The following is a 57,671-nucleotide window of genomic DNA, read 5'->3' on the forward strand; positions in this document are numbered from 1 at the left end:
CACCTTGCTCATCAAAGCGCTGCTTAACGAACTCGTTGACCCAGGGCTGAGAAAAAAGACTAGTGCCAGGCGCCATATACTCCACATCGAAAGCGTCGCGCCGACCAGAAGCCTCTAATCGACTTAGCGTAGTGAACGTCATTTTTAACGGTGCCCCAGCGCACTTTACTGGCGTTGGGGCTGCCGTGAAAATCCCTTTTCCCTGGCCGCTGTCTAGCCACGTTTGAATGGCCTGGTTTGTTCGTGTTGCGCCATCGAGGCTGGCATACACGCTGCCAATCCCGTGCTGGCCTACCAGCTCTGGCGTCATACCATCGATTAAGTGGTAATTGAGTTGAATGCCAGTGGCTATGACCAAGTAGTCGTAGTCAAGCATCGTGCCGCTAGCAAGTGAGATCCGCTTGTTATCAGCGTCGATGCCGGCAGCATGTTCACGTACCCAATGGATGCCTCGGGGAATAAACTGTGCGTTTGGGCGCATGGTTTTACCGGGATGCCAAACCCCTGAAGCCACCAATGTCCAACCCGGTTGGTAATGATGTATTTCTCGGGGTTCTACTAATGTGATGGTTCCGCCCTGAAGGCGCCTAGCCAATCGATTGGCCATTGCCATACCCGCTGCACCACCGCCAAGAATTACAATGTGAGCCTGGGTTCTAAAGGTGTCAGCAGAGATTGTGCTTAGTGGCAAAAGGCTACTAACACCAAGGCCAGTGCCTACTTTTAACAGTTCTCGACGGCTGAACAACAAAGGCTTGTGCATGGCGAACTCCAAGAGCAAAGGCAGGTGTTGTTTAGTTATATTGTTATTACTAACAATAGCCCTATGCTCGGAAAACGCTATTGACACTTTGTCGCAAGGCATAACAATTCAGCTATATCTCGCCACGATTTTTAAGGTCAGCACGGTTGTGTGCTATCTAGATGCTGCCAACGTATACAAAAATTCCAGCCCAAGCGTCGCGGCGGCAAATTAGTTTTTCAATCGAACTGATTACCCCGGATGTACTGAGTGAGGGACTGGAACAACGCCAAATCGATACGGTGATAGGGTTGGATAGCCAAAGCGCGCTGCCCAGCGGCGTGATTCAGACTCCGTGGATGGATGAGGCGTTGGACTGCTTGGCGGCTACTCAAAATCACTACGTGGGTAAGGCGCTTGAGCTAGAACAGTTTGCCAGTGAACTGCATGTGGAACTTGCCGATATTAGCGGCCTGCGTCCTAGCAACATTGAAAACTGCCTGACTCAATCACTGGTTGAATTCGCCGATACATTCCAGCAGAAAGCCTCTTAGGAGGAACCGAGGGCCGCTTGATGGTGGGAAGTTGCTTCAACAAAGGGGGATGACTGAGTAGAGTGTTAGAGAAGACACCGTAAGCAGGATTTAGCTAAACCACAGGCAACCATAATAATGATAGCAACGTATAAACTCCTGATTGCCGACGATCACCCTCTCGTACGTGATGCTATGGCGCGGGTGATCCGCGAAGCTTACGCAGATGCTGAGGTTATAGAGGTGGAAGACTTTGATGCGGCTCTCGCTCATGCCCAGCAAGATCCTGATCTTGACTTGATATTGCTAGATTTAAATATGCCTGGCATGAACGGGTTAACGGGTCTTTTGCAGCTGCGTAACGAGCACCCTACGATTCCGGTGGTGATTGTTTCTGCGGAAGAGAATAAGCAGATTATTCTTCAGGCGGTCTCTTGTGGTGCAGCGGGGTTTATTCCCAAATCATTGCCCCGTGATCAGATGCGCCACGCCATTGCCCAGGTACTGAAAGGCAATATCTATCTACCCGCCGATGCTATGCGCGCGCCGGACAGTATTCGTAAGCGTCGCCACCAGGAGCAGGGTTTTACGGCGGAACAGCTGCGCCAACTGACCCGCAAACAGCTACAGGTGTTGGAACACATGACCCGCGGTGAATCTAACAAGATGATTGCTTATCATCTTAATATTGCGGAAACCACGGTGAAAGCTCATGTGTCGGCGATCTTGCGCAAGTTGGGTGTGACCAGTCGCGTACAAGCAATTTTATCGGCCAACGATATCGATTTTTCTCAGTTCCTCAAGCGCTGACTCGCCTCAATCGTTGACTAGATAGTGGCCAGCGCTATCTAACCAGTGGGTTTGCCAGTGACCGTGGGTGTTTATCTGAGTGAGTAAATCGGTAAGCGTCTGTGAATCGATGCTTTGCTGCCCAAGCCGATGCAGTGGCTGATCGGTGCCTGACAAGAGGCTTTGCCACTGGATAATCAGCGCGGCAAGGGGTGTTTCAGGCGGTGTTAGCGAGAGTTCAAGAGAGTTTGGTGTCTGTAGGGCATCATCCGCCGTTTGCCACAGGGCATCGGTGATGGAGAGTAGCTTTTCACCTACCGGTTCAGCGTCTTCGCTGGTTTGCACCACATAGCCAAGTGAGCAGGGTGTGCCGTCGCCTCTGCGTACCGCTGCCACATACCCCAAGTGATGGTCATACCGCGCCTGCTGAAAAAATGCCGCGCTGTGGTGCTGCTCAACAAGCGCTAATAGCCAGCGCTGGGTGGGCGTGCCCGGTAAGCTCAGTGTGCGCATGATGGCTGTGCTGGCTGACTCATTGATAGAAGGCGTCTGCACAGAACGTGTTGCTATGCGGCTAGCCAAATCTGCAAGTGCGTGGCAAACAGCGTCTGCATCTGTTGCATGGGAAACCCATACCGCAGGCGTGGCAGGCAGCTGGGTTAAGCGCTGTAACAACCGCTGAGCCAGAAGCCCTTGGGGGGCAATTGCCGTATTAACATTCGCTTCTTTCAGCAAGGTTTGCATGGCAACGGCCGCTCCCTCACCCACGGTTATCACCCAACTGCCCTGCGCTAGTTGCATGTGCTGGCATATCACGCCTCTACGGGCGCACCGCTTGGCGGCCAGTGGGGCGGGGAGAAACATCGCATTGGGAATAAAGCAGGCTGCCCAGGTGGTGTCGGCAAGTGAGGCGAAATCATCGCTGACACCATACTGGCCGCACCAACGCTGCACCTTGGGGGTGGCCGCCAATTGTGCCGCATCGCCAGCATGCGTGAGTGTTGTTGGTGCGCTATAAACTAGCCAGTGGGGAGCCTGCCTGCGGGCCCTGTTGGGGAAATCTTGTTGAGTCGCTGTATGTGCAGCAAGCCGCCGTGCCAGTGCTTGCTGACGCGCATAGACAAACCACGCCGACACCAGTTGCACGGTACCGGCAGGAGGCTGCCAAACGGGGCGGTGATCAATAGGGGCCGTCGCGAGCAGGGCTGCCAGGCGTTCACTGAGGGAATCGGCAAGCACTTCCAGTCGTTCCTGCGCCGCGGTACCGGTTAGCGTCAAGCTGAAAGCGTCTGTAGCCCCGGTTGGGGCGGCAGTCGCGTGGTAGTCGATAATCGAGTCAGCTAACTGATCCACCAGGTAGCCTTGGTTTAACGAATCAGCAACGTCACTAAGGGCGCTAAACTGATGACGTGAAATGGATGTGGGTAGCGGCCACAACAGCTCAACGGCGTTGGCCGTCCCGACCATCTTCGCGCGGGGCAGGTCGCCCCAGCGGGGCGTCATGGCAAGCGCCGGGGCGTTGGACGGTAGCGAGTTAAACAGCGTAGCCATGCGTTGAATAAGGCGGGTCATCGCTTCTGCAGCCCTGGGGCTGATAATCGCAATGCTAATGCGGCCGCCGTGGTAGTGGTCGCGGTGAAACGTGGTCAGCGCCTCATAAAGCAACCCAGTGTTATGGCCCAGGGTTTGTGCGTTGCCGTGGCGGCAGCCTGCACCAATATGCTGCGGGTCACTGAGCGTGGCAATGGCCGATAGTCGTTGCATTGCCGAACTGTGCTGGCGAGCTTGCCATTCGGCGTCAATGGCGGCGACTTCGGTGCGAATGGTCGGTGATGAAATAGTGGGCGTGGCCAACTGGCTGGCAACAGTGAGAGCCGCCGTTTCTAGGCTATCTGCCGGTATCGAGAAATGCACATCGGTGACGTAGTCATCGGTGTGGGCGTTCAGGCGGCCCTGATGCTGGGCAAACCAAGTGAGCAGGCTGGTGTTATAGGAGGTTGTCAGTGGTGCGGTGGTGAGCACGTGTTCCAGTAAGTGGGCTAGGCCTGGCAGGGCGGGCGGTTCATCCAAATAGCCCGCTGCTATAGTGATGCTGACGTGAGCGTGGGTTAAGTGGGCCGCGTGGGCCAGCACGCCTTGCACTCCGTTAGGCAGGGAGATACAGGTCTTTGGGAAACTCAGGTTAGCCACTGAGCAAACTACTTAGTAGTGCGCGCAGTTTGCCGGGTCGTACCGGCTTGTTTAACTGCGGAACGCCGGCATGGCGTAACCGCCTTTGCCAGTGGTCAGAGCGGTCAGCACTGATAATGGCTGCGGGCAAGTGCGGGTCATGCCAGTGGTGGCGAAGTTGTCGAATGGCCTCCAACCCCGTCACGTTATCGTCTAAGTGCAGGTCGACCAGCAGCATATCCGGCGCTTCCAGGCAGGCTTTGGCGGTCTCCACATCCAGCGCGGTATCGCAACTGATCTGCCATTCACCTAGCAACAGCGCCATGCCTTCAAGAATGGCGGGTTCGTTATCCAGGATCAGTACGCGCACTCCTTCGAACTCGGCGTCAGCAGAAAACGGCGCGCTGGGGGTGGGTGTTTGGATAAAGGAAATGCCGCTGGCTCGGGGCACCCTAACCGCAAAACAGGAGCCTTGGCCGGGTGCAGAGCGCACAGAAAGCGGGTGCTCAAGGCGCTGGCTAATCCGCTCCACAATCGCAAGCCCCAGGCCAACGCCCTGGCGATCGCGAGCGCGGGTGGCGTTGAGTTGATGAAACTCGCGGAAAATAAGCTGGTAGTCGCTTTCGGGAATACCAATACCGCTATCGACGACGTGTATGGCTAGGCTGTCGTCACTGTGGCGTCGCACACCTAGGCAAATGCCGCCACGCTGGGTATAGCGGCAAGCGTTAGCCAGAAAGTTGCGCACAATCCGGCTGAGTAGATGAGGGTCGCTGGTCACCGCTTGATGGCAGGGCACATAGCGCAGCGTTAACCCTTTACGTTGCGCCACGGGGGCAAACTCCTCAGTGAGATTGCCAAGAATATCGTCGAGTTTAAAGTGGCGCAGTTGCGGCTGTACCTGGCCGTGATCCAGTTTTGAAATATCCAATAGATCGGAAAGAATCGCTTCGGCGCCTTCCAGCGAGTTTTGCACCCTCTCAATCAGGGCTAGATTATCGCTGTCGTTCAGCCGCTCCTGTAGTGAGGCCACCAATAAGCGTGCAGCATTCATGGGTTGCAGCAGGTCATGGCTAGCGGCGGCCAGGTAGCGGTCTTTGCTGTGGTTGGCAAACTCGGCAGCATCGCGCGCGCTTCTAAGCTCCTCGTTGAGTCGTTCAAGTGCCTGGGTGCGATCAGCTACCCGGGCTTCCAAGTGGGCGTTGAGTGTTTCCAAGTGCTGGCGGGCACGCTCACGCTCGGTAATATCCGCCACAAAGCCTTCGATCAGGTCTTCGTCTCCGGCAAGTTCGGCGGGCTTTTTGATCAGCGTAATGGCGACGGGAACCTGGCGACCAGAGGCTCCCTGCAGCAAGGTGGTTTGGCCTGTTACGTGCCCTTGAATGAGCAGCAGGTCGCGCAGCTGTAGCCCAGTAGTAGCGTTAACAAACAGCGCGTCAAAGCGCGCACAGCGCTCCAGCGTATGCGCCACGCTAGGGTCGTCCAGCATGGCGGCAAGTGCCGGGTTGGCGGCGCGCAGCTTACCGGAGAGCGATGCCTGAAAAATACCGTGTAGTGCGTTTTCAAACAGCCATTTATAGCGGTTGCGCTCAACCTCAAGCTCTTCTAAGCGCACTGAAAGCTCGCGATAGTAGCTTTTGCGCGCCGACTGCTGACCCAGCCCGAGCAGATCGCTGACCGAAAAGCCCGAGGGGTCGTTGGCTTTTTTCATAGCGCCTCTTCGTACACCACCGCTACATCCCGTGAGTTGGAACGGCGCGGGTTGGTCAAAATGCAGGGGTCGCCCAGCGCGTGGTTGGTGAGAAACGGCACGTCGCTGCGTGAGACGCCCATCTTGCCAAGCGTGCCTCCCAGGCCAACCGCATGTTTTAAATCGACTAAATACCGAAACAGCGCTTGTTTGGTCTGCTGCTGTGACAGCCCCCGGCAGTCGATACCGACGGCTTCGGCGACCCGCTTAAAACGCTCGGGGGCAGCTGCGTAGTTATAGGCCACCACGTGCTCTAATAGCATAGCGTTGCACAAACCGTGGGGAAGATCTAAGAAGCCGCCCAAACTATGCGACATCGCATGTACTGCGCCCAAAATCGCGTTTGAGAACGCCAAGCCCGCTTGCATGCTGCCCAGCATTACCTGAGCGCGCAGCTCGCCATCGGTGGGGTTCGCCACCAGCGCCTCGAGATGACTGCTGATCAAACGCATGGCTTCCAGGGCGTGGGCATCGGTGAGCGGCCCGCTGCCGGTTGAAACGAAGGCTTCAATGGCATGCACTAACGCGTCCACCCCGGTACACGCGGTCAGGTAGGGCGACATGGTCATGGTGACTTCAGGATCGATCAGCGACACATCCGGCACTACGGCCTTGCTGATAATCGAGAATTTCATGCGCCGCTGCTGGTCGGAAATAATCGCAAACTGGGAGATATCCGCCGAGGTGCCCGCCGTTGAAGGAATAAAAATCAGCGGAGGAATCGGCACGCGAATAGTATCAACGCCTTCAAAATCGAGAATGTGCCCACCGTGGGCAGTGACGATACCAATCCCCTTGGCGCAGTCCATCGGGCTGCCACCGCCTATCGCCACAATCGCTTTGCAGCCGGTTTCACGATAGATTTCGGCACCGGCCATAATCTCATCTACCCGTGGGTTGGGGGATACGGCGGTAAAGCGCTCAACGGCAATATTGGCTTCCAGCAGTTTGGCTTCAATATCGGTCACCCAGCCTGCCAGCAGTACGCCTGGGTCAGAGACCAGAAGTACCTTTTCTGCCCCGAAAGTAGTGACGTAGTTGCCTGCAGCGTGGCGCGCCCCGTCGCCAAAAATAATTTCAGGAGCGACAAACTTACGAAGTTGCGTGAGCGGCGAAGTCATGGGGCGGTCTCGTTTATAATTGTTAACCATTATCTTAAGCACCTTAGGAGATTGTTGCGTTACGACCTTGGTGCCGTCGTTAGGGGGCAAGTCATCTTATTGATAAAAGGCCAGCTCGCGAGCCAGCATGGTTTGGCGAGCTTTAGGATGGCGAATGCCGTGGCGTTCGTTATCAAACAGCAGCGTTTGTGCCTGTCCACCGTGGCGCTGAATATGTCGCGCCATAGCGTGGGTCTGTTCTGGTACTACCACGACGTCTTTGCCACCTTGAATAAACAGTGCCCGCAGAGGGCGCTGGCAACGGCTGACTTGATAGGCAGGGCTGCGCTGGGCGAGCAGAGGCTCGTCACCGATTAGCCAGCCCAGGTAGCCAGACTCAAAGCGGTGCGTCTTGGCCGCTAGCGTTAGCGCATCGGTTACCCCATATAGGCTAGTGGCCGCAGTAAACAGTGGCGTGGCGGCCAGGGCATTGAGGGCGGTAAACCCGCCAGCGCTTTGGCCACGGATAAAGCAGCGCGTTTTATCTATCGCAAAGCGTAGGCAGGCGGCGTTAACCAGGGCGATCACATCGTCAGTATCGCTGATGCCCCACTGGCCCGCTAAACACTCGCGGTAGCTGCGGCCAAAGTTGCCGCTACCGCGTGGGTTGATATCCAACACATGAAAGCCCTGCTGCTGCCAGTAGACCACTAGCGGGTCGTAAACAGGGTAAGTGGCGGCGGTAGGCCCGCCGTGAATGCGTACAATCAGCGGCGCGTAGTGGCTTTCAAGTGCCGAGTAGAAGAAGCCGTGAACCGTATCGCCTTCGCTGCCAACGGGGGCTTCCAGCCACTGGGCGGCGGCAGGTGCTTTGGTCACTAAGCTATCCACTAAGTTTAAGCTGCCCGCTAAGTTACCCATGATGTTACCCACTAAGCAGCGGCGTGGGCGGTTCTCCGCAAAGTGTATAAGTTGGGCGCCGCTGGTGGCGCTTTGCACTATGGCATAATCGCCGTGTTCTGCCAGCGTGATGCTTGCCACGCGGCCCGGGGCTGGTAGCAGTGCTTCCACCTGCTCGCCGATACGGCGATATAGCTGAGCTGCCCCCTGGTGCAGTTGGCAGTAGAGTTGCCTGCTGCTGCGCCAGGCATGCTGGCGCTCGCCCAGTTGCCACGGTGTGGTGATGTGGTCAACCGGGTCGCTGCTCAGGCAAAGGGGAGAGGCCAGGTTAACCTGCCAGGGTTGCCACCAACCCGCGTGATCGCTCATGCAAATCAGCGCGTTGTGGGGGCCAAACTGTGGTTGGCTAATTGCCGCGCCGAAGTCCCAGCGCTCAAAGGCTTCAAGCCTACCGTTAGCCGCCACCTGTGCGAGATGCAACTGACTACGCTGCCAGGGCATATTAGGCAGTGACCAGCTCACCCACGCTAGATAGTTACCGTCGTCGCTTAATATCGGCGCGCCGTAGAAGTCGGCGCCTTCTGTCAATACGTGTCGATTGCTGGCAGTGAGGGCGATCAGACGCTGACCATGGGTATCTTCCTCTACCGCTAATACACGCTGGCGCTTAGGGTCTGCGCACAGCCCTCCGTAAGCTGTTTGTGGCCGCTTCTGCCAGCAGTGGCTGGCGTCGTGGTGGTCGAGGTGCATAATGGCCTGATCTTGCTGGCGCACCCATACGACGCCGCCTAGCAGTGGCGTATAGCTGCCGCCGCCGTACTGGTTCACCCGGCTGCCCACCGCGTCCTCTATCAAACATTGCGGCGCCTCGTTGCTGCCAGCCGTCCATCCCCAAAGCTGCATGTCACCCGTTTGCGGGCAGCGAGCTAGCCAGTAAACGGCCTGGGCGTCGCTGTGCAGTTCGCCCAATGTGTCAGTGGGTTCAGCAGCATCTGCCAGGGTAAGTAGCATAGGCGTGCTCCTTATTGTGGGGTGCCCCACAGCAACCGTGCTTCGTAGCGTGGGTAAAGCTGCACCACGCTGCGGGTAAACTCGTATTTAGTGAGCGCTATGGTGTTAAAGGCGTCAGGAATTTCGACGGCCAAGGCATGGTTGGCACCCAGCCCTTCGTTAGCCACATCACTTAGGTGCTGGTCTAACCATGCGAGGTAATGAGCCGTTTGGTCAAAAACCGTTTCGGGCGGTGCGCTGGGGCCATGGCCGGGCACGGCGATTCTGGCGTTGAGGCCGCGTAGCTCGTTAAGCTCTTCCTGCCACTGTTGCAAACCAGGGCTGTGAGCAGTAGCGGCAGCACGTTGGTAGAAGCCCATATCGCCCAAAAACAGCACGTCGGTGGAGTGATCCATAATGACTAAGTCACCACCACTGTGTCCGCTCATTGCGTATAGCATGAGTGGGTAGCTTCCCAGCGTTACCTCACCTGCCTCAATTGTGTCGGGTAGGGCAATATGCGAGCGCGCCAAGTTGCGCCCGGTCAGCCGCTCTATGTTATCGATCAGTGCTTCTCGGTCGCGGGCCATCAGCGCACGAGTGCTGGCTAAGGTGAGGTGCTCTGCCTCGTCGAAGGCGGCATTACCGAAAAAGTGATCGGGATGGTGGTGGGTATTCAAAACCCAGCGCACGGGGTGGGAGCTGTGCTGAGCAATCAGTGTTTTTAGTGCTTCGCCAAAGTGTGGGCTGCTGCCGCTGTCGATGAGGATGGTGCCGTTGGGTGTGGCAATAAATGCTTGGTTGCCGATATGGCCGCAGTTGCTGGTGGAAAGCTCTTCTCTTAAGCCTTCCACCATCCAGGTGTTCTCTGCAATCGGCTGGGCCGTTAGCGGACGTTCGCAGAACATGACCGGCTCGCTGGCCGCTAGCGGTGTGGTAAGCAGCGCTAGGCCCGCTAAAAAGCGCGTTTTCATGGTTGCAGACCAATAGAAAAGCGGTTGCCGTTGTTGTCCCGGGCGCCAATGACATAGCCTTCCAGAGAGGGGCGCATATGAAGCCCTAGGGTGGGATTGGCGCTCACTGACGCTTCGATATCCAGCGCGGCCACTTGCTGGCCCTGCTGATCCAGCAGCTCAAACGACTGTACGTAAAAGGCGGGTTGGCTGGGGATTAAGCCGCTGTCCATGGGGTGAGAAAGGCGCACCCGCAGGCGCTGTTCGCTTTCATTGGCAAACAGCCGACCCTGCAGCTCGCCGAAGGTGTTTTCCCAATCGTTGTCGGCGCCGGCAATACCCGGCGTGGTACAGCCGCCGCCTTCTGCTTCAATGTAGGTGCCGCCCACATGCCAGGTATCCCCCTGTTTCACTGCTACGCGTACCGCAGAGGCTTGTTCCAAGCGAATATTTAACGAAAGCTTGGCTAGGCCATGACTCATCGGTGAGTAGTGAAACAGGCGTGGAATAGGATTGAGATCCACCCAGGCGATGATGTCGGTTATCGGCTCGCCGCTGTCTTCTAATTCGCTGGCGTCTAGCTCAATGGGCACTTGCCCCGAGTCTTCTGCGAACTCGGGCGCGTTAACGATGACTCGCTCATCAAACACCACGGTGGCATCGCCGAGGAAGCGCTCGCGGTACACAGGCCACATAAAGGAATTAAGCGGATCCTGTTCAGCTGTGTTCACGGTGGCCAACGCGGTGGAGGGCAACATAAATATTAGCCAGATAAACGCTGCGAGGAATGCAGTGAGAGCCGCGGCGAGCCGTTGTAACGTGATGATGGGCGTTGGGGTTGCCATAGTGCCTCCCAGCTTAGGGATTACTGTCCGGTAGTTTCTATGCTGACCGTTTCTAGCCAAGTTCGGATAGCCCACAGCCCTTCTTGGCTGACGTAGTCGGACATGCGTGGCATTAGTACACGGCCGTTGCGCTCGGATCCGTTCGTGACCAGCTCTTTGAACCACTCATCGCCCCACGGGCCGTTCTCCAGCTCGCGCAGGTCGGGGGCGATGCCGCCGGATTTCGCTTCCAGGCCGTGGCAAGCGGCGCAATTGCTGTTGTAAGCGCGGGCACCAATATCGATGGCCAGTTCTTGCTGGGAGTGATCGCGGTAAGGGTTCTCGTCCCGCCACTCGTCACCTAAACGTTCAAGATCTTTAATATCAACGGCTTGCGGGGTCACGCTGCCGTGAGACCATGCTAGTGGTGAAGCCAGCAGGGCCACGAGGGCGATAGCACCCGCTTGGCCTATGGGTGTTTTTGTAGAGACTGTTTTTGAAATTGTTTTTGAAATTGTTTTTGAGATTGTCGTTGTAAGCGTTGTCATGGAATAGCTCCTCAGGGGATCAATGTATCGTCACTTGAGTGAGCATAGGCAGGCACACTTGCCGAACCTATAGCACCTTAGGCATCGCTAGCCTCCTCCTTTGGAAGTAGTGCTAATTCAGGATGAGAACGCGACTGGAGGGGTAGATGGGTTTTTGATCCGGGCTTCTAAGCTGAGCTTAGTCTTGCTGGCACCACGCAAGCAGCAGCTTGGCCGCTTTGCAGCCATTGCATTGTGATCATTACTCGGATGGAAAACCCATGACATACGCTATCAATAACAACACGTCAGCCCGCAAAATTTCGTGGCCCTTTCACCTGCGTACCCTCACCGCCGCCGTTGCTTATGCCTCTGCCCTGGGTGTTGGAGGCGTTGCACTGACAGCCCACGCCAGCGAGGTGACCTGGGACGATATTCTCAATGACCATAACAACACTGAAACGGTGTTGATGTACGGTATGGGCGTGAAAGCCCAGCGTTACAGCCCGCTTGATCAAATTAACGCAGACAATGTAGAGATGCTGACCCCTGCATGGTCTCACTCCTTTGGTGATGAAATGCAGCGTGGCCAGGAGTCACAGGCGCTGATCCATGAAGGCGTTATCTATGTTACCGGCTCCTATTCACGTATTTTTGCCATTGATGCACGTACTGGGAAGAGGTTGTGGTCTTATAATCATCGACTGCCCAGCGATATTCGCCCTTGCTGTGACGTAGTGAACCGCGGCGCGGCCATTTATGGCGACAAGGTGTTCTTCGGTACGCTGGATGCGGGGATTGTGGCGCTAAATAAAGATACCGGTGAGGTGGCGTGGCGCGAACGCTTTGGTGACCACCGTGCGGGTTATACCATGACTGGCGCACCAACGATTGTAGAAGATAGCGAAACGGGCCGCGTATTGCTGATTCATGGCTCTTCAGGGGATGAGTTCGGCATTGTGGGTAAGCTCTATGCCCGTGACCCGGATACCGGTGAAGAGATTTGGATGCGCCCCTTTGTTGAAGGCCATATGGGGCGTTTGAACGGTGAGGAGAGCACCCCGACGGGTGATGCCAGCGCGCCCTCCTGGCCCGATGACCCAGACAGCGAAACCGGCAAAGTACAAGCCTGGAGTCAAGGCGGCGGTGCGCCATGGCAGAGCGCCAGCTTCGACCCTGACACCAATACCATTATCATTGGTGCGGGTAACCCTGCCCCCTGGAACGGGTGGGCGCGCACCTCTGAAGACGGCGATCCGTCTGACTACGACAGCCTCTATACCTCTGGTCAACTGGGTATTGACCCTTCGACCGGCGAAGTGAAGTGGTTCTATCAGCACACGCCCAACGACACCTGGGACTTCTCGGGCAATAACGAAATCGTATTGTTTGAGTACGAAGATGAAAACGGCCAAATGGTGAATGCAGGTGCCCACGCTGACCGTAATGGCTTCTTCTATGTCACTGACCGCACTAACGGCGAGCTCATCAACGCCTTCCCGTTTGTCGATAATATCTCCTGGGCTACCCATATCGATCTGGAAACCGGTCGCCCGGTTGAGGCTGAAGGCCAGCGCCCGCCGCGCTTGGAAGAAGGACAAACCCGTTCCGAATCGGTTGAAGTATCACCACCGTTCTTAGGGGGAAAAAACTGGAACCCCATGGCGTATAGCGAAGATACAGGACTCTTCTACGTGCCGGGTAACCACTGGAAAGAAGATTACTGGACTGAGGAAGTCGAGTACGTGGAAGGCGCGGCATACCTAGGCATGGGCTTCCGCATTAAGCGTATGTACGACGACCATGTGGGTATTCTGCGCGCCGTTGATCCGGTTACCGGCGAGTACGCTTGGGAACATAAAGAGCCTATGCCGCTATGGGCTGGCGTGCTAGCTACCCACGGTGATTTGGTGTTTACCGGTACGGGCGATGGTTACTTCAAAGCATTTCATGCTGAAACCGGAGAAGAACTTTGGAAGTTCCAGGTCGGCACCGGCATTATTTCACCACCGGTTACCTGGGAAATGGACGGTGAGCAGTACATCGGTGTCACCGCAGGTTATGGCGGCGCAGTTCCGCTTTGGGGCGGTGACATGGCTGAACTTACGCGACCAATTGCCCAGGGCGGGTCGTTCTGGGTCTTCAAGTTGCCGTCCTTCGTTAAAGATCTGGCTAAACGTTAAGTTATTGATACTTCTTGGGCGGCCTTTGCCGCCCTTTTTTGAATGAAGATAACGGTAATGGAGAGAACAATAATGATAACTCGTAATACTGTGCCTTTATGGCGTCGCCAAACAACGGCGATTTTTCTCTGCCTTAGCGCGATAGGCAGTGTCGTTGCTGGCGATTATGTTGAAGAGTATCAACCGCCAGTGCATAACGGCTGCGAGCTGGTGCCAGGCGCCCAGTGCGCCAATATGGATTTATCCGGCGGCGACTTTTCGAATCTTGATTTGCAAGGCGCTAACTTTGCGGGCAGCAACTTAGAAGGCTCGGATTTCCGCCATAGCAATCTACGTAGCGTTGATTTTGAAGGTGCATCGCTACGCAACGCTAACCTTAATCGCGCGCGTATGCCCAGCACCCACCTGCGTGGTGCTGATCTTTCCCATGCCAGTTTGGTTGGGTTGGATAGCTGGAGTATTTATGCCCAGGGAGCGACGTTTGATCATGCTGACCTGACTGGAGCCAATTTGGAGTTCGCCCGACTTTCTGGGGCCAGTATGCAGGGAGCGAAGCTGATGGGCAGCAACCTGGAAATGGCCTGGATGAATAAGGTCAACCTGATAGGGGCGGATCTGCGCGATGCTAACCTGCAAGAAGTCAAAATGAACATTGCCCGTCTTAACGATGCCGATATGACCGGTGCACGTATCCACTACGGTAACTTCCAAATGGCCCAAATGGAGGGATGTACCGCCTGCCCGTTTGATTGGGAGTGATGTCATCATGTCGACACAACACTCGGCGCACTCTGTGCGCCGCTATATCATTTGTTTGGTGTGGATAAGTGGAATATTTAGCGGAGTGGCGGGTGCTGAAGTGCCTGCAGCGGCGTTTAACCAACACGGCTATCGGTTGCCACCATTTAAAGCACCTGTCACTGCACCGCTACCAGGGGTGACCACGTTAGGTGACGATACTTTTCAAGTGCTACTGGAATCGTCGTCGGTCATCCTGGTGGATGTCTACGCGCTAACTTGGCATAACGGCCTTTTTCTGCAGGATAGTCCTCACTTAACGATCCCCGGCAGTATTTGGCTGCCTAACGTGGGCGCACCTACTTTGGAAGATGAGTGGCGTGATTACTTTAAGCAAGCACTCGATGCGCAGCGTGAGAACGCAGAGGCAGCGCCGTTGGTGTTCTTTTGCCGCACTGACTGCTGGCTTTCCTGGAATGCTGCTCGGCGCGCTGAGGCAATGGGCTATGAAGAGCTATATTGGTACCCCAATGGGGTGGATGGCTGGCAAGCGAACGGTCATTCGTTAGCAGCCGTTTGTCCGCAGCTGCCCGCCCATGCTGAGCGAGCCACCTGCGAGCCTTAATGGGTTTATTACCGATAAATAGCTTTATTGCCGATAAATCAGCTCGGGCGTTTGGCGGGGCGAAGGCTCCGCTGAACCACCCTGGCTCTGTAACTGTTTTGTTTGCAACTGCTGTGATTGGCGGGCATTGCGGGGGATAAGAGTCGCTTGATCAAGGGGGCTTTGGGCGTTTTCTGCGATCAGGCTCTCTAGCAACCCATGCTGGGGAGAGTGCTGGCACACGGGGTCGGTGGCGTTTATATCGCCGGTTAACAAATAAGCTTGGCAACGGCAGCCGCCATGGTCTTTATCGCGCTCGTCGCACTGCTGGCAGAGTGTTGGCATCCACTGGGTGCCGCGAAAACGGTTAAAGGCATCGCTTTGGTACCAAATGTCTTGCAGCGACGTCTCTTTGACGTTGGGAAATGCCATCGGCAGTTCCCTGGCGCTATGGCAGGGCAACACGGCGCCATCCGGGGCAACGGTCATAAAAATGCTGCCCCAGCCGCCCATGCATGCTTTTGGCGCTTGTTCAAAGTAGTCCGGCACTACAAACAACAACGACATATCGCGGCCCCTTGCCGCCAGGGTTTCCCGCCAGCGGTTGGTTTCCGCCTCGGCACGTACCAGCTGTTCCCGGGTAGGCATCAACGCCTGGCGGTTTAAAAACGCCCAGCCGTAATACTGGCAGTTGGCCAGCTCAACAGCATCCGCACCGAGTTCATCACAGAGGGCAATCAGCTCGCCAATTTGATCGATATTGTGCCGATGCAGCACCACGTTCAATACCATAGGGTAGCCAGCGGCTTTGACGGCTTTTGCCATAGCCAGCTTGTTGGCGTGGGCCTTGGCAGAGCCTGCCAGCGCCTGGGCCAGTTCGGGGTCGGCGGCCTGCAGACTAATCTGAATATGATCCAGGCCTGCCGCTGCCAGGGCGTCTACTCGCTGTGCAGTAAGGCCCACGCCGGAGGTTAGCAGGTTGGTATAAAAGCCTAGCTTGCGTGCCTCGCTTACCAGCGCTTCAAGATCCTGGCGAATCAGCGGCTCGCCGCCGGAAAAGCCCAACTGAGCCGCCCCCATGGCCCGCGCCTGGCGCAGCACGCTAAACCACGCTTCGCTATCCAGCTCGTTTTGGTAGCGGGTAAAGGCCAGCGGGTTAGAGCAGTAGGCGCACTGCAGCGGGCAGCGGTAGGTAAGTTCTGCCAGCAGCCATAAAGGTGGTGAGGTCGCTTCAGCAGTGCTTTGATTCACCCTGTTTGTATCAGCCACAATGAACCTCCTTCGCGGCTAGCCAGCCGTTGGCGCGTGCTTCATCGATAAACTGCACGACGTCGTCTGCTAAGGTCTCCGCGCCTGGGTAGCGCCGCTGTAGGGTGGCGATAATGTCGGCGACGGATTGGTGGCCATCGACCTGTTCAAGAATCGCTCCGGCAGTCGTGCTGAGCTTGACCATACCTTCGGGGTAAAGAATGACGTGGCAGCCCTGGATGGCTTCCCACTGTAACCGCCAGCCGCGACGCAGTTGGTAAATGTCTTGCTGTGCCATGTTGAATTCCCCAACGCTAGTCAATAAAAGTCTAGTAAAGTGAGTGCTCAAGCCCACGGTGATACACCGCTTCATGGGTAACAGTGTGGTAAGGCGGACGGCCTAACTGATAGGCCATGGTCATGGCATCCAACATGCTCCACAGCACATCAAGCTTGAATTGCAGGATGTTCAGTGCACGTTGCTGCAGCGCCACCGTCGTACACACGCTTAAGGCGATTTCCAAGCCGTGCTCGACGTCTCGACGGGCTTCGCTGAGGCGCTTACGAAAGTAGCGATAGCCCTGCTCGTTAATCCACGGGTAGTGTAGGGGCCAGGTATCCAGGCGGTTTTGGTGGGCAAGCGGGGCAAACAGCTCGGTAAGCGATGAGATCGCTGCTTCCTGCCAGGGCGCGCGGGCTACAAAGTGGCGGTAGGCATCCACCGCAAAGCGCACGCCGGGTAACACGCGCTCCTGGGAAAGCAGCGTATGACGGTGTAATCCCACGGCTTCACCGAGGGCCAGCCAGGCTTCAACCCCGCCTTCATCTCCGGCATAGCCATCGTGGTCAAGCAGGCGCTGCACCCATCGCCTGCGGGTGGCAGCATCCGGACAGTTGGCCAGTAGCGCGGCGTCTTTTTGGGGAATCATCATCTGGTAGTAAAAGCGGTTAGCCACCCAGCCCTGCAGTTGTTCCCGGCTAAGTTCGCCGTTGGCCATCGCCTGCTGAAAGGGGTGGTTAAGGTGGTAGTACTGGCCTTTATTCATCAGCGCCTCACGGAACGCCTCCCGATTGAGCGGGGCGTCAGAAGCGCAGGGCGTTATCGCTGTTAGTGCCATGATCAATCTCCTACTTGTTATTGTTGCTAAGCACAGGTTCTGTGAACACAAGTGCTATTGGCGATAGGGCTATAGCGTGAGCTTCATACCGTCGTAAGCTGTTTCGATGCCTGCGTCCTGAAGTGTTTTAGCCGCCGCGCTGGTGCGGTCTAAAATCGGGTTGGTGTTGTTGATATGAATCAAAATGCGCCGCGTGCTGCTGGGTAGTTCGTTAAGTAGCTCACACATGCCGCCATTGCCATTGAGCGCTAGGTGGCCCATCTGTTGGCCTGTCGAAGTGCCAACGCCTAGTGCCTGCATTTCGTCGTCTTCCCATAGGGTGCCGTCCACCATCACCACATCGGCGGCGTGTAAGAAGCGCATGGCCAGTGGCGTGGGGTTGCCAAGCCCTGGGGCGTAGCACAACGACTTACCGCTGCGGCGGTCGACAATATGCAGCCCTAAATTATCGCCACAGGAAGTAGCTCCGCGCCGTGGTGAATAGGGCGGGGCATTGCTGTGTAGCGCAAAGGCGGTAAGCGCGATATCCGGCAGGAAGGGAATCGAAAACTCGACAACATCCTGATGATCTTCCAAGCCAACCGGCTGCCAGCGCAGCCCGCCCCAGTGCTCCAACATCGGGAACAGTGGAAACCCAGTAGATAAATCGTTATGTACATTGGGCGTGCACCATACATCCAGTGGGCAGCCCTCTCTTAGGGAAAGTAGCCCGGTGACGTGGTCGATCTGGGCATCCACCAGCAGTACGCCACGTATACCGCTGCCACGCAGTTCGTTAGGCCATAATTCCGGGTTGGCGTTGAGCTGGGCGCGAATGTCAGGGGAGGCGTTGCATAGCAGCCACTGTTTGCCATCAACGCTTAACGCAATGGATGACTGAGTACGTGGTTGATGGTCGCCGCTGCCTTGGCGAGCGTGGAAGCAGTTCGGGCAGTTGCAATTCCACTGAGGAAAACCGCCACCTGCGGCAGCCCCAAGAACTAAAATCTGCATAGGCTGGCCTCCTACGTTGGTGCTGCGGTGAAAGCCCCTGCCTAGTACGAGCGAGTTGATTTAGACAGGGGCTGCGACTTAGCGGGTAGAGATATACAGCGTTACTTCAAAACCAAGGCGCATATCTTGATATGTCGGTTTCGTCCACATAAGGAACTCTCCTGCGTTGTTAAGCATGTTGTTGTGAGTGGTGTCGCAACTGTCGTTACAAGTGTTACTACACATGTTGGTGCGGGCACTGTTAGCGGTTAAGCGTTATTGCCGTGCCCGCTTCTTCAGTTAATCACTGGTAGAGCCAACTGCCTGCGGTACTTTGGAAGTAGTTTTCTCGCTCTTTTGGTGGGGCTTGAAGCCTCAATCAGCCCATGTTGTAGTTAAACAACCCAGTTGAATCAAAGGTTGAATAGTATCTGGCAGCCACCCCGTTAGATCCTAGACTGCTAAAAGATGTTATGACTAACGTCGAAAATGGGCAGTGCCCAATCTCTGTGTTGCGGCGCTGCAGGAAGGTAAAAGCAGCAGGAAATAAATAAAGGAGAACGCGAGTGAAAATAGGTGCACCGAAAGAGAGTGCCCGGGGGGAAGCGCGTGTCGCGCTAACCCCCGAGAGCGCTAAGCAGATTCAGAAGCTAGGCCACGAGTGCTTAGTAGAAACCGGCGCTGGCCTGGCGGCGGGCTTTAATGACGACACTTATCGTGAGGCGGGCGTTACCGTGGTGGAAGGAGCGGAAGCGCTCTGGAACGACGCTGAGGTGGTGATTAAAGTCCGCGAGCCCTCTGATGAAGAGGCAGAGCGGCTGCGCAAAGGCCAAACCTTGATTGCCTTCTTCTGGCCAGCGCAAAACGAAGCGCTGCTGGAGAAGTGCAAAGCCCAGGGCGCCACCGTTATCGCTATGGATATGGTGCCGCGTATTTCGCGCGCGCAGAAGATGGACGCGCTCTCCTCCATGGCCAACATCGCCGGCTACCGGGCGGTCATTGAAGCGGGCAACAACTTTGGCCGCTTCTTTACCGGTCAGGTAACGGCAGCCGGTAAAGTGCCACCCGCTAAAGTGCTAGTCATTGGCGCCGGTGTGGCGGGGTTGGCGGCGATTGGTACCGCCACTAGCCTGGGCGCCGTGGTGCGTGCCTTTGACGTGCGCCCTGAGGTTTCTGAGCAGATCGAGTCCATGGGTGCCGAGTTCCTGTTCCTCGATTTCGAAGATAGCCAGGATGGCTCTGAAAGCGGTGGCTACGCTTCGCCCTCAAGCCCAGAGTTCCGCGAGAAACAGCTTGAGTGCTTCCGCGAGCAGGCAGCCGATGTGGATATCGTCATTACCACGGCGCTGATTCCTGGCCGTCCCGCGCCCAAGCTGTGGCTGGAAGACATGGTCGCGGCGATGAAGCCTGGTTCGGTGGTTATCGATTTGTCGGCCGAGAAGGGCGGCAACTGCGATCTGACCAAGCCCGATGAGCGGGTAGTAAGCGAGAACGGGGTAGTAGTAATCGGCTACACCGATTTCCCTTCGCGCATGGCCACCCAGGCGTCGCTACTTTACGCCACCAATATTCGCCATATGCTGACCGATCTCACCCCCGAGAAAGAGGGCGTGATCAATCACAATATGGACGACGATGTGATTCGTGGCGCCACGGTGACACACGCTGGCGAAATAACCTTCCCGCCACCGCCGCCCAAAGTAAAAGCGATTGCTGCCGCTAAGCCGAAGAAGAAAGAGAAGGCGCCCACGCCAGAGGAGAAAAAAGCCGCTGAGCTGGCCACCTTCAAAGCGCAAACAAAACGCCAAGCGGGCTTATTGGCCGTCGGTGGCGCGCTGATGCTGCTGTTGGGGCAAGTGGCTCCGGTGTCGTTTATGCAGCACTTTATTGTCTTTGTTTTGGCCTGCTTTATCGGCTTCCAGGTGATCTGGAACGTCAGCCACTCGCTGCATACACCGCTGATGGCGGTGACCAACGCGATTTCGGGCATCATTATTTTGGGGGCGATTCTGCAGATTGGCTCCGGCAGCGCCGTGGTAGGCGTGCTGGCGGCGATCTCGGTGCTTATCGCATCAATCAATATCGTGGGTGGCTTCCTGGTGACACGCCGGATGCTGGCCATGTTCCAAAAATCCTAAGCGGCGGAGAGACGATATGTTAGGTCAAGGATTCGTATCTGCCGCGGCGATCGCGGCAAGCGTACTGTTTATTCTGTCGCTAGGCGGCTTGAGTAACCAAGAAAAAGCCAAGCGGGCCGTATGGTACGGCATTGTGGGTATGGCGCTGGCAGTGTTTTTTACCGCCTTAGGGCCGGGTATTGGCGGCTACTGGTGGTTAATTCCGATGATGGTGATTGGTGCTGGCATCGGCGTTTACGTAGCGGGCAAGGTCGAAATGACCGAAATGCCCCAGCTAGTGGCAGCATTGCACAGTTTTGTCGGCTTGGCCGCGGTGTTTGTCGCCTGGAGCGCGGATTTAGAGCGCCGCCGGGTACTGGCGGCACAAGCGGCCGATGGCGTTATGCAGGAGTTTTCTGCGTTTGCCGCACTGGTCGCCACCAAGGCACCTGACGAGCTCACGTTTCTGCAGATTGAAGTCGTGTTCGCTATCTTTATCGGTGCAGTGACCTTCACTGGTTCGGTGGTGGCGTTCGGTAAGCTGGCCGGTAAAGTAGACGGTAAACCACGCCAACTGCCCGGCGGGCATATGCTTAACGCCGGAGCGGCGGTGCTTTCGCTAGTGTTAGCCATTTTGTACCTCAATGGCGCGGGCTTCTGGACACTGATTGTGCTCGCAGCGCTGTCGTTGTTTATCGGTTACCACCTGATCATGGGCATTGGTGGTGCGGATATGCCGGTGGTGGTGTCGATGCTCAACAGCTACTCCGGCTGGGCGGCGGCGGCCATCGGCTTCACGCTTTCCAACGATCTGTTGATTGTGACCGGTGCGTTGGTGGGTTCATCGGGGGCGATTCTCTCTTACATCATGTGTAAGGCGATGAACCGCAACTTCGTTAACGTGATCTTGGGCGGCTTTGGCGGCAGCCAAGGGCCTGCGGCGGAGATCGAAGGCGAGCAGGTGGCCATCGACGCAGGCGGTGTGGCAAGCGCGCTGAACGATGCTGATAGCGTGATTATCGTGCCGGGCTACGGCATGGCGGTGGCTCAGGCGCAAAGTGCGGTGAGCGACTTGGTGCGTAAGCTGCGCGCAGCGGGCAAAACCGTACGCTTTGGTATTCACCCGGTTGCCGGCCGTTTGCCAGGTCATATGAACGTACTGCTGGCCGAGGCCAAGGTGCCTTACGACATCGTGCTGGAAATGGACGAAATCAACGACGACTTCCCTACAACCGACGTGGTCATCGTGATTGGCTCCAACGACATCGTGAACCCTGCGGCCGAGGAAGACCCCAATAGCCCCATCGCCGGTATGCCGGTGTTGAAGGTATGGGAGGCCAAGCAGGTGTTTGTTAGTAAACGCGGCCAGGGCACCGGCTACTCGGGTATCGAGAACCCGTTGTTCTTCAAAGATAACACGCGCATGTTCTACGGCGATGCCCGGGATAGCTTAAATACGCTGCTGCCGTTGATTGATTAGGCTAATGCGCTATAGCTAGCCGCACGACTGAGCCCGCGATTATTCGCGGGCTTTTTTGTCGCGGCTTATACATCCCTAGCTGCATGCTTTAAGTACTCCTGCTATGGTCAGCTACCGCCTCTTTTATTGAGCACTTTCTGCTATGAATCAACGCCCCAATCCCCGTGTGCTGCTACGCCTGCTGGGTCTACTGCGCCCCTACCGCAGTCGTTTAGCGCTTGCTGGCCTGGCACTACTATTGGCCTCTGGAAGCGTGCTGCTGCTGGGCAACGGACTGCGCTTGGTCATCGACCGCGGATTTTTGGCGGCGGATGAGCAAGCGCTGGCGCAAATGCTGGGTTTGATGCTGGTAGTGGTCACGGTGCTGGCGCTGGCCTCCGCGTTGCGCTACTACCAGGTCACCTGGATTGGCGAGCGCTTGGCTGCTGACCTGCGCCAGCGCGTGTTCGACCACTTATTAACACTGGAACCGAGCTTTTTTGAAAGCGCCAGCGACGGTCGCGCGGCCGGGGAAATCGCTTCTCGGCTAACCGCGGACACTAGCGTCTTGCAGAGCCTGTTTGGCTCTTCAGTGTCGCTGGCGCTGCGCAATCTGGTCATGCTGGTGGGTGCCGTGGTGCTAATGCTGGTGACCCAGCCGTGGCTCTCGGCGATGGTGCTGATTGGTATCCCCGCGACCCTGCTGCCCATCGTATGGTATGGCCGACGGGTGCGGCGGCTCTCCCGCACCAGTCAGGATCGCGTAGCGGAGCTTGGCCGCTATGCTGAAGAGGCGCTAAGCGGTATTAAAACGATTCAAGCGTTTACCCATGAGGCGGTGGATAAAACCCACTACGGTCAACGCGTGGAGCAGGCGTTTGGCAGCGCCATCGAGCGCACCCAGCAGCGCGCCTGGCTAACCGGTATTGCCATGCTGGTGGTGTTCACCGCCGTTGGCTTAATGCTATGGCAGGGCGGGCAGGCGGTACTCGCGGGCACCATGAGCGCCGGTGAGCTATCGGCGTTTATTTTCTACGCCGTGCTGGCAGCGGGCGCTATAGCGACACTCGCTGAAGTCGCGGGGGATGTGCAGCGCGCAGCGGGTGCAGCGGAGCGTTTATTGGAGCTACTCGATACCCCGCCTGTTATTCACTCGCCCATGGAGCCGTATAGCCTACCGCAACCTTTACGGGGTGAGATTACCCTGGAGAGCGTCAGCTTTACCTACCCTGGCCGGGAAACCGCAGCGCTTGAAGGGTTTGATCTGCATATCCAACCAGGAGAGCGGGTAGCGGTGGTGGGGCCTTCGGGGGCAGGTAAAAGCACGCTGCTCGCACTGTTGCTGCGCTTTTATGATCCTATTCAGGGGCGTATCACGCTTGATGGTAGCGATATTCGCAGCTTGGATCTTGCTGCCTTGCGCGGTGCGATGGGCCTAGTGGCCCAAGAGCCGGTGCTGTTTAGCGGCTCGGTGGCCGAAAATCTGCGCTACGGAAACCCCGAGGCTGATATCGATAGATTGCGCATTGCCGCCCAGGATGCCAGCGCCCTGGAGTTTATCGACGCGCTCCCTCAAGGCTTTGATACGCCCCTCGGCCCCGGTGGCGTGCAGCTTTCTGGTGGCCAGCGTCAACGGCTGGCTATTGCCAGGGCATTGCTCAAAAATCCCGCGGTGCTATTGCTTGATGAAGCCACCAGCGCCCTGGATGCCGAGAGCGAGCGCCTAGTGCAGCAGGCGCTGGACAGGTTGATGGTGGGGCGCACCAGCATCGTGATCGCCCATCGGCTGGCTACGGTTATCGCCGCTGACCGTTTGTTAGTGCTCGATGGTGGAAAGCTAATGGCAGCGGGCACCCACGATGAATTAATCACCACCAGCCCGCTTTATCGTCATTTAGCCGCGTTGCAGTTTGGCGGTGAAACGTTATAAAACGGATCTTTTAAGACGGGAGTTTCTATGTCGAATTTTTTCCAACGCCTGAACGCTGTTAATGCCCCTTCGATTGGCCTGGGCTGTATGAACCTATCCCACGGTTACGGCAGCATCGTGCCGGAAAGCGCGGCTCTAAGGGCGCTGGATGAGGCCTTCGATATGGGCTATCGCCACTTCGACACCGCGACCCTGTATGGTGCCACAGCCAATGAGAAAGTGGTCGGGCGGGCCCTGGAGGGCAAGCGCCACCAGCTCTTTCTGGCCAGTAAATGCGGTATGGCGATGGATACAGAGTCGGGCAAGCGGGTAATCGACGGCCGCCCGCAAACCCTGCGCAAACAGTGCGAAGCGAGCCTTGCGCGTCTGCGCACCGACCATTTAGATCTCTACTACCTGCACCGCTTGGATCGCCAAGTCCCCATTGAAGAGAGCGTGGGAGCGTTGGGGCGCTTAGTGGAAGAGGGCAAGGTTGGCGGCGTTGGGCTGTCTGAAGTTTCCGCGTCTTCGCTGCGCCGCGCGGTGGTAGAGTACCCTATCGCGGCGGTGCAGTCAGAGTACTCGCTGTGGACGCGCAATCCTGAAATTGCGTTGATTCACGCGTGTCGAGAATTGGATGTTGCTCTGGTAGCGTTTAGTCCATTGGGGCGAGGCTTCTTAACCGGTGCCATTCAGGATCCAACGCGTCTTGAAGAGGGCGATATGCGCCGCAATATGCCGCGCTTTAGCGTCGAGAACTATCCCCACAACCTAGCGCTATTTGCCCGCCTGGCGGCGTTAGCACAGGCTTTAAACGTCACGCCAGGGCAACTGGCGCTGGCGTGGCTGAAAGCTCAAGGAAAGAATATTATCCCCATTCCCGGCACTCGCTCGCCTGATCATATGCGCGAAAACCTAGCCGCGGAAACGCTGCACCTTGATGTCACCACCCTATCTCAGTTGAATGCCATGATGACCCCAGACCAAGTGGCAGGCGCACGCTACAGCGAAGCTCAGCAAGCGGATGTCGACACGGAAGAATTTTAACCGCTGTAGCGCTATCAGGCTGACGATATATAAAAACTATTAGGTCGGTCGCTAAAAGCAAATTGTGCCTATGACACTTCTGCTTTAAAACAGTACCAAGTAAGTGAAGCGTTCTTTCTTCTGCGTAACCTGCAGAATAACGAAAATATCGTGAGGGCGCTCACCGTTTGACTGCTTGGTCACTGCTAAGATGAACGCAACCAAGACAAAAGCAACTAGCACAAAATAGAGTTAGAGGGAGAGAGCTATGAGTGGTAAATGTCCAGTAATGCACGGTGGTAATACCTCCACGGGCACGTCGAATAAAGACTGGTGGCCGGAAGGGATTAACCTGGATATCTTGCACCAGCATGACCGCAAAACAAACCCGATGGATGCAGATTTTGACTATCGGGAAGAGGTCAGAAAGCTCGACTTTGACGCGCTCAAGCAAGACGTCCACGCGCTGATGACCGACAGCCAGTCCTGGTGGCCAGCCGACTGGGGCCACTATGGCGGTCTAATGATCCGTATGGCGTGGCACTCCGCGGGTACCTACCGCTTATCAGACGGCCGCGGTGGCGGCGGTACCGGTAGCCAGCGTTTCGCCCCCCTCAACTCCTGGCCGGATAACGTTAGTCTTGATAAGGCGCGTCGTCTGCTGTGGCCGATCAAGAAAAAGTATGGCAACAAGATTAGCTGGGCCGATCTGATGATTCTGGCCGGTACTGTCGCCTACGAATCCATGGGGCTACCGGCTTATGGTTTCTCATTTGGCCGCGAAGATATCTGGGCCCCGGAAAAAGACATCTACTGGGGTGATGAGAAAGAGTGGTTGGCGCCTTCTGACGAGCGCTATGGCGATGTTGAAAACCCGGAAACCATGGAAAACCCGCTCGCCGCCGTGCAGATGGGCCTTATCTACGTTAACCCTGAAGGTGTTAACGGTGTGCCCGACCCGCTGAAAACGGGCCAGCAAGTGCGCGAAACCTTCGCCCGAATGGCGATGAACGACGAAGAGACCGCCGCGCTCACCGCCGGTGGCCACACCGTAGGTAAGTGTCACGGCAACGGCGACGCAGCCGCTCTTGCTGCTGAACCTGAAGCCTCAGACGTGGAAAACCAGGGCTTTGGCTGGGGCAACCCCACCATGAGTGGCAAGGCGAGCAATGCCGTGACCTCTGGCATTGAAGGCGCCTGGACCACCAACCCGACCCAGTTCGACATGGGCTATTTTGACCTGCTGTTCGGCTATGAGTGGGAACTGCGCAAGAGCCCCGCGGGCGCTCACCAGTGGGAGCCGGTGAACATCAAAGAAGAGGACAAGCCGGTTGATGCCAGCGACCCCTCTATCCGCCACAATCCGATCATGACGGATGCGGATATGGCCATGAAGATGGATCCAACCTACCGCGCTATTTGTGAAAAATTCATGGCGGATCCGGAGTACTTCAAGCAAACGTTCGCCAAGGCCTGGTTCAAACTGACCCACCGTGACCTAGGCCCGAAAGCGCGTTACATCGGCCCGGAAGCGCCCGCTGAAGACCTGATCTGGCAGGACCCCATCCCAGCTGGCAGCACTGATTACAGCGAAGAGGTGGTTAAGCAGAAAATCGCCGAAGCCGGTCTGAGCATCAGCGATATGGTCAGCACTGCCTGGGACAGCGCACGTACCTACCGTGGTTCCGATATGCGCGGCGGTGCCAACGGTGCCCGCATCCGCTTGGCCCCCCAGAAGGATTGGGAAGGCAACGAGCCTGCTCGCCTTTCAAGCGTATTAGCGGTATACGAGCAGATCTCTGCCGATACTGGCGCCAGCCTTGCCGACGTGATCGTGTTGGCCGGTAGCTTAGCCATTGAGAAAGCCGCCAAAGCGGCAGGCTATGACGTTCGCGTACCTTTCCTGAAAGGGCGTGGCGATGCCTCTGCCGAAATGACCGACGGCGAATCGTTCGAGCCGCTAGAACCGCTGGCGGATGGTTTCCGCAACTGGCAGAAGAAAGACTACGTCGTGAAGCCCGAAGAGCTGCTGCTAGATCGCGCTCAACTAATGGGGCTGACAGGGCCGGAAATGGTCGTGCTGCTTGGTGGCATGCGGGTGCTGGGCACCAACTACGGTGGCACTAAACACGGCGTGTTCACCGACCGTGAAGGCCAGTTGACCAACGACTTCTTCGTCAACCTAACCGACATGGGTAACAGCTGGAAGCCAGTGGGCAAAAATGCCTATGAAATCCGCGACCGTCAAACCGACGCCGTTAAGTGGACGGCTACCCGCGTTGATCTGGTGTTCGGTTCCAACTCGCTGCTGCGCTCCTACGCAGAAGTCTACGCCCAGGACGACAACGACGAGAAGTTCGTTAAAGACTTCGTCGCCGCCTGGACGAAAGTGATGAATGCGGATCGCTTTGACATCGCGTAAGCACTAAGCACGTTAGTTCTAGCAAATAACCCGCATCCTGGGATGCGGGTTTTTTATTGCGTGTTTATATGCTCAACTCAGGAAGGAACGTTAATCAGAGGCTCCCTAGGAGCCTGTCCGACTTAATACTGATCTACTGCGAATCCCGGTATTTTGGCCAACTTTATTCGATCGATTTCGTTAAATAGCGCGCTATTCGCCTCAATCGATCGATAAATTTGGCTCAAGATCCGTGCTTCTCGCGACGATCGGCCAAGCCGGACAGGCTCCTAGTTATTTTGCCGTAACAATACGAGACGCTTTATGAAACGCAGTAAATGGATATGGCTAGTATGGGCAGTTGTCTTGCTTTGCTATGTGGTGCCTTACACCTTTTTGAGCCAGGTGTCGCAATGGTACGGCAGCTTTCTGTTTTGGGCATGTGCCGGGTTAGTCATCATTGCTCTGAACGTGTTTATCACCAAAGATTTTAAGGAACACAGCGATGACTGAATCGCTAATTTGGTGGTCCATTGCTATCTACTTATTGGTCGCTATAGGCATTGCCATTCTATCGCGCCAAGGCCCTGCCGAGAGCATGTCGGGTTACTTTCTGGGCAACCGACAAATGAACGGCTTTGTCTCTGCACTGAGTTACAGTGCCACTACCTACAGTGCTTTTATGATGGTGGGTTTGGCAGGCCTTACCTATGCCGGAGGCGTTGGCGCGCTAGGCTTTGAAATTATCTATTTTGCCGGTGTTTCTTTAGTGGCTATCTTTGGGCCCAAGTTTTGGGCAGTGGGCAAGAAGTTTGGCTTTGTGACCCCTAGTGAAATGCTGGGCCATCGCTATAACAGCAAGCATGTTGCCATGGCTGTCTCAATTGCCAGCTGCATCTTCCTGATTCCCTACTCGGCCGTTCAGCTCGCTGGCGTGGGTTACCTGCTGCAAGGCATTACCGATGGGGCGATTACCTTTACCACCGGGGTGGTGCTAGCCACGGTGATCGCGATCTTCTTCTCTTATATCGCCGGGATTCGTTCGGTGATGTGGACCGACTCCCTTCAGGCCATCATGATGATCGTCGCCTCAACGCTGGTGGCTCTCTTGGTTATTCAGGGCTTGGGTGGTTTCGGCGCGCTGTTCGATTCGCTTGCAACAGAGCACTCCCAGTCGCTCACGGTGCCTGGCCCGGGGCTATTCAGCTTTGTCACTTTCCTGGGTCTCACCATTCCTTGGTTCTTCTTTAGCCTGTCTAATCCGCAAGTCAGCCAGCGCTTGTTTATGCCCTCTTCGCTTCGCTCAATGCGCCACATGCTGATTGGTTTTTTGGTGTTTGGCTTTATTTACACCCTGGTCTCCGTGCTGTGGGGCTTCTCTGCCCTGGTCGCTTTTCCCGGTCTTGAGGGCGCGGATTTAGCGACACCAACGCTGCTGGCCTCAGAGTTTGTCCCACCCGTACTAGGCGTCATCGTGATGGTCGGCATTATGGCCGCAGCCGTGTCCACCATTGACTCGATCATGCTGACCCTGGCCTCCATGGTCTCCCGTGATGTGTATGCCAACGTCAAACCTAACGTTAGTGAAAAGCGCCAACTGCTGGTGGGTAAATTTGTGGTGCCGGTAATTGCACTAATGGCGTTAGCCTTCGCCGAACTGCAGCTTAACCTGATTGCGGTGCTGTCAGTGGCTGCATCGTCGGGCCTAGTCGCCATGGTGCCCGCGCTAATCGGTGCCTTCTATTGGAAGCGCGGCACGGCCGCCGGTGCACTGGCGAGCGTGGTGGGCACTAGCGCCTTTGTACTGTTGATGTATGCCACTGGTAACTCGCTGCTGGGCCTGCCTGCTGGCGTATGGGGCATTGTGGTGGCGAGTGTGCTGTTTGTTGGCGTAAGTCTCGTGACCAAACCCCATCAAGCCACCACGGATGCTTTCTTTACCGCCATCACAGAAGAGCTGAGCAAAAAGCGCCGCCCTTTAACACCAAACCGTTAACTGCTTACGATAGTCCTCCTGCGCCTGGCTGGCGCTGACCGGCGTAAGCCACACCTCGGTACCGGGCAGGCATTGGGAAAGCGTGGCGCAGGCCATCGGAGTGAGGGCGCCTAGGCGTGGGTAGCCGCCAATGGTTTGGCGGTCGTTCATCAGCACGATGGGCTGGCCGTCCGGCGGTACCTGCACCGCCCCCAGCGGAATGCCTTCGGAAATAATGCCCGTGAGTGAGCCGTGTAGCGCAGGACCGGTGAGCCGCACGCCCATGCGGTCGGCGCGGTTGTCTACTTTCCAGGGGTGGTTGAACGCTTGGAATAGCGCGCGACCGTTAAACGAGGCGATTTGTGAGCCGAGAACGATAGGCAAGCGGCAGCCCGAGGTGGGCATAAGTGGGCCCTGGCCTTCAGGAATACGGCGTAGCGCAGGGGCGGTGCCTTTCCAGGTTAAACGGTCGCCCACTTTTAAGGGCTTACCATCTTCATGTAGGCCACCGATTTGCTCGCGGGCAGTGCAGGCGCGACTGCCGAGCACTTCTGGCGCATTCAACCCGCCGGGAAAGGCAAGGTAGGCGCGCAGGCCGTGGCGCGGTTGACGAAACACCAAGCGCTGGCCGGGCAGTAGCTTAAAGCTGACGTTGGGAGCGAGCGGCTTGCCATCCAGATGTGCGTCTAGATCCGCACCAGTCAGCGCCAGGCGCACCTCGTGTTCGGTTTCAAAGCTTAAGCCGCCGCCCATGACGATTTCCAGCGCGGCGCTGTTTAACGCATTACCCAGCAACCAGTTGGCCCAGCGGAACGCGATCCAGTCGGCGGCACCGCCCTGGGTAACGCCTAAATGGCCGACGCCAAAGCGTCCGACATCTTGAATCAGTGCCAGTGGACCTGCTTGTTTAACCACCATGCCTTTTTGCGTTTGATGCGTAGCGATTTGGCTCATGGGCGCTCCTCCATGGGCGTGGTATCGCCACCATCCGCCTCAAATTCCGCCCGGGAGATGGCTCTAAAACGCACCTTGTCGCCGGGGCGGAACAGCGGCTCGCCTCGCTTGGCATGCTCGAACAGCGGCACGTTGGTACGGCCCAAAATATTCCAGCCGCCCGGCGAGAGCAGCGGGTAAATGGCGGTTTGACGATCAGCAATGCCCACGCTACCTGCTGCCACCTTGCGGCGCGGCGTTTTCAAGCGCGGCGTAGCCAACGCTTCATCCACTAAGCCCATAAAGCCGTAGCCCGGGGCAAAACCCAGTGCGAACACGCAGTAGTCGTGGTTGCAGTGCTGCTCGATAAGCTCTTTGACGCTTAAACCAGCGCGTTTGGCGACCAGGGGCAACTCAGGCCCCACGCTTTCGTCGTACCACACCGGGATGTCGTGCAGCTCACCGGCTTGAGTATCCACAGGGGTAAGGCCTGAAAGCGCCTTGTGGATAAGTTGAATAGCCTCGCTATGGGTTAACTGCTGGCAGTCGTAATGCACTAACAGCGTGGTGTAAGAGGGCACCAAGTCAATTAGTGCCGCATCAAATGCCTTACGCAGCGCTTGGTCGGCGGCGATGACCCAGGCCATATTGGCTTCGTCGATGGCGTCGAACAGGCGCACCATCAGGGCATCCATGGCGGTGGTTTCAATGCGTATTTCAATACTATTGAGTTTCACGCTTGCTCCAACGCCTGAAAGGCCTCGCGGATAGCGCGAACGGCAGCCACGGATTCAGGGTTGTCGCCGTGGACACACAGCGTGTCGCAGGCTAACTGTAGCGATGTGCCATCAAGCGCGGTGAGCGGCTCGCCTTTGGCTAACATCACCGCTTGATTGACGATAGTGTTCTGGTCGTGGTGAACGGCATTGGGCAGGCGACGTGAGGCCAGGTGGCCGTTGGCGTCATAGGCGCGGTCAGCAAAGGTCTCGAACCACAGGGTAATGCCCAACTTGGCGGCTAACTCACGGTGTGGCTCAGGATCGGCGGTGGACATAATCATCAGCGGCAGGCTGGAATCGTAAGCACGCACCGCGCGCATGACGCCTTCGAGCAGCGCCGGGTTGGCGGCCATGTCGTTGTACAGCGCACCGTGAGGTTTGATGTAGCTCAGCTGGGTACCTTCCGCTTGGCATATGCCCGCTAACGCCCCCACTTGATAAAGCACCATATCCTCCGCTTCTTCCGGTGAACAGGCCATGGAGCGCCGCCCAAAGCCCATCAAATCCGGGTAACCAGGATGCGCGCCAATGCGAACGCCATTTTGTACGGCTAGCTTGACGGTACGGCGCATCACATGGGGGTCAGAGGCATGGAAGCCGCAGGCGATATTGGCGCAATCGACATAGGGCATCGCCTCGGCATCCAGGCCGATGGTCCAGTTACCAAAACTTTCGCCCATATCGCAATTAAGCAGGGGGATGGCCATAGCGGCTCCTAACGTTGATGCGGTTGATATTGTTACTTGGCTAACGCTGAAGTGTAATCCACCCTCAATATATAAACAGGGCTCGTCCAATGCCAATCGTTTGGGGAAATAATCACTAGGGTCTGTTGACGGCTGGACACGACGCACTTATCACTTTACTAGTCGGCGTGATAACAGCGTTGGTTAGGGGGCACTGCTGGGGATGGCCTCAATGTCGCATGATGGTATGTGATTAAATCTATGCCATGGTTCATCGGATTGATACGAGTTCCAGGTTTGTGGTCTTAAAGCGCTGCCAAGCCTATCCCCATCCACCGAAGTAACACACTATTAAAATGAACAAGAGGGTACTCACGATGCGCAAAACACTAACTTCCACATTGCTACTGGCGACAGCCTGCGGCTTAACGGTGACAGCTCACGCCGCGGAATGGACCATGGCCACGCCCTACGGCGATGCTAGCTTTCATACCCAGAACAACAAGCAGTTCGCCGAAGATGTGGCTGAAGCCACCAATGGTGAGTTGACCATTACCGTGCATAGCGGTGGCTCGCTGGTTTCTCATGGTGAAATCAAGCCGTCGGTTCGCCGTGGCACTATTGATGCGGGTGAAGTATTCCTCTCTGTTCTCTCCAATGATGATCCTATTTTCGAAGTGGATACTCTGCCGGGTGTGGCAGGCAGCTACGATGATGCCTACTCACTGTGGGAGGCCACCAAACCGATGATCACTGAGCTTTTTGCCTATGAAGGGTTGATCCCTCTTTATGCTGTTGCTTGGCCTGCACAAGGTATCTATACCTCTGAGCCCCTCACCGACCCCGAACAGTTTGAAGGCTTGCGCGTTCGTGCACCCAACATCAATACCCAGCGCTTTGTGAATAATCTGGGCGGCAGCCCCACCGAAACCGAAGAGTCCGATATCCCCACTGCCTTCAGCACCGGACGTGTAGATGCCATGATCACCTCAAGCTCTACGGGGAACTCCATGGCGGCGTGGGATTATGTTACCGATTACACCAACGCTAATCTGTGGTTGCCTAAAAATATCGTTTTCATCAGCCAACGTAGTTTTGATGGCCTGGATGAAGCAACCCAGGAGGCCCTGATGGAAGCCGCCGCTGAGGCTGAAAAGCGGGGTTGGGAAATGAGCCGCGAAGATAACGATGCCAGCTTGGCTGTTTTGCAAGAGAACGGCATTTCAGTGTCTGAGCCTAACGACGCTATTTCTGAAGCGCTTCAGGCGGCGGGTGATCAGCTGTTTGAAGATTGGCAGTCACGTGCCGATGACGAAGCCAAGCAGGCGCTGGAAACTTACCGCGAGCAGCGCGACAGCTAAGCTCCGTTTTGATGTCTCTTGCAGCGGTGGTGACAACGTTGCCGCTGCGTTTCCCGCACGCTTTTTCTAAGTGCTTCGTGAGGCTGCGAACATGACGTTTAAATTCGACAAGCTCTATCGCCTGGGTGCTTGGGGGGCGGCGGCATGCATGGTGGCCATTTGCGCGCTGATAGCGCTCCAGGTGACCTTCCGTTTGTTAGATGCCCTGTTAGTGCTGGTTGGCTTGGGTCGCCTGGGCCTGAGTATTACCGGCGTTTCGGAAATTGCTTCTTACCTATTAGTGGGGGCGACCTTTCTGGGACTGGCCTACACCTTTGTGCATCACGCCCACATTCGAGTGACGCTGTTGATAACCCGACTGCCACCGGCAATCCGTGTGTGGTTTGAAGTGTTTTGCCTCATCATTGCCCTGGCGATCAGTCTAATGCTCAGTTACGGCCTAATTGGGTTGGCGAGAGAGAGCCTGCAATACAACGATGTGTCTTCAGGATTTGTGTCGATTCCGCTCTGGATTCCTCAGCTTGTACTCGCGACCAGCGTAGGGCTGCTGTGTTTGGCGCTGGCTGAAGCCCTGTTTATGGTGCTACGGATTGCCATTCGCGATCCTGCGAGCTTCCGCGAAGCGACTGCCCCAGATGAAAGCGAGGGTCACTAAATGGCGACGTCAGCTATGTCTATGTTTAGTGCATCTATGCTAGCTAATTCATTGTTAATTAAGTTATTTTTAACTTTGTCACTGTTAGCGCCGCCGTTGTCTTTTAAACTGGAGAGATCCTCGTGCTGCTACTAAGTCTCGCCACTATATTTACTCTCGTGTTGCTGCTGGGGAGTGGGGTGTGGATCGCTTTCGCGCTGATCGGTACTGCCTGGATAGCATTAGAATTCTTCAGCTCATTCTCACCGGGGTCTATCCTAGCCTCAGATTTTTGGGGCGCCAGCTACGGTTGGGACCTCACCGCGTTGCCCATGTTTATCTGGATGGGTGAAATTCTGTTTCGCTCCGGGCTTGCTGACAATATGTTTCGTGGCCTGTCACCCTGGTTAAACCGTCTGCCAGGGCGTTTACTGCATACCAATATTATTGGCAGCGGCATGTTTGCAGCGGTATGCGGCTCTTCGGCCGCCACTTGTGCCACGGTGGGTAAAATGACTCTGCCGGAACTTGAGCGGCGGGGCTACGACAGCAATATGGCGATTGGTACCCTGGCCAGCGCTTCCACCTTGGGGCTTTTGATTCCGCCCTCCATCGTGCTGATAGTCTACGGGGTGGTCACCGAGCAGTCGATCTCCAGGCTGTTTATGGCCGGTATCGGCCCGGGACTGATGATCCTGGCGATGTTCATGAGTTATCTCATTTTGTGGGCGTTGCTTAAGGGCAACCGCGAAGGGCTTACCGGCGAAGATGAATCCGGCATGAGCTTTGCTGAAAAGCTGCGCAATACCTGGTCACTGGTGCCTATTCTGCTACTGATCGGCGGGATTATCTTTTCGATCTATGGCGGGCTAGCGTCGCCTACCGAGGCCGCGGCGGTCGGTGTGGTGCTGTCGATTGTGATTGCGCGCTTTAACGGTCACTTTGATCGCGACATTTTTAAAAGCTCGCTGTTTGCCGCCGTGCGTACCGCCTGCATGATCGCTTTTATTATTGCCGGGGCTTCGTTTTTGACCTCGGCCATGGGCTTTACCCAGGTACCGATGAAGCTAGCAACTGCGATTGGCGAGATGGGGCTTTCACCGACGATGCTGCTGATTGCGCTCACCTTGCTACTGCTGGTGATGGGCTGCTTTCTCGACGGCATCTCTCTGATCCTGCTAGTCACCGCGATTATCATGCCGCTGGTGAGCGCCGCCGGTTTCGATCTGATTTGGTTTGGTATTTACCTAGTTGTGGTCGTTGAAATGTCGCAAATCACACCGCCGGTGGGCTTCAACCTGTTCGTTATCCAGGGGCTAACCGGTAAAGACATTCTGACCATTACCAAGGCTACGCTGCCGTTTTTCCTGCTGATGCTATTGGCTATTGCCTTCATGCATATCTTCCCTGGCATTGCCCTTTACCTACCGGAGGCAATGACGCGCTAAGGCGCTTATAAAAGAAAGTGTCTTTACGATCAATGAGGCAAAAACGCTCTGGCCGGAGCGCTTGATGACATGCATGTTCTGGCCAGAGATTTAGGGTTTAGAGCGGGATTGGGTGCTGAGTTTTTTGAACGCAATGTCTTTGTTGAACTCGCCTGGGGCGCCATACCCTTTGCGTAGCATCGTGAGTGCTTTGAATTGCGCTTCTCTACGGCTATTGAGTACGAGCGTATGGTTCAGCAAGAGTTGCTGAGCATTTTCAAGCAGTTCTTTGGGGTCGATAGCCGCGGGGGGGTCTATCATCAGTGTTTTGGCGATCAACTCCATTTTTGGCTGAACTTCTTGTAGAACGCTTTTAAATGAGAAAGAAGGCACGCCGGCTGTTGCGCTTAAATCGACTATGAGGGCGGCAAATTGCTCTTCTGGTGCGCTTGAAAGGCAGGCATCCGCCGTGGGGCCGGATATTCGCACACACATTTCCATCAAACTCTCGCTTGTAAAACCGGCATGGCTAAAGCGTATGGAGTTTACCATCGCCGATGGGATACCCCATTTAGCTGCTAGCCAAGCCCCAATAACGGTGTGGTCACAACCAAAGTAACGCTGCTCTTCTTCAATAAGGTGAGCATGTGGAATAGCGCTATCAATGTATAGTTCGTCTACTTGTTCAGGGTAAGTCGCGCTCAGCGCCAATATACCAATATCCTGCAACAGTGATGCCGTAAAAGCATGGCCTGCCTGTTTAGGGCACGCTTGCTCGGCAAGCTGGCGCGCTATTAACGCAGACATAATAGACCGCCGCCAAATATGTGTATGCTGCGGCCCCTTACTGGAGTGCTGAAAAAGGTTGAAGCTCAACACCACCGTTAACGCGGCATCGAGTCCTAAACGCTGGACGGCCTCAAGGCACGTCTGTGTCGAATTGGCCGAGCGAGTATGGTGAACACTATTTGCAAGAGATATTAACCGAGCGGTTAATGCTGGGTCATGTTCAATGGTGTCGGCAACATCGTTGATTGTCGCTTTTGAAGATTGCGTTAACCTGAGGATGCGTAATGCGATTGAGGGAAGCGAAGGTAAGCGTTGGCACTTGAGGAAGTCGCTGATCAGAAAACCAGGCAGTGCTTCAGTTAGCATTAGGTATAGCGCTTCATCTTTTTTCGATGTTCTAGTCACGTTATCTCCTGCGCCCTTTGTAGCGTAGCTGCCAGCCATCATGAGGTGATGTCCTAATTTTACCATATACCCTGCTAGTGTTGACGTTGTTATAGTTGGAAAAGAACGGTTTATGCTTTGTGGGTCGCTATATATACTTTATGAGGTTAGTGGCAGCCGCCCCAACTGCTCCAGAATTAAAAAAAGTGAGCGCAACAATGCACATGAAGAATGACGCGGCCGATATATTCCGCCAGTTGGCAGAAGGTGTAGGGCACAGTGGGAGCCCCCGCTTTTATGAAACGATGGTGGAGCGCTTAGCGGCGATACTCGGCGTTGATCATGTGCTAGTGGCTGATGTTACCCAGTTGCACCAAGCTGAAACGTTAGCTGTCTGGTCAGATGGGAACTTACTCGGCAATATAACTTATCCGCTGGCCGGCACTCCTTGCGAGACTGCGTTTGGGCGCGAGTGCTGCCTTTATGCTCGTGATGTTCAATCACGCTTTCCTGACGATAAACTGCTTTATGAGCTGGGGGCCGAGAGCTATTTGGGGCGGGCGCTCTATGCGGCGGATGGCGCGCTGATTGGCCTGCTAGCGGTACTCAAAAACTCCCCCATGCAGATGGGCGAGTTAGCTAATGAAATACTGCAAGTCGCCGCCGCCCAGGCGGGGGCGGAGCTAGGTCGACAAAAGGCGGAGCAGGCACTAAGAGAAAGCGAAGCGGTCGTAAGGGAAAGCGAGCGCCGCTTGAATACGCTGCTCGACCACCTGCCGGGGATGGCTTATCGCTGTCTGAATGACCGCGATTGGACCATGCAACTGGTGAGCCAAGGGGTCGAAACGCTAACTGGGTATCGGCCTGACGAGTTGCAGGATAATCGGCTGACCAGCTTCGCGGCTCTGATTCATCCTAATTATCAGGACAAGATCTTTCACGAGGTACAGTCGGCCATTGCCAACAAACGGCCTTACCGCGTGATCTACCCATTGCATCACCGCGACGGCGGTTACCGTTGGATGTGGGAGCAGGGACAGGCCGTCTTGGATGAGGCGGGTGAGATTGTATGCTTAGAAGGCTTTATCTCTGATGTGACCGACCAGCAAGAATCGCAGCGGGTGCAAAACGCCGTGGTTCAGGTGGCTTCTACGGTCACCACTCAGGTTGGGGATGGTTATTTTCAACAGTTGATTGCTACCTTGGTTAAGGTGTTGGAAGCCGACGCAGGCTTTATTGCGCTGCTGCATACCTCACCCCAGGGCGATGAAAACGTCTATGGGCAGGCAACTACTGTCAGCATGGTGGTTGAAGGGGCTCAGCGTGAACAGTACTCCTTTGCACTGCGAGGCTCGCCCAGCGAGCAGGTGGTGCTGGAGCGTGAAGCGGTCATGCATAATGGCCCACCGCTGCTATTGCCAGGTACATTGCTACCAACAAGGGCATGGATTGGGCGGCGTTTGGATAATGCCAACGGAGATGCCATTGGCGTGATGATGGTGTTTTACCGCCAGCCGCTGACCACCAATGCGTTTGCCACCTCTGTGCTGCAAATCCTTTCGACCGGTGCTGCGGCAGAGCTTGAGCGCCGTCGCGACCATCGTCACATGCACCAACTGGCCTATACCGACAGCACCACCGGTTTACCTAACCGAATCCGTTTTATGGAGTTGCTAGCGCAGATGTGGAAAGAGGCCCATCAAGGCGAACGTGGGCTTTCGCTGCTGTTATTGGATATCCGCCGTTTTAAAGAGGTCAATGACCTTCACGGCCACCAAGTGGGGGATCAACTGCTGGTGACGGTGGCGGAGCGTTTAGCGCAGATTAGCCGCTCCTATGGTTCGCTGGCGCGTTTATCAGGTGATGAGTTTGCCCTGCTAGTGGCCGATGCCACCCCCAGTGACATAGGCAACCTAGTCGAGCAGCTACGCTTAGTAGTGAAGCCACCGCTTCATCTGGAGCGGCGTGTTTTTCACCTTGATGTCAGCATCGGTTTTGCCCATTACCCGCAGGATGTGACCGAAGCGAGCGAACTATTTAATGCCGCTAGCATCGCCCTCCACCACGCCAAGCGGCGCGAAAAAAGCATCTGTCCCTACACCCAAACGATGCGTCACGCGCTGCAGCGACGCCAGCGTATGACCGAGCGACTCAGCACTGCTATCACAGAGCATCAGTTAGAACTCTACTTTCAGCCCCAGGTGAACCTTACCAGCGGTCGGTTGACCGGTGCTGAAGCCCTGTGCCGCTGGTATGACGCCGAGTGGGGCTGGGTGAGCCCCTGTGAGTTTATTCCCCTGGCCGAAGAACGCGGCTTGATCCGCGCCCTGGGGGACTGGGTGTTGGAGAAGTCCGCCAAACAGTTAATCACCTGGCGTAACCAGCCTGGGGGAGGGTTGCCAGGCAGGCTGTCTATCAATATTTCCGCCCAACAGTTTGCCGACCCAGAACTGTCCAGCCACATTGCACAACTCACTAGCGGCGTTCCTCCAAGTGCTATCGCCCTGGAACTTACCGAAAGCGACTTTATGCGCGACCCCGACCAAGCCGTCAACATTACTCACACCATGCGCCAGGCAGGTTATTCACTCTCCATTGACGATTTTGGTACCGGCTACTCCTCACTCTCCTATTTACGGCGCTTTGCCGCTGACGCGCTGAAAATCGATATCTCTTTTGTCCGCGAAATGCTCGAAAACAAAAATGACCGCACTATCGTGCAAACCATCATCGCCATGGCGCAGGCGTTAGAAATGAAGACCGTGGCAGAAGGGGTCGAAACCCAGGAGCAAGCTCGTTTGCTTGCCGAAATGGGCTGCAATGAAGCGCAAGGCTACTGGTTCGGCCGCCCATTACCGGCGGATGAGTTTGCGGCGCGGTGGCTAGCACCTTAAGTCCTTATCATCGTCATCGTCTTGTCATCACCTTTGGCATACTCTACGCGCCGCCAACCCGCGATGAAAGGAGTGTCCCATGCGCCTGGCCCTGTTTGATCTTGACGATACCCTTCTGGATGGAGACTGCAGCGACCGCTGGAATTTATGGATGATAGAGCAAGGTTGGATCAGCGATGCCGACGCCTTCATGGCGCGGGCGGCGCAAATGCACCAGGCCTATCACGCGGGTAAGTTAAAGCTGGAAGAGTACTTAGCCATGACCCTGGCGCCGCTGCGTGGGCGCCGGGTAAAAGATGTACAGAAAGAGGTCGAGCGCTTTGTCGCTACCCATCTGCAGCCGCGTATTTTTGATCAGGCCTGGGCCTGCCTGGAAGCGCATCGCCAGGCAGGCGATACGCTGGTGCTGATTTCTGCTTCGTCGCGTCACCTGGTCGAGCCAATTGCGACCACTCTGGGCATTGAGCACGTGCTGGCGGTGGAGCTCAGCGTGGAGCACGGCATTAATGAAGACCCGCGCTATACCGGTGGCAGCGAGGGTATTTTTTCCTATCGCGGCGGCAAGGTGCTGCGTCTGAAACAGTGGCTGGCCGAGCAGCAGATCACCCCCAGCCACACCACCTTCTACTCAGACTCCCGCAATGATTTACCGTTACTGCAATATGTCGATTGCCCCGTGGCAGTTAACCCAGACCCGGTACTGGCCGAGGTGGCTAGCGTTGAAGGGTGGCGGCGCTTAGACTGGCGAACGCCCCCAAGCGCTTCGTCGCCTAACGCTTTGCCAGGAAAATCGGCGCATGTCTGATGCCTACTATTTACAGTTAACCGAACAGCTACGCACCTTGATCGACCAAAATGCCGCCCAGTGGAAAGGCAAACTCCCCGCCGAGCGGCCATTGGCCGAACGCTTTGCCACCACCCGCGTCACCCTGCGCCAAGCACTTTCTCAGTTGGAGGGGGAGGGCCTGATCCACCGCAGCAACCGGCGTGGCTGGTTTATTTCCCCCGCCCGGTTAATCTACGACCCCACCCGTGACGCGGGCTTTAACGACTATGTGCGCGCCCAGGGGCGGCAGCCACGTACCGCCGTGTTGAAGCTGGAAAGTCGCGTTCACCCGCCTGCCGCTCGGGCGCTGGGGCTACCGGATGACCAGCCGTTTCAGCATATTCGCCGCCGCCGCTACGTGGATGACCGCGCGGTGCTGGTGGAGTCGCTGTGGGTGGTGCCCGAGCGCGCGCCCGAGTTGCTGGATATCTACGCCGGGCAGTCTCTGTGGGGACTGTTGCGCGAGCGCTGGGGGCACTATTTGGCTAACCGCTCTATTCGCATGGTGTCGGAAGCGCTGTCGCCTTTGGATGCCGAAGAGCTATCCGTCGCGCCGGGCACTGCCGGTTTAAATATTAATCGTGCCATTTTTGACGACCAGCAGCGCCCCATTGAGTATGACGAAGAGCACTGGCTGCACGATTCTCTTTGCATCAGTGTGGAGCTTTCGGGGCAGCGCTAGCAGCGATTGCTTCAAGGCGATCATCATCGCTTAAAAAAACGGTCAAACAAGCGTCATCGCGGTGTCATTTAACCACGGCAAACTTCTGGTCTATACCAATCAGCCAGGAGACCACCCTCATGATCACGCGCCGTTTATTCCCCTCCACCTTGCTAGCAGGCTCTGTTGCCGTTGCGCTTGCCTCAACGGTGCTTGCTGCCAATGCCCAGGCCACTGAATTAACCGTGTATACCGCCGTTGAGTCGGATGACCTGCAAAAATACGCTGAACGCTTTAACGCGGCTCATCCGGATATCGAGATTAACTGGGTGCGTGACTCCACCGGGGTGATAACCGCCCGCCTGCTGGCCGAAAAAGATAACCCCCAGGCTGATGTGATTTGGGGCCTGGCCGCCACCAGCCTGCTGGTGCTGGAAGACGAGGGCATGCTGGAGCGCTACGCCCCTGCAGGTGTTGAAAACCTCGACCCGAAATTTGTCGATGCGGCCTATCGTGATGGTGAAGACCCGGCTTGGGTGGGCATGGACGCCTGGGTCGCGGCAATCTGCTACAACACCATTGAGGGCGAGCGCCAGGGCGTACCGATGCCGACCTCCTGGGAAGACCTGACTAAGCCTGAATTTGAAGGCCATGTGATTATGCCTAACCCCAACTCGTCGGGCACTGGTTACCTGGATGTGGCCAGTTGGCTGCAGCTTTGGGGCGAAGAGCAGGGCTGGGACTATATGGATCGCCTGCATGACAATATCGCCCGCTACACCCATTCGGGCTCCGCGCCCTGCAGCCTGGCCGCTACCGGTGAAACCGTGGTGGGCGTGTCATTTGCGTTCCGTGGTGCCCGCTTGAAGTCACAGGGCGCGCCTATTGAGGTCGTGTTTCCTGAAGAGGGCCTAGGCTGGGATATGGAAGCTTCCGCGATGGTGGCCGGTACCGACAAGCAAGAAGCAGCGCAAACGCTGCTGGATTGGTCGATCTCACGGGAAGCCAACGAGCTGTATAACGAAGGCTATGCGGTGGTGGCTTATCCAGGCGTGGCCCAGCCCATCGACAACTACCCTGTAGACATCACCGAGCGCATGATCGATGCCGACTTCAAGTGGGCGGCCGTAAACCGCGAGCGCGTACTGGCCGAGTGGCAGCGTCGCTACGACGGTAAAACCGAACAATAAACGGCGGATTCGCGATCAGATGCCCCGGCCCATGCGCCGGGGCTTGGAGATGTTATGCACACCACCATGACGTCGCTGCTGGCGGCTGACTCGCCAGCGGTGATGACCCCCACAACGCCCCATTTGCGCATTGAAGCGGTGACCAAGTGTTTTGGTACTTTTACCGCGCTGGACAACATTTCTCTGGCCATTAACGAAGGTGAGTTTGTCTGCTTTTTGGGCCCCTCCGGCTGCGGCAAAACCACCCTGCTGCGTACCATTGCAGGGCTAACCCAGCAAACGTCGGGCACGCTGATTCAGCGTGACAAGGATATTTCCCGGCTGCCCACCCAAGCGAGGGACTTCGGCATTGTGTTCCAGTCCTACGCGCTGTTTCCCAACCTGACGGTGTTTAACAATATCGCCTATGGGCTGCGCAACCGTCGAGATGACCGAGCGCGTATCGACAAGCGGGTCGCCGAACTGCTCGCCCTGGTGAACCTGACCGGCAGCGAAGACAAGTATCCGGCGGCGCTGTCTGGTGGTCAGCAGCAACGTGTTGCGCTGGCGCGGGCGCTGGCCACCGAGCCAGGCTTGTTACTACTGGATGAACCTCTCTCGGCGCTGGATGCCCGGGTACGCGGGCACTTGCGGAGCCAGATCAAAGCCCTCCAGGCGCGCCTGGGCGTAACCACCATTATGGTCACCCACGACCAGGAAGAGGCGCTGACCATGGCCGACCGCATCGTGGTGATGAACCACGGCGTGATCGAGCAAGTGGGCACCCCGGCCCAGATCTACCACCAGCCTGCCAGCGCCTTTGTGGCCTCGTTTATTGGCAGCATGAACTTTCTGGAAGTGACCGCACAAGGCAATAACCGAGCGCTATTGGGTACCACGCCTTGCGCCTGCCTGCCGCATACCCTGAAATTGGGCCAAGCAGCCCAGTTGGCCATCCGCCCGGAGGCCGTGGCCCTTAGCCGTGAAGCGGGAGCGCTGAAAGGCGAGGTAGTTGGCATCGAGTTTTTGGGCCCATTTCAGCGGGTTACCCTGCGCCTAACGGAAGCCGATCAAACGATTATCGCCGATGTGCCCAGCCGGGATAGTAGTGACCTCGACCTGTTTGTGGGGCAGATGCTATCGATTCATCTACCCGCGGAGGCCGCCCGCCTATACCCCGCAGGGAGTAGCCAGCAATGATGGCTAAGACCTTTACAATGTCGGCGACCAAGCCGTCGCTAGAGTCGCTGATCCGTTTGTTAGCGTTACTCGCTGGCGTCGCCTTGCTGGTGGTGGGCCTGCTGTTTCCGCTGGTGGCCATGCTGGTTAAAAGCCTGCAAGACCGCGCCGGCGACTTTATAGGCCTGGCCAACTTTGTTCAGTATTTTCAAACCCCCGCGCTGGTCAATTCGATTGTCAACTCGTTGCGGGTGGCGCTGATGACCACCGTAGTGGTGGTCGGCTTGGCGTTTGTATGCGCCTACGGGATTACCCGCACCTGCATGCCGGGCAAGCGGCTGTTTCGCATGCTGGCGATTCTGCCCATTCTGGCGCCGTCATTACTGCCCGCCATTAGTCTGGTTTACCTGTTCGGCAACCAAGGGTTTCTGCGCGACGTACTGGCAGGCCACTCGATTTATGGGCCGATTGGCATCGTAATGGGCATGAGCTTCTGGATATTTCCCCACGCGCTGATGTTGCTGACCACCGCGCTAACCAACAGCGATGCGCGGCTCTACGAAGCGGCCGAAGCGCTGGGCACCCCCAAATGGCGTACGTTTTTGACTATTACATTGCCCGGTGTGCGCTACGGGCTGATTTCCTGCCTGTTTGTGGTATTTACCCTGGCGATCACCGACTTTGGCGTGCCAAAAATTATCGGCGGTCAGTTCAGCGTGTTGGCCACCGATGTCTACCGCCAGGTCGTCGGCCAGCAGAACTTTCAGATGGGCGCGGTGGTCAGCGTGATTCTGCTGTTACCTGCAGTGCTCTCGTTTATCGTTGACCGCTGGATACAGCGCCGCCAGGTGGCCCAGCTCTCGGCCCGGGCGGTGCCATGGCAGCCTACCCCCAGCCCGCTGCGGGATTGGGTCTTTACACTACTTTGCTACGCGGTGGCCGGGGCCATTGTGTTGGTGATCGGCACCGCGATGTACGCCTCGCTGGTGCAGTTCTGGCCCTACAACTTATCGATCACCTTTGTGCACTACACCTTCCAAGGCATGGCCGATGGCGGCTGGGGAGCGTGGTTTAACTCGCTCAAACTCGCTTTTAGCGTGGCCGTGGTGGGTACCTTAGTGATCTTCTTTAACGCCTGGCTGATCGAAAAGAGCGAAGGCTACCGCCCGCTGCGCCAAGGGCTGCACTTTATGGCCATGCTGCCCATGGCGGTGCCCGGCATGGTGCTGGGGCTTGCCTATATTTTCTTCTTCAATCAGGCGGGCAACCCGTTTAACTGGCTATACGGCACGCTGATGATTCTGGTGCTTAATACCCTGATTCACTTCTACACCGTGTGCCATCTCACCTCGGTCACCGCGCTTAAACAGCTCGACCCCGAGTTTGAAGCGGTGGGGGCGTCACTCAAAGTACCGTTTTGGACGACCTTTTGCCGCGTGACGCTACCGGTATCGCTGCCCGCGGTACTGGATATATCGGTGTACCTGTTCGTCAATGCGATGACCACGGTGTCCGCGGTGGTGTTTCTCTACAACAGCGACACGCGGCTGGCTTCGGTGGCGGTTCTCCATCTGGATGAAGCCGGTTACTTCGCCAGCGCGGCGGCCATGGCGGTGCTGATTTTCCTGACCTCGCTAGTGGTGAAGTTGCTGCATACCGCGCTTACCCATGTGTTGTTAAACAACGCCCAGCGCTGGCGCATGGCCTAGGAGCCTGTCCGACTTAACACTGATCTACTGCGAATCCCGGTATTATGGCCAACTTTATTCGATCGATTTCGTTAAATAGCGCGCTATTCGCCTCAATCGATCGATAAATTTGACTCAAAATCCGTGCTTCTCGCGACGATCGGCCAAGCCGGACAGGCTCCTAGCGGCATCTAGACCGCCGCCGTGCTTGCAGTTAAAGTGGTTAAAAAAATCTGGTATAGACCAAAATGAACGATCATATTGAAGAGCCCTATCTATTAACCCCTGGGCCGCTGACGACGTCCCGTGCCACTAAAGCCGCCATGCTGCGCGACTGGGGCTCCTGGGATGACGACTTTAATCAGGTAACGGCCGACATTCGCACCCAGTTACTTGCCATGGCCGAGGCGCCAAGCGACGAGTACGCCTGTGTGCCTATGCAGGGCAGCGGTACCTTTGCGGTTGAGAGTGCCCTGGCCTGCGCAACAGATCCCAGCGGCAAAGTGCTGGTGCTGATGAACGGTGCCTACGGCAAGCGCGCGGCGCAACTGCTCGCTACCATGGGTCGCGCTTATACCACGCTGGATAAAGGCGACTACCGGCCGCCACAGGCTGATGAAGTCGCAGCACGGCTGCAGCAAGACCCAGCGATTACCTCGGTATTTCTGGTGCACTGCGAAACCAGCTCGGGCATTTTGAACCCGCTAGACGCCATCGCTGACGTGGTGCGCACCCAGGGAAAAACGCTCATCGTCGATGCCATGAGTTCTTTTGGCGGCATCCCCATCAGCCTTGCGCAAACACCCATTGACGTGCTGGTTTCTTCTGCCAATAAGTGCATCGAAGGTGTGCCGGGTTTTGGCTTTGTGATTATTCGCCAGGCGCTGCTTGAGGCAGGTAAGGGGCGCGCTCACTCGTTGAGTCTGGATCTGCACGCCCAATGGGAATATATGGAACGCACCGGCCAATGGCGCTTTACGCCGCCCACGCATACCGTGGTGGCCTTTCAGGCAGCGCTTGCCCAGCACCGGGAAGAGGGTGGCGTGCCGGGGCGCTGCGCGCGCTATACCCGCAATCGTGATGCGTTGGTAAAAGGCATGCGGGCGCTAGGCTTCAGCACCCTGTTGGAAGACGAATGGCTATCGCCGATCATCACCACCTTCTTAAGCCCCACTGACCCAGCGTTTGAGTTTCACAGCTTCTACGCGGCGCTAAAGGCGCGCGGGTTTTTGATCTACCCCGGCAAGTTGACCGAAGTGGAGAGTTTTCGCATCGGCTGCATTGGTCAGTTAGGCACGACGGTGATCGCGCAACTGTTAAACGCCATTCAAGACGTGCTAGCGGATATGGATGTTTCTCTCATTGCTGACCTATCTTCACCATCAGGGAGCGCCTAATGCAGTATCACTCTCCTCAATGCTTACAAGCGGTTATCTGTGATTGGGCCGGCACGTTGGTCGACTTTGGCTCCTTTGCGCCGACCCAGATCTTTGTCGAAGCCTTTGCTGAACTGGGCGTGGCGATTAGCTTGGAAGAAGCGCGCGGCCCCATGGGAATGGGTAAATGGGATCATATTCGTACCCTATGCCATCAGCCGGAGATCGCTGATCGCTTTGTTCAGGCGGTTGGCCACGCACCTTCTGATGCCGATGTCACGGCGCTTTACGAGCGCTTTATGCCGCTGCAAATCGCCAAGATTGCCGACCACTCGGCAGTGATTCCTGGCGCTCTCGACACCTTGGCGACGCTGCGCGCCCAGGGACTGAAAATCGGCTCCTGTTCCGGCTACCCAGCGGTGGTGATGGAGAAAGTCATCGCCCTGGCCGCTGATAACGGCTTACAGGTGGATCACGTGGTGGCGACTGATGACGTACCTAACGGCCGCCCGCATCCTGCCCAGGCGTTGGCTAATGTGATTGCCCTAGGTGTCAGCGATGTGGCTGCCTGCGTAAAAATCGACGACACCACGCCGGGCATTCTTGAAGGGCGCAGCGCGGGGATGTGGACGGTCGCGCTTACCTGCTCAGGCAATGCGCTAGGACTGACGCACAAACAGTACCAAGCACTCAGTGATACCGAGCGGCGTGCCGCCCATGCGCGAGTCGCCGCTCAATTTGCCCCTGCAAAGCCACACTACTGCATTGAGACCATTGCCGAGCTGCCTGGGGTGATAGATGACATTAATATCCGCCTCCGCCTCGGGGAGCGACCTTGAGTCCAGTCGCGCTTGCGCTGGTGCTGGTCTCGGTATGTATGCACGCTGGTTGGAATGTGCTGGGCAAGCGCAACGCGCCGTCGTTGGCGTCTTTTGCCCTGGCCTACGGTGCGGGTGGAGCGGTAATGTTGCCGCTGGTGTTGCTTGGGCCGTCATTAGCGGCACTACCGGGTGCATTCTGGGGCTGGTTGGCGCTTTCGGGGTTATGCCAAATGCTCTATATGGGCGGCCTGGCCTGGGCCTATTCCCGCGGTGACGTTAGCGTGCTTTACCCCATTGCCCGGGCGCTGCCGGTGGTGCTGGTGCCACTGGTATCCATTGCGCTCTTGGGCAGCCGGGTGCTGGATCGCTGGGATGGCCTCGGCATGGTGCTGGTGGTGGCAGGTGCGCTTTGCCTACCGCTTAGCCACCCTCAGGCGCGTAGGTTTTCTACCTATCTAACGCCTGCCATGGGATTTGCGCTGCTGGCCGCGGTAGGCACGGTGGGTTACTCGCTGATCGATAAGCAAGCGCTGGGCCTGATGCAGAGGGCAGGGCATAGCGGGTTAACCGCGGGGGCGGTGTTTATGGTGCTGCAAGCGCTGATGACGCTCACCTGGGCGATACCCCTGCTGGCGCTGCTACCGGCAGAGCGCCGGCGCCTGCCTGCGCTTCACCAACAGGGGCTTACCATGCTGGTCGTTACCGGGTTGATGATGACCTGTACTTACGGTCTGGTATTAATCGCCATGGCGCTCACCGAGGAGGTGAGTTACGTAGTGGCGCTGCGCCAGCTGTCAATTCCGGTGGGGGTATTGATGGGCGTGCTATGGCTCAAGGAGTCAGCCTCCAGGGCAAAGGCCATTGGTACGCTAGTCATGCTAGTAGGGCTGGTGCTGGTGGTGTTATAGCTTAGCGCCATCTAACCCAACGCCTGCCAAATCAGATTAAAACCGACCAAGAACATGGCGAAAATCACCAAACGGTAAAACAGCGCTTCGTTTACACGGCTTTGCAGCCATAGGCCGTTGCGCACGCCAATCCAGGCGATGGGCACCAGCAGCAGCGAGGCCCAGGCGCTGGTGACGTTGATCTCGCCAAGCCACATATAGGGCGCTAACTTGATCACGTTGACTACTGCGAACGACACCGCGCAGGTGGCGATAAAGGTCTCTTTCGACAGTTTGCGCGGCAGCAGGTAAACGTTCAGCGGCGGCGCGCCCGCATGGGCTATAAAGCTGGTAAACCCGCACACGCTTGCTGCGGGTAGCGCCCAGCGGGTGGAAATGGGCTTCTTGGCAACGGGTTTCAGCAGCATGTAAGCGGCGAACAGCAAGGTGATGATGCCCAGTGTCAGGCGCAAGCCCTGCTCGCTTAGGGTGTCAAACAGCAGCGTACCCACCGCCACGCCAATGAATAAGCCCGGCACAAAGCGCCACACCTCCGCGGCTGACTGCTTCCCCCACCAGGCTTTTACGGCAAATACGTCCATCACCAGCAGTAGCGGTAGCAGCAGGCCTGCCGCCTGGGCCGGGCTGATCGCCAGCGCCATCAGCGGCACCGAAAGCGTGCCAAAGCCCCCCGCAAAACCGCCTTTTGAAACGCCGGTGAGGTAAACGGAAAAAATGATTAATAGCCAAGCGATGACAGAGTAGTCGGGGAGCATGGGGCTCTCTCGGAAATTAGCGCCAATAAAAAGCCCCGCGGGTGCGGGGCTGCAAATCATAACATTAGATAAATGTTAGCGGGCGAAGCGTTGCGCCATCAAGCGTTCATTAACCATTCATGATCAGGGTCGTTGTGGAATTTCCATACCCGTTTGGGGCCTGCCATCACATTTAAGTAATAAAGCGAGTAGCCGTGGGCGGCGCCAACGGGGTGATAGCCCTTGGGAACCAGTACGCAGCAGCCATTTTCCACTGCCATGGTCTCATCCAGGCTGCGGTCATCGGTGTAGACGCGCTGAAAGGCAAAGCCTTGGGCGGGGTTAATGCGGTGGTAGTAGGTCTCTTCCAACTGCGACTCGTGGGGTAAGTTATCCGCATCGTGTTTATGCGGCGGGTAGCTCGACCAGTTGCCTGCAGGGGTGAATACTTCGACCACCAGCAGGCTATCGGCAGCCTCGGTTTCGGGCAAAATATCGTGAATATGGCGGGTATTGGTGCCCTGGCCGCGGGTGCTCTGCTTGATGTTGTCAGGTGCAATCAAGCGTGGCGCATGATTGCCATGCCCTGGGGCCGCGCACACGGCCAGCTCAAGATCGGTGGTGGCTTCCACCGCGTAGCTAACCCCATTGGGTAAGTAAACCGCGTAGGGCGGAATCTGCTCAAAGATATCCATACGCTTGCCGATATCATCAAAGCGATGCTCACCGCAGGCCACATTGGCGCGGCCAGTGAGCAGCACCAGGCAGACTTCCTGATCATCGCTGCTGGCCTCCAAGCGCTGGCCCTTGGCGAGTTTATGTACCCGAAAGCCGACATGCGTCCAGCCAGCAGAGGCGGGGGTAACATCAATCACGGTGCCTTGTGCATCCGGGGTGGCGGGGCGTACCAGTAGTGAAGTCATTCTTCGCTCCTCCTAACGGTTCGGCGACGATCTTGTCAGCCAAACGTCTTGAAAATAAAACCTTACGTGGCTGCTTAAACCGAAGCATCGAGCAGGATTTTGCGCCCTTCGCGTAGCGAGCGCTCCGCTGCGTCGGCTAGGCGCAATGCTTCCAAGCCATCCTGGGCGCCTGCCAGAGGGGCACGCTTTTCGCGCCAAGCATCGACAAAATCGCCAATCTCAAATCGATATGCCTCTGCATAACGCTCTAAAAAGAACCACTTGGGTTTCTCTTCCACTTGCCCTGCCTCGCCGGTAAAGCGTAGCCGGGTATCAGACTCGTTTTGCGCCTGTAGCATGCCTTGGCTGCCAAAGGCTTCGATACGCTGGTCGTAGCCGTAGCTGGCGCGCCGTGAGTTGCTGATTTGGCAAAGTTTGCCACTGGCCGTGGTGAGAGTAACCATGGCGGTATCCACGTCCCCTGCTTCGCCAATCGCAGGGTCGATGATGCTACTGCCGACGGCAAACACGCTTTCGATGGGTTCATCCAGCAGCCAGCGTGCCATGTCTAGGTCATGAATCATCATGTCGCGGAACAAGCCACCAGAATCACCCACATACTCGGCAGGCGGGGGTGAGGGGTCGCGGCTAATAATGGTCAGGGTTTCCAGTGCCCCAATACGCCCTTGGGTAATGGCCCGTTTAAGCGCTGCAAACTGAGGATCGTGGCGACGGTTAAAGCCTAGCGCGCAGGTCACCGGATGTTCGCTGAGCACCTGCAGGGCATCGCGAGTGCGGGCTAAATCCAGGGCGATAGGCTTCTCGCATAGAATCGCCTTGCCCGCACGTGCCGCGCGTTCCAGATATTCCGCGTGGGTGGGCGTGCTGGAGGCAATCAGCACTGCATCAATGGTGTCGTCGGCGAAAATATCATCGACACTGACCGCGCGGCTTGCGTACTGCTCGGCGAGGGCTTCTGCGGCAGGCTGATGAAAATCGGCTACGGCGGCCAAGGTAACGTTCGGGTGTGAGTGAATGGCCTGGGCGTGCACCTTGCCGATGCGTCCAGCGCCGATAAGTGCGAGTTTCATAGGCTCTCCTGTTTTGTTGTTGGTGTTGGCTTGTTTGGGCGTTAGGCATTACGTTTTTTGTCGTGGTCCTTTTCTTTGTCACGTGTTTTGTCTTGCCGCACCCCTAGGGCAATTGCCAAGGTCTGGGTCAGGCAGAGCGATGCGGTCAAACTGCGGAAGCTTTTTACCTCGGCTTCGTTGACCACAAACACCACGTCGGCGAAACGGGCCAGTGGGCTGAGGGTCGAGTCGGTAATCACCACAATCGGCAAGCCGCGCTGATGGGCATCTTCGCAGGCTTTTTGGCTTTCTTCGGCATAGGGGGAGAAGCTGATGGTCAGTAGGGCGTCGTGTTGGCTCATAGCGCGCAGCTGCTCGCCGTACATCCCACCCAACCCATTGACCAGTAGAGCGGGTTTATCCACATGGGCCAAGGCATAGGTCATATAGCTGGCGACCATGAAGCTTCGCCTTGCGCCCATCACATGGATAGCGTGGGCCTGCTCAAAAATATCCAGCGCCTTTTCTAGGCTCTCTGGATTAATGCGGCTAGGCAGCTGTTCTAAAACAGCGCGATTAGCATCGGCGAACTCCCACAACAGCTGGGTGCTATCTGGGGTTTCCCCGGTGGCGCTGCGCACTGCGCGAATTCGCTCTGTGTAATTGGGCAACTCATCAACCAAGCGACTACGAAACAGCTGCTGCATTTCGGAAAAACCCTTAAAACCCAAGCTATTGGCCAGGCGAATCAAGGTGGAGGGAGTTACATCCGCCTGCTCGGCAATTTTTGCCACGGTGGCCAAAGCGACTTCCTGAGGGTGATCAAGCACAAAACGCGCGGTTTGCTGCAAGCGTTTGCTTAGCGTGGCGTACTCGGCGGTGATCAGCGTTTCCAGCTCGCGGTAGCTTTGTGGTGGCTGTGGCATACAAATTCCTTAGCGTTAACTCATGTACCACTCATTGACTCATTAACTAATAAGCAACGTGGCTGGTTGATATGTAGTCTAGCCGTTTGGAATAAATATTCCATTTATACCAAAGTATAGAATAAATAATTTGCTAGTTTTTCTGTTTGGAATCTATATTTCATATCGCCAAGGCATTTAATGCCACTTCCCTACCAACAACGATAAAGTTATGAGGAATTATTTATGGCACGTCTATCTCAATGGCTTCTAGCCTCCGCCGCCACCACGGCATTAATGGCAGGTGCCGCACAAGCACAGGAACCGGAACAAGAAGCGAGCCGCTTCGTCATGGTGACCCATGGCGTTCCCTCTGATCCTTTCTGGTCAGTAGTGAAGAACGGAGCCGAGGCCGCCGCTGATCTCGTCGGCGCGGAGCTCGAGTACCGCGCACCTTCCACCTTTGATATGGCCAAAATGCAGCAACTCGTCCAGGCGGCGATAGCGTCTCAACCAGACGGTTTGATCCTCTCTTTCACCGACGAAAATGCCCTGGGCAGCGTTGTGCAAGATGCGGTCGATAACGGCATCCCAGTCATCACCATCAATTCCGGTGGCGATGTATCAAAAGATTATGGCGCTCGTTTGCACATTGGGCAGAGTGAGTACGAGGCGGGTAAGCAGGCCGCCGAGCGTATGCAAGAGATGGGTGTTGAGAAAGGCGTTTGCGTCAACCATGAACAGGGCAACCAGGGCCTTGACCAGCGCTGTGATGGCTTTGTCGACGGCTTTGATGGCAACGCTGATCAGTTGGCGACCACCTACGACCCCACCAATATTCGCAACGCTATCGTGGCTTATCTCAACCAGAACAGCGACGTTCGCGGTGTGTTAACGCTGGGCGCGCTGGCGGCAGATCCAATGATTAAGGCTATGCGTGAGCAAGGTGCTACCGACGCATTCACTCTGGGTACCTTTGATCTCTCACCGGGCATTCTAGAAGCGCTTGATGCGGGCGACTTGGACTTTGCGATCGACCAACAGCAGTACATGCAGGGTTACTTGCCCGTCATGTTCCTGGATCAGTTCGCTAAGAATGGACTGTTGCCCGCAGGGGATGTTGCTACCGGTCCGGGATTTGTTACGCAAGAAAATGCTGCGCAGGTTATTGAGCTGAGTAGCCAGGGCATCCGTTGATAACAACCTAAATCGGAAAAGGCTCGGCGCTGCCGAGCCTTGGGAGTCGAGCGCCATGAGTTCCAATGAGACTAACCCATCGGCTGCGCCAGCAGCGGCTGATAAAGACGAACGGATCCAGAGAGTATCGTTCTGGAAGAAAGCATTAAATCGCCCTGAGTTGGGGGCGCTGGCCGGTACCGTGCTGGTGCTTGCCTTCTTTATCGCCGCCTCCAGCGGCACCGGGATGTTTACCCCCGCGGGTATTATTAATTTCCTCGAAGTCGCCGCACAACTGGGCATTATCGCCACGGCGGCTGCGCTGCTGATGATCGGCGGTGAGTTTGATCTGTCGATTGGGTCGATGATTGGCCTCGCTGGCATCCTGATCGCCATTCCTGCCGTGGAGTATGGCTGGCCACTATGGGCCGCTATTTTATTGGCATTCGCTTGTGCCGGGTTAGTGGGCTGGATTAACGGTAACCTGGTTAATAAAACGGGGTTGCCGTCGTTTATCGTTACCCTGGGTTTTCTGTTTATTCTGCGTGGACTGGCGATTGGTGTCAGCCGGTTGTTGACAGGGCGTACTCAGGTCGGGGGCGTACAAGAGCATATTCCTGGCGATTGGTTCGCGGCACTATTCTCAGGCGAGGTAGCCACGGGCCTGTTCTCCTGGATGGCCACGCAAGGCTGGATCGGCACTAACTTCGCGGGCAACCCCGTGGTTTCAGGCATTCCGGTCTCAATCGTCTGGTGGTTGGGGTTAACCGCCGTGGCAACCTGGGTACTGCTGTGCACGCCCTATGGCAACTGGATTTTCGCTAGCGGCGGCGACGCCAACGCTGCACGTAACTCGGGCGTGCCTGTCCACCGCGTCAAGATTTCGCTTTTCATGTTTACCGCTTTCTCCGCCACCATCTTTGCCTGCATTCAGGTCATGGATACCGGTTCAGCGGACACCATTCGCGGCTTGTTAAAAGAGCTGGAGGCCATTATCGCAGTGGTGATTGGCGGCGCTTTGCTGACCGGTGGCTATGGGTCTGCCATTGGTGCAGCGCTGGGTGCGCTGATCTTTGGCATGGTGCAAATGGGTATCTTCTACACCGGTGTTAACACTGACTGGTTCCAGGTCTTCCTGGGCATGATGCTGCTGGTGGCCGTGCTGTTCAACAATTACATGCGCAAGAAGGCGATGGAGGCCAAGTAACATGACAACTCAAACGCCAATGATCGAAATGCGCAGCGTCAGCAAGCACTTCGGCAGTGTGATCGCCTTAAGCGATATCTCGATGCAGGTCTATGCCGGCGAAGTGATGTGCCTGTTGGGGGATAACGGCGCGGGCAAGTCAACGCTGATCAAAACCCTCTCCGGGGTTCATCAGCCCACCCATGGCGAGATGCTGCTGGATGGAGAACCCGCCCGCTTCAAGTCACCGGCTTACGCGCTAGACGCGGGTATCGCGACGGTTTTTCAGGACTTGGCGATGGTGCCGTTGATGTCGATTACCCGGAACTTCTTTATGGGTCGCGAACCGACGGTGGGTTGGGGGCCGTTTAAGCGTATCGATTGGAAATACGCCGACCGCATTGCCAAGCAGGAAATGTCCAAAATCGGCATTGATGTGCGCGATCCAAGTCAGCCGGTGGGCACGCTTTCCGGTGGTGAGCGTCAGTGCGTAGCGATTGCCCGGGCGGTCTATTTTGGCGCCAAAGTGCTGATTCTGGATGAGCCAACGTCCGCCCTCGGGGTCAAGCAGGCCTCTGTAGTGCTGCGCTATATCGCCAAGGCGCGGGCCGATGGGTTGGCGGTCATCTTTATTACCCACAACGTTCACCATGCCTTCCCGGTGGCCGATGCGTTCACCCTTCTATCACGTGGCGGTAGCCTGGGCTCCTTCCGTAAAGAAGAAGTTACCCGCGAAGAAGTGCTCAACATGATGGCTGGTGGTGCTGAACTGGAGAGTTTGGATGCAGAACTCGCTGAGTTTCAGCGCAGCGACCGCGAAAAAAAAGCCAATAGCGCTGCTGCCGACCAGCCCACTCCAAAGGCCGATGGCGGGAATGTCGATGAGTCTGCCGAAAAACGTTTAGCAGGCGGCTATTAAGTATAAGTACAGTGCCGTGGGGAGGATTTATGCGCAATAACAGTATGCAACACCGACCGCTTGACCTGATTTGCATGGGGCGGGTGGCGGTCGATCTTTACGCCGAGCAGATTGGCAGCCGTTTAGAAGATGTGGCCAGCTTTGCCAAGTACCTGGGTGGCAGCTCGGGCAATATGGCCTACGGTACTGCGCGGTTAGGGCTGAAATCCGCCATGCTCTCGCGGGTCGGCGATGAGCAGATGGGTAACTTCGTGCGCGAAGAGCTGGAGCGGGTAGGGGTAGATACTACTGCGCTACAAACCGACCCCGAGCGCCACACGGGCCTGGTGCTGTTGGCGTTGAAAGACCGCGAAAGCTTTCCGCTGCTGTTTTACCGTCGCGACTGCGCCGATATGGCCATCGATGCCGACGCTATCGATCCTGAATTTATTGCCCGGGCAAAAGCCCTGGCGATTACCGGTACGCACCTGTCTACCGATACCACCCGCCGGGCGTGTCGCAAGGCGCTGGACGCCGCCGCTCATTATGGCGTGAAGCGGGTGCTGGATATCGACTACCGCCCCGTGCTGTGGGGGCTGACCAATCCCGGCGATGGCGAAACCCGCTTTATCGCCGATGATAAAGTGACCACCGACCTACAGCGCTGGCTACCCGATTTCGACCTGATTGTGGGCACCGAAGAAGAGTTTCATATAGCCGGCGGCAGTACGAACACTTTGGCGGCCCTGCGCGCAGTGCGTGAGGTTAGCGAGGCTACTTTGGTTTGCAAGCTGGGCCCCATGGGCTGTGTGGTGTTTGAAGGCGCCATTCCTTCACGCATCGAAGACGGTATTTTGGTCAAGGGCGTGCAGGTTGAAGTGCTTAATGTGCTGGGCGCCGGTGATGCCTTTATGAGCGGGTTGCTGCGTGGCTGGTTACGCAATGAGCCGTGGCAAACCAGCGCCGGGTACGCCAACGCCTGCGGGGCGCTGGTGGTGTCACGCCACGGCTGTGCCCCCGCCATGCCCACTGAAGACGAGTTATTTGATTACCTGGCGCGCCGCGACGAAGTACCCCGTCCGGATATCGATCAACGCCTAAATCATTTGCACCGGGTCACCACCCGAGTGCCTGCTCAGTGGCCTGAAGTGTTGGGACTGGCGTTTGACCATCGCAGCCAACTGACCGATATGGCCCGCCAAGCGCATGCCGACAGCGCGCGACTGCCTAAGCTCAAGAAGCTATTGGTTTCGGCTGCCGAAGAGGGCGCCAAACTGGGCGGCATTACCACCCCTGCGATTCTCATCGATGACGTGTTGGGTCAGGACGCGCTCAACCAAGCCAGCGGCAAAGGCTGGTGGATTGGCCGCCCGGTGGAATTGCCGGGGTCACGTCCGCTGCGCTTCCAGCATGGCGATGATCTGGGCGCTCGTCTGCGCCTTTGGCCACGTGAACACATTATCAAGTGCCTGGTGTTCTACCACCCTGACGATGACATTTCTCTGCGCCTAGAGCAGGAGGAGCGTCTGCGTCAGGTCTATGCGGCGGCCTGTGCCTACGGTCTGGAGTTGCTCGTTGAAGTTATCCCGCCCGCTAGTTTGCCCAGCGACGACACGACGCTGCCGCGCAGCCTTCAGCGCCTCTACAACCTGGGCATTCGCCCCGACTGGTGGAAGCTTCCCGCCATGTCAGACGCCGCCTGGCAGGCGGTGGGCGAGACCATTGAGCGGGAAGATGCCTACTGTCGTGGCGTCGTACTGCTTGGGCTAGACGCGCCCATGGACGATATGAAGCGCGGCTTTCAAGCAGCAGCCAATCATGCCTGCTGCAAAGGGTTCACCGTTGGACGCACGTTATTTGCCAGCGCCAGTCGTGATTGGCTGGCGGGGCATATCGATGATACCAGCTTGGTAGAGCGGGTCGCCCAAAACTATGCCGACCTGATAAAGGCGTGGCGGCAATTAAGGCAGGTGCAGCCGCAAACGCTGACCCACACCGAGGAGGCGTAAGATGAGCACCATTCGACTCACCATGGCCCAGGCGCTGGTCAAGTACCTTGCCGCCCAGCGTATCGAGCTAGATGGTCAAGAACAGGATGGTCAAGAAGTGCCACTGTTTGAAGGCGTGTTTGCGATTTTTGGTCATGGCAACGTAGCCGGGTTGGGCGAAGCGCTCTACCACGTACAAGACGAATTGCCGACCTTCCGTGCCCATAACGAACAAGCAATGGCCCACGCGGCGATTGCCTTTGCCAAAGCCAGCGGCCGTCAGCGCTTAATGGCCGCCACCAGCTCGATTGGCCCAGGGGCGACCAATATGGTTACCGCTGCGGCGCTGGCCCATGCCAATCGTTTGCCGATCTTGCTGCTGCCGGGAGACACCTTTGCCACCCGCGACCCCGACCCGGTACTCCAGCAGGTAGAGCATTTCGGCGACCCGACCATTAGCGTTAACGACTGCTTTCGTCCGGTATCGCGCTACTTCGACCGTATTAACCGCCCGGAGCAACTGCTGACCAGCTTGCCCCAGGCGATGGCCACCCTGCTTGACCCCGAACACTGCGGCCCGGCGACCCTGGCGCTGCCCCAGGATGTGCAGACCTTTGCCTACGACTACCCGGAAGCCTTTTTTGCCCCCAAGGTACATCGCATTCGCCGCCCGCCGCCGGATCTTTACGAGCTTCGCCAAGCCATCGCTGCGCTCCAACAGGCCAAACGCCCGCTAATCATTGCCGGCGGCGGCGTGCATTACGCTGCTGCCTGCGACGCCTTAGCAGCGTTTGCTAAAGCGCGCGGTATTCCGGTAGCTGAAACCCAGGCGGGCAAAGGCGCGTTGGCCGATAGCCACCCCTGCGCGGTAGGTGCCATTGGGGTGACCGGCAGCGCCGCCGCTAATCAGTTGGCGGAGCAGGCCGATGTTATTTTGGCGGTGGGTACCCGCCTCCAGGACTTTACCACCGGCTCCCGGGCGCTGTTTGAAAGCAGCGATAAAACACTTATCGCCCTCAACGTTGGCCGCTTCGACAGCGTTAAGCATCAGGCGCTGCCACTCACCTGCGATGCCTTGATTGGCTTGGGTGAACTTGATGAAGCGCTAGGCAAATGGCGCGGCAGTGATGAATGGCGCGAACAAACCGGAACGCTCAAGCGCGAATGGGCCGAAATAGTACACCGGGTAACCGCCGATCAAGGGCTGGCGCTACCCACCGATGCCCAGGTGATCGGCGCGGTTAATCGCCAAGCAGGCAGCGATACCACC

At 56.8% G+C, this 57,671-nt stretch carries 50 protein-coding genes (1 of these 50 running past the window's edge); 29 read left to right on the forward strand and 21 right to left on the reverse strand.

Annotated features, from left to right (window positions below):
- On the reverse strand, positions 1 to 763 hold a 763-nt coding region (locus KUC_RS19995; protein ID WP_244264756.1), incomplete at its 3' end, for an FAD-dependent oxidoreductase.
- A 161-nt stretch (positions 764 to 924) separates the two neighbouring features.
- Between KUC_RS19995 and KUC_RS07355 the strand changes: the two genes are divergently transcribed.
- Positions 925 to 1,296: a type 2 periplasmic-binding domain-containing protein gene (locus KUC_RS07355; RefSeq protein ID WP_007112529.1), complete on the forward strand. Its 372-nt coding sequence runs from the start codon at positions 925 to 927 to the stop codon at positions 1,294 to 1,296.
- A gap of 117 nt (positions 1,297 to 1,413) precedes the next feature.
- Positions 1,414 to 2,085 carry a response regulator gene (locus tag KUC_RS07360; protein WP_007112530.1) on the forward strand — a complete coding sequence of 224 codons (672 nt, stop codon included), beginning with the start codon at positions 1,414 to 1,416 and terminating at the stop codon, positions 2,083 to 2,085.
- Between the two features lie 6 nt (positions 2,086 to 2,091).
- On the opposite strand, the gene KUC_RS07365 is transcribed toward KUC_RS07360, so the two are convergent.
- The 7 genes from KUC_RS07365 to pedF all read right to left on the reverse strand — a co-directional run bounded on the left by KUC_RS07365 (position 2,092) and on the right by pedF (position 11,196).
- Entirely contained in the window at positions 2,092 to 4,197 is a 2,106-nt protein-coding gene (locus tag KUC_RS07365; protein ID WP_244264757.1) for an insulinase family protein, read from the reverse strand.
- A gap of 49 nt (positions 4,198 to 4,246) precedes the next feature.
- Entirely contained in the window at positions 4,247 to 5,944 is a 1,698-nt protein-coding gene (locus KUC_RS07370; protein WP_007112532.1) for an ATP-binding response regulator, read from the reverse strand.
- On the reverse strand, positions 5,941 to 7,104 hold the full coding sequence (gene ercA, locus KUC_RS07375; RefSeq protein WP_007112533.1) for an alcohol dehydrogenase-like regulatory protein ErcA: 1,164 nt from the start codon (positions 7,102 to 7,104) through the stop codon (positions 5,941 to 5,943). The genes KUC_RS07370 and ercA overlap by 4 nt, the downstream gene beginning before the upstream one ends.
- Before the next feature lie 96 nt (positions 7,105 to 7,200).
- Entirely contained in the window at positions 7,201 to 8,994 is a 1,794-nt protein-coding gene (locus KUC_RS07380; RefSeq protein WP_007112534.1) for an alpha/beta hydrolase family protein, read from the reverse strand.
- Between the two features lie 11 nt (positions 8,995 to 9,005).
- The gene (locus KUC_RS07385; RefSeq protein ID WP_007112535.1) at positions 9,006 to 9,947 is read right to left on the reverse strand and encodes a quinoprotein relay system zinc metallohydrolase 1; all 942 of its coding nucleotides are present in this window, start codon (positions 9,945 to 9,947) and stop codon (positions 9,006 to 9,008) included.
- Positions 9,944 to 10,771: a quinoprotein dehydrogenase-associated SoxYZ-like carrier gene (locus tag KUC_RS07390; RefSeq protein ID WP_083825752.1), complete on the reverse strand. Its 828-nt coding sequence runs from the start codon at positions 10,769 to 10,771 to the stop codon at positions 9,944 to 9,946. Before KUC_RS07390 ends, KUC_RS07385 begins: the two co-directional genes overlap by 4 nt.
- Before the next feature lie 20 nt (positions 10,772 to 10,791).
- Complete coding sequence (pedF, locus tag KUC_RS07395) at positions 10,792 to 11,196, reverse strand: cytochrome c-550 PedF (protein ID WP_007112537.1); 405 nt, start codon at positions 11,194 to 11,196, stop codon at positions 10,792 to 10,794.
- A gap of 362 nt (positions 11,197 to 11,558) precedes the next feature.
- Between pedF and KUC_RS07400 the strand changes: the two genes are divergently transcribed.
- The 3 genes from KUC_RS07400 to KUC_RS07410 all read left to right on the forward strand — a co-directional run bounded on the left by KUC_RS07400 (position 11,559) and on the right by KUC_RS07410 (position 14,823).
- Entirely contained in the window at positions 11,559 to 13,460 is a 1,902-nt protein-coding gene (locus KUC_RS07400) for a methanol/ethanol family PQQ-dependent dehydrogenase (RefSeq protein WP_007112539.1), read from the forward strand.
- Positions 13,461 to 13,532: 72 nt separating this feature from the next.
- Complete coding sequence (locus KUC_RS07405; RefSeq protein ID WP_040479829.1) at positions 13,533 to 14,219, forward strand: pentapeptide repeat-containing protein; 687 nt, start codon at positions 13,533 to 13,535, stop codon at positions 14,217 to 14,219.
- A gap of 7 nt (positions 14,220 to 14,226) precedes the next feature.
- Entirely contained in the window at positions 14,227 to 14,823 is a 597-nt protein-coding gene (locus KUC_RS07410; RefSeq protein WP_050804817.1) for a rhodanese-like domain-containing protein, read from the forward strand.
- Between the two features lie 24 nt (positions 14,824 to 14,847).
- Here KUC_RS07410 and pqqE read toward each other — a convergent pair whose 3' ends face one another.
- The 5 genes from pqqE to pqqA form a co-directional block, all read right to left on the reverse strand.
- On the reverse strand, positions 14,848 to 16,071 hold the full coding sequence (gene pqqE / locus KUC_RS07415) for a pyrroloquinoline quinone biosynthesis protein PqqE (RefSeq protein WP_141243412.1): 1,224 nt from the start codon (positions 16,069 to 16,071) through the stop codon (positions 14,848 to 14,850).
- Positions 16,064 to 16,348, reverse strand: a complete 285-nt coding sequence (gene pqqD / locus KUC_RS07420; RefSeq protein WP_007112543.1) for a pyrroloquinoline quinone biosynthesis peptide chaperone PqqD — start codon at positions 16,346 to 16,348, stop codon at positions 16,064 to 16,066. The genes pqqE and pqqD overlap by 8 nt, the downstream gene beginning before the upstream one ends.
- Positions 16,349 to 16,379: 31 nt before the next feature.
- A complete protein-coding gene (gene pqqC, locus KUC_RS07425) occupies positions 16,380 to 17,168 on the reverse strand; it encodes a pyrroloquinoline-quinone synthase PqqC (RefSeq protein WP_007112544.1) in 789 nt (262 codons plus the stop codon).
- Between the two features lie 69 nt (positions 17,169 to 17,237).
- The gene (gene pqqB / locus KUC_RS07430; RefSeq protein WP_007112545.1) at positions 17,238 to 18,161 is read right to left on the reverse strand and encodes a pyrroloquinoline quinone biosynthesis protein PqqB; all 924 of its coding nucleotides are present in this window, start codon (positions 18,159 to 18,161) and stop codon (positions 17,238 to 17,240) included.
- A 78-nt stretch (positions 18,162 to 18,239) separates the two neighbouring features.
- Positions 18,240 to 18,311, reverse strand: coding sequence for a pyrroloquinoline quinone precursor peptide PqqA (gene pqqA / locus KUC_RS20205; protein ID WP_009722990.1), 72 nt, complete (start codon positions 18,309 to 18,311; stop codon positions 18,240 to 18,242).
- Between the two features lie 395 nt (positions 18,312 to 18,706).
- On the opposite strand from pqqA, the gene KUC_RS07435 reads away from it, so the two are divergent.
- The 7 genes from KUC_RS07435 (at position 18,707) to KUC_RS07465 (ending at position 29,048) form a co-directional block, all read left to right on the forward strand.
- A complete protein-coding gene (locus tag KUC_RS07435) occupies positions 18,707 to 20,278 on the forward strand; it encodes a Re/Si-specific NAD(P)(+) transhydrogenase subunit alpha (protein ID WP_007112546.1) in 1,572 nt (523 codons plus the stop codon).
- Positions 20,279 to 20,294: 16 nt separating this feature from the next.
- Positions 20,295 to 21,737, forward strand: a complete 1,443-nt coding sequence (locus KUC_RS07440) for an NAD(P)(+) transhydrogenase (Re/Si-specific) subunit beta (RefSeq protein WP_007112547.1) — start codon at positions 20,295 to 20,297, stop codon at positions 21,735 to 21,737.
- A gap of 142 nt (positions 21,738 to 21,879) precedes the next feature.
- Positions 21,880 to 23,646 (forward strand): ABC transporter transmembrane domain-containing protein, encoded by a 1,767-nt coding sequence (locus tag KUC_RS07445; RefSeq protein WP_007112548.1) that lies wholly within the window; start codon positions 21,880 to 21,882, stop codon positions 23,644 to 23,646.
- 27 nt (positions 23,647 to 23,673) lie between these two features.
- On the forward strand, positions 23,674 to 24,672 hold the full coding sequence (locus tag KUC_RS07450) for an aldo/keto reductase (protein WP_007112549.1): 999 nt from the start codon (positions 23,674 to 23,676) through the stop codon (positions 24,670 to 24,672).
- A gap of 247 nt (positions 24,673 to 24,919) precedes the next feature.
- The gene (gene katG, locus KUC_RS07455; RefSeq protein WP_040479832.1) at positions 24,920 to 27,073 is read left to right on the forward strand and encodes a catalase/peroxidase HPI; all 2,154 of its coding nucleotides are present in this window, start codon (positions 24,920 to 24,922) and stop codon (positions 27,071 to 27,073) included.
- A 303-nt stretch (positions 27,074 to 27,376) separates the two neighbouring features.
- Positions 27,377 to 27,565 (forward strand): hypothetical protein, encoded by a 189-nt coding sequence (locus tag KUC_RS07460; protein WP_040479835.1) that lies wholly within the window; start codon positions 27,377 to 27,379, stop codon positions 27,563 to 27,565.
- The gene (locus tag KUC_RS07465) at positions 27,558 to 29,048 is read left to right on the forward strand and encodes a sodium:solute symporter family protein (protein WP_007112553.1); all 1,491 of its coding nucleotides are present in this window, start codon (positions 27,558 to 27,560) and stop codon (positions 29,046 to 29,048) included. Before KUC_RS07460 ends, KUC_RS07465 begins: the two co-directional genes overlap by 8 nt.
- Here the strand turns inward: KUC_RS07465 and KUC_RS07470 are convergent.
- From KUC_RS07470 to KUC_RS07480, 3 genes are read right to left on the reverse strand one after another with little or no spacing between them, the layout of a single operon-like run.
- Positions 29,031 to 29,981 (reverse strand): 5-oxoprolinase subunit C family protein, encoded by a 951-nt coding sequence (locus KUC_RS07470; protein WP_007112554.1) that lies wholly within the window; start codon positions 29,979 to 29,981, stop codon positions 29,031 to 29,033. The genes KUC_RS07465 and KUC_RS07470 overlap by 18 nt on opposite strands.
- Positions 29,978 to 30,682, reverse strand: coding sequence for a 5-oxoprolinase subunit PxpB (gene pxpB / locus KUC_RS07475; protein WP_040480379.1), 705 nt, complete (start codon positions 30,680 to 30,682; stop codon positions 29,978 to 29,980). The genes KUC_RS07470 and pxpB overlap by 4 nt, the downstream gene beginning before the upstream one ends.
- Before the next feature lie 11 nt (positions 30,683 to 30,693).
- Positions 30,694 to 31,446, reverse strand: a complete 753-nt coding sequence (locus KUC_RS07480; RefSeq protein WP_040479837.1) for a 5-oxoprolinase subunit PxpA — start codon at positions 31,444 to 31,446, stop codon at positions 30,694 to 30,696.
- A gap of 356 nt (positions 31,447 to 31,802) precedes the next feature.
- Between KUC_RS07480 and KUC_RS07485 the strand changes: the two genes are divergently transcribed.
- The 3 genes from KUC_RS07485 to KUC_RS07495 all read left to right on the forward strand — a co-directional run bounded on the left by KUC_RS07485 (position 31,803) and on the right by KUC_RS07495 (position 34,868).
- Entirely contained in the window at positions 31,803 to 32,786 is a 984-nt protein-coding gene (locus KUC_RS07485) for a TRAP transporter substrate-binding protein (protein WP_007112557.1), read from the forward strand.
- Between the two features lie 91 nt (positions 32,787 to 32,877).
- Positions 32,878 to 33,441: a TRAP transporter small permease gene (locus tag KUC_RS07490; protein WP_007112558.1), complete on the forward strand. Its 564-nt coding sequence runs from the start codon at positions 32,878 to 32,880 to the stop codon at positions 33,439 to 33,441.
- A 122-nt stretch (positions 33,442 to 33,563) separates the two neighbouring features.
- The gene (locus KUC_RS07495; RefSeq protein WP_040479840.1) at positions 33,564 to 34,868 is read left to right on the forward strand and encodes a TRAP transporter large permease; all 1,305 of its coding nucleotides are present in this window, start codon (positions 33,564 to 33,566) and stop codon (positions 34,866 to 34,868) included.
- Positions 34,869 to 34,958: 90 nt separating this feature from the next.
- On the opposite strand, the gene KUC_RS07500 is transcribed toward KUC_RS07495, so the two are convergent.
- Positions 34,959 to 36,041: an HDOD domain-containing protein gene (locus tag KUC_RS07500; protein WP_244264758.1), complete on the reverse strand. Its 1,083-nt coding sequence runs from the start codon at positions 36,039 to 36,041 to the stop codon at positions 34,959 to 34,961.
- 197 nt (positions 36,042 to 36,238) lie between these two features.
- On the opposite strand from KUC_RS07500, the gene KUC_RS07505 reads away from it, so the two are divergent.
- The 9 genes from KUC_RS07505 to KUC_RS07545 all read left to right on the forward strand — a co-directional run bounded on the left by KUC_RS07505 (position 36,239) and on the right by KUC_RS07545 (position 47,542).
- Entirely contained in the window at positions 36,239 to 38,914 is a 2,676-nt protein-coding gene (locus tag KUC_RS07505) for a bifunctional diguanylate cyclase/phosphodiesterase (RefSeq protein WP_040479843.1), read from the forward strand.
- Positions 38,915 to 38,993: 79 nt separating this feature from the next.
- On the forward strand, positions 38,994 to 39,719 hold the full coding sequence (locus KUC_RS07510; protein WP_007112562.1) for an HAD family hydrolase: 726 nt from the start codon (positions 38,994 to 38,996) through the stop codon (positions 39,717 to 39,719).
- Positions 39,712 to 40,422, forward strand: coding sequence for a UTRA domain-containing protein (locus tag KUC_RS07515; protein ID WP_007112563.1), 711 nt, complete (start codon positions 39,712 to 39,714; stop codon positions 40,420 to 40,422). The genes KUC_RS07510 and KUC_RS07515 overlap by 8 nt, the downstream gene beginning before the upstream one ends.
- Before the next feature lie 119 nt (positions 40,423 to 40,541).
- Positions 40,542 to 41,591, forward strand: coding sequence for a putative 2-aminoethylphosphonate ABC transporter substrate-binding protein (locus KUC_RS07520; RefSeq protein ID WP_007112564.1), 1,050 nt, complete (start codon positions 40,542 to 40,544; stop codon positions 41,589 to 41,591).
- Positions 41,592 to 41,645: 54 nt separating this feature from the next.
- Positions 41,646 to 42,770 (forward strand): putative 2-aminoethylphosphonate ABC transporter ATP-binding protein, encoded by a 1,125-nt coding sequence (locus KUC_RS07525; RefSeq protein WP_007112565.1) that lies wholly within the window; start codon positions 41,646 to 41,648, stop codon positions 42,768 to 42,770.
- Complete coding sequence (locus KUC_RS07530) at positions 42,767 to 44,458, forward strand: putative 2-aminoethylphosphonate ABC transporter permease subunit (protein WP_007112566.1); 1,692 nt, start codon at positions 42,767 to 42,769, stop codon at positions 44,456 to 44,458. The genes KUC_RS07525 and KUC_RS07530 overlap by 4 nt, the downstream gene beginning before the upstream one ends.
- 227 nt (positions 44,459 to 44,685) lie before the next feature.
- Positions 44,686 to 45,834, forward strand: coding sequence for a 2-aminoethylphosphonate--pyruvate transaminase (locus KUC_RS07535; protein WP_007112567.1), 1,149 nt, complete (start codon positions 44,686 to 44,688; stop codon positions 45,832 to 45,834).
- Positions 45,834 to 46,652: a phosphonoacetaldehyde hydrolase gene (gene phnX, locus KUC_RS07540; protein ID WP_007112568.1), complete on the forward strand. Its 819-nt coding sequence runs from the start codon at positions 45,834 to 45,836 to the stop codon at positions 46,650 to 46,652. The genes KUC_RS07535 and phnX overlap by 1 nt, the downstream gene beginning before the upstream one ends.
- A complete protein-coding gene (locus tag KUC_RS07545) occupies positions 46,649 to 47,542 on the forward strand; it encodes an EamA family transporter (RefSeq protein ID WP_007112569.1) in 894 nt (297 codons plus the stop codon). The genes phnX and KUC_RS07545 overlap by 4 nt, the downstream gene beginning before the upstream one ends.
- An 11-nt stretch (positions 47,543 to 47,553) precedes the next feature.
- On the opposite strand, the gene KUC_RS07550 is transcribed toward KUC_RS07545, so the two are convergent.
- From KUC_RS07550 to KUC_RS07565, 4 genes are all read right to left on the reverse strand, one after another.
- Entirely contained in the window at positions 47,554 to 48,297 is a 744-nt protein-coding gene (locus tag KUC_RS07550; RefSeq protein WP_040479846.1) for a sulfite exporter TauE/SafE family protein, read from the reverse strand.
- Between the two features lie 98 nt (positions 48,298 to 48,395).
- Positions 48,396 to 49,199, reverse strand: coding sequence for a 5-deoxy-glucuronate isomerase (gene iolB / locus KUC_RS07555; RefSeq protein ID WP_007112571.1), 804 nt, complete (start codon positions 49,197 to 49,199; stop codon positions 48,396 to 48,398).
- Positions 49,200 to 49,273: 74 nt separating this feature from the next.
- Positions 49,274 to 50,269, reverse strand: a complete 996-nt coding sequence (iolG, locus tag KUC_RS07560) for an inositol 2-dehydrogenase (RefSeq protein ID WP_007112572.1) — start codon at positions 50,267 to 50,269, stop codon at positions 49,274 to 49,276.
- 41 nt (positions 50,270 to 50,310) lie between these two features.
- The gene (locus KUC_RS07565) at positions 50,311 to 51,174 is read right to left on the reverse strand and encodes a MurR/RpiR family transcriptional regulator (protein WP_007112573.1); all 864 of its coding nucleotides are present in this window, start codon (positions 51,172 to 51,174) and stop codon (positions 50,311 to 50,313) included.
- A gap of 225 nt (positions 51,175 to 51,399) precedes the next feature.
- On the opposite strand from KUC_RS07565, the gene KUC_RS07570 reads away from it, so the two are divergent.
- The 5 genes in view from KUC_RS07570 to iolD are tightly spaced (at most 55 nt apart) and all read left to right on the forward strand, a layout consistent with a single transcriptional unit that may run on beyond the window.
- Entirely contained in the window at positions 51,400 to 52,350 is a 951-nt protein-coding gene (locus tag KUC_RS07570; protein ID WP_040479848.1) for a sugar ABC transporter substrate-binding protein, read from the forward strand.
- Between the two features lie 55 nt (positions 52,351 to 52,405).
- The gene (locus KUC_RS07575; RefSeq protein WP_040479851.1) at positions 52,406 to 53,536 is read left to right on the forward strand and encodes an ABC transporter permease; all 1,131 of its coding nucleotides are present in this window, start codon (positions 52,406 to 52,408) and stop codon (positions 53,534 to 53,536) included.
- Position 53,537: 1 nt separating this feature from the next.
- A complete protein-coding gene (locus tag KUC_RS07580; protein ID WP_040479854.1) occupies positions 53,538 to 54,434 on the forward strand; it encodes an ATP-binding cassette domain-containing protein in 897 nt (298 codons plus the stop codon).
- Positions 54,435 to 54,463: 29 nt separating this feature from the next.
- The gene (locus KUC_RS07585) at positions 54,464 to 56,422 is read left to right on the forward strand and encodes a bifunctional 5-dehydro-2-deoxygluconokinase/5-dehydro-2-deoxyphosphogluconate aldolase (protein ID WP_007112577.1); all 1,959 of its coding nucleotides are present in this window, start codon (positions 54,464 to 54,466) and stop codon (positions 56,420 to 56,422) included.
- 1 nt (position 56,423) lies between these two features.
- Positions 56,424 to 57,671, forward strand: partial view of a 3D-(3,5/4)-trihydroxycyclohexane-1,2-dione acylhydrolase (decyclizing) gene (gene iolD / locus KUC_RS07590; RefSeq protein ID WP_007112578.1) — the 5' portion only. 615 nt of this gene lie beyond the right edge of the window; only the first 1,248 of its 1,863 coding nucleotides appear in the window; its start codon is at positions 56,424 to 56,426; its stop codon lies beyond the right edge, outside the window.

The sequence above is a fragment of the Vreelandella boliviensis LC1 genome, from assembly GCF_000236035.1.
GTDB classification, from domain to species: domain Bacteria; phylum Pseudomonadota; class Gammaproteobacteria; order Pseudomonadales; family Halomonadaceae; genus Vreelandella; species Vreelandella boliviensis.

Bases quoted from the DNA above. Each gene is read 5' to 3' on its own strand.
- KUC_RS07355 (WP_007112529.1), top strand. From the start codon at position 925: ATGCTGCCAACGTATACAAAAATTCCAGCCCAAGCGTCGCGGCGGCAA.
- KUC_RS07360 (WP_007112530.1), top strand. From the start codon at position 1,414: ATGATAGCAACGTATAAACTCCTGATTGCCGACGATCACCCTCTCGTA.
- KUC_RS07370 (WP_007112532.1), bottom strand. From the start codon at position 5,944: ATGAAAAAAGCCAACGACCCCTCGGGCTTTTCGGTCAGCGATCTGCTC.
- ercA (WP_007112533.1), bottom strand. From the start codon at position 7,104: ATGACTTCGCCGCTCACGCAACTTCGTAAGTTTGTCGCTCCTGAAATT.
- KUC_RS07380 (WP_007112534.1), bottom strand. From the start codon at position 8,994: ATGCTACTTACCCTGGCAGATGCTGCTGAACCCACTGACACATTGGGC.
- KUC_RS07385 (WP_007112535.1), bottom strand. From the start codon at position 9,947: ATGAAAACGCGCTTTTTAGCGGGCCTAGCGCTGCTTACCACACCGCTA.
- KUC_RS07390 (WP_083825752.1), bottom strand. From the start codon at position 10,771: ATGGCAACCCCAACGCCCATCATCACGTTACAACGGCTCGCCGCGGCT.
- KUC_RS07400 (WP_007112539.1), top strand. From the start codon at position 11,559: ATGACATACGCTATCAATAACAACACGTCAGCCCGCAAAATTTCGTGG.
- KUC_RS07405 (WP_040479829.1), top strand. From the start codon at position 13,533: ATGATAACTCGTAATACTGTGCCTTTATGGCGTCGCCAAACAACGGCG.
- KUC_RS07410 (WP_050804817.1), top strand. From the start codon at position 14,227: ATGTCGACACAACACTCGGCGCACTCTGTGCGCCGCTATATCATTTGT.
- pqqD (WP_007112543.1), bottom strand. From the start codon at position 16,348: ATGGCACAGCAAGACATTTACCAACTGCGTCGCGGCTGGCGGTTACAG.
- pqqC (WP_007112544.1), bottom strand. From the start codon at position 17,168: ATGGCACTAACAGCGATAACGCCCTGCGCTTCTGACGCCCCGCTCAAT.
- pqqB (WP_007112545.1), bottom strand. From the start codon at position 18,161: ATGCAGATTTTAGTTCTTGGGGCTGCCGCAGGTGGCGGTTTTCCTCAG.
- KUC_RS07440 (WP_007112547.1), top strand. From the start codon at position 20,295: ATGTTAGGTCAAGGATTCGTATCTGCCGCGGCGATCGCGGCAAGCGTA.
- KUC_RS07445 (WP_007112548.1), top strand. From the start codon at position 21,880: ATGAATCAACGCCCCAATCCCCGTGTGCTGCTACGCCTGCTGGGTCTA.
- KUC_RS07450 (WP_007112549.1), top strand. From the start codon at position 23,674: ATGTCGAATTTTTTCCAACGCCTGAACGCTGTTAATGCCCCTTCGATT.
- katG (WP_040479832.1), top strand. From the start codon at position 24,920: ATGAGTGGTAAATGTCCAGTAATGCACGGTGGTAATACCTCCACGGGC.
- KUC_RS07460 (WP_040479835.1), top strand. From the start codon at position 27,377: ATGAAACGCAGTAAATGGATATGGCTAGTATGGGCAGTTGTCTTGCTT.
- KUC_RS07465 (WP_007112553.1), top strand. From the start codon at position 27,558: ATGACTGAATCGCTAATTTGGTGGTCCATTGCTATCTACTTATTGGTC.
- KUC_RS07470 (WP_007112554.1), bottom strand. From the start codon at position 29,981: ATGAGCCAAATCGCTACGCATCAAACGCAAAAAGGCATGGTGGTTAAA.
- KUC_RS07480 (WP_040479837.1), bottom strand. From the start codon at position 31,446: ATGGCCATCCCCCTGCTTAATTGCGATATGGGCGAAAGTTTTGGTAAC.
- KUC_RS07485 (WP_007112557.1), top strand. From the start codon at position 31,803: ATGCGCAAAACACTAACTTCCACATTGCTACTGGCGACAGCCTGCGGC.
- KUC_RS07490 (WP_007112558.1), top strand. From the start codon at position 32,878: ATGACGTTTAAATTCGACAAGCTCTATCGCCTGGGTGCTTGGGGGGCG.
- KUC_RS07505 (WP_040479843.1), top strand. From the start codon at position 36,239: ATGCACATGAAGAATGACGCGGCCGATATATTCCGCCAGTTGGCAGAA.
- KUC_RS07510 (WP_007112562.1), top strand. From the start codon at position 38,994: ATGCGCCTGGCCCTGTTTGATCTTGACGATACCCTTCTGGATGGAGAC.
- KUC_RS07515 (WP_007112563.1), top strand. From the start codon at position 39,712: ATGTCTGATGCCTACTATTTACAGTTAACCGAACAGCTACGCACCTTG.
- KUC_RS07520 (WP_007112564.1), top strand. From the start codon at position 40,542: ATGATCACGCGCCGTTTATTCCCCTCCACCTTGCTAGCAGGCTCTGTT.
- KUC_RS07525 (WP_007112565.1), top strand. From the start codon at position 41,646: ATGCACACCACCATGACGTCGCTGCTGGCGGCTGACTCGCCAGCGGTG.
- KUC_RS07530 (WP_007112566.1), top strand. From the start codon at position 42,767: ATGATGGCTAAGACCTTTACAATGTCGGCGACCAAGCCGTCGCTAGAG.
- KUC_RS07535 (WP_007112567.1), top strand. From the start codon at position 44,686: ATGAACGATCATATTGAAGAGCCCTATCTATTAACCCCTGGGCCGCTG.
- phnX (WP_007112568.1), top strand. From the start codon at position 45,834: ATGCAGTATCACTCTCCTCAATGCTTACAAGCGGTTATCTGTGATTGG.
- KUC_RS07550 (WP_040479846.1), bottom strand. From the start codon at position 48,297: ATGCTCCCCGACTACTCTGTCATCGCTTGGCTATTAATCATTTTTTCC.
- iolB (WP_007112571.1), bottom strand. From the start codon at position 49,199: ATGACTTCACTACTGGTACGCCCCGCCACCCCGGATGCACAAGGCACC.
- iolG (WP_007112572.1), bottom strand. From the start codon at position 50,269: ATGAAACTCGCACTTATCGGCGCTGGACGCATCGGCAAGGTGCACGCC.
- KUC_RS07565 (WP_007112573.1), bottom strand. From the start codon at position 51,174: ATGCCACAGCCACCACAAAGCTACCGCGAGCTGGAAACGCTGATCACC.
- KUC_RS07570 (WP_040479848.1), top strand. From the start codon at position 51,400: ATGGCACGTCTATCTCAATGGCTTCTAGCCTCCGCCGCCACCACGGCA.
- KUC_RS07575 (WP_040479851.1), top strand. From the start codon at position 52,406: ATGAGTTCCAATGAGACTAACCCATCGGCTGCGCCAGCAGCGGCTGAT.
- KUC_RS07580 (WP_040479854.1), top strand. From the start codon at position 53,538: ATGACAACTCAAACGCCAATGATCGAAATGCGCAGCGTCAGCAAGCAC.
- KUC_RS07585 (WP_007112577.1), top strand. From the start codon at position 54,464: ATGCGCAATAACAGTATGCAACACCGACCGCTTGACCTGATTTGCATG.